The organism is Mucilaginibacter robiniae, assembly GCF_012849215.1.
GTDB classification, from domain to species: Bacteria; Bacteroidota; Bacteroidia; order Sphingobacteriales; family Sphingobacteriaceae; genus Mucilaginibacter; species Mucilaginibacter robiniae.
The window spans coordinates 115,344-173,014 of sequence record NZ_CP051682.1 but is presented as its reverse complement, the minus strand read 5'-3'; the positions used below and the strand labels follow the sequence as shown (position 1 = coordinate 173,014).

Genomic DNA, 57,671 nt, shown 5'->3' with positions numbered 1-57,671 from the left:
CGTACTTTAATGCCGCGCGAATGGTAGGCAGCACTGGTAAGCAGATTTTTAACAATACCTCTGGTAAGTGTTCCACTGCGCTGATCTTTTTTCAGGATGATATCTACCTCTAAACCGGGATAAATATCTTTACGGTTCTGACCGTTCATATGTAAAACAAGTTGTTGTAAATAAACTGCAGCAAGATATGCGATTTATCTTGTTTGTGAAATAACTATGCGAGGCATTACGGCTTATAAAGTTGCAATTAGTTTAAAATCAATTCCGATTTAATTTTGAGTTGTTAAGGTGTTTACCTCTTCAAGCAGATCCTTCCAATTTAGAGGTTTGGTTATAACTGCCTTACAGCCGAATGATAGATATTTTATGTAACAGTGTAAGTATGTCGAAAATATAATTATTGGTACATGCGCCAGGTTCTTATCAGCTTTAAGCTACTGGCAAATTTTACCGTCATTATTAGCATCCTTTAAAAGATAATCCAGAATCACAAAATCAGGTTGATAATCAATATCAGCAAAATACCAGGTATGCGTATCGATATATTAGGATGGAATTTAAGGGTGAAATACGTATTTATACGTTGTATAAAGCGTATATATACGGTATTAGGGAAAAATAACAATGCGGAATATTGCCGCGCAGCCGAGTATAGGCTTACGTTAACGATAACCTATTTTTACTGATACTATGTTTAATAATGCTGGAATAAACAAGGTTTTTTTGATTGGGACTGTAAACAAAAAACCACGCCTTCACAATCAGCCTGATGGCTATAAATTTTATTCTTTTCCGTTACTTACTGATGAAATTATTAAAAAAGACGGGCAAAATATGCAACATTTGGAGTTGCATGAAATTAAAGTAGATAGCTTAGCTGAATTCGACTTGATTTCACAACTACAAAAAGGACAGGTTATTTACCTGGAAGGAAAAATCAAAACACGCACCATAACAGATAATGAAGGGATTAAGCGATACTGTACAGAGATAATCATGCTCAGTTTCAAATCTCTTTCTGCCCCAATAATCTCGTCTACACCAAACCTGATGGGTTCTAACATCCTCTAATTATAACTGGGCTTATACATCGGCTTTCTGGTAAGTAAATTTTGTTCATCTTTGCGGTATGAGCAAATTGTGGCAAAAAACAACCCAGGTAAACGCCAGGGTAGAAGATTTTACAGTTGGACGCGACCGAGAATTTGACCGCCAAATGGCTTCTTTTGATGTGTTGGGCTCACTAGCTCATACCCGCATGCTGAATACCATAGGTCTACTGAGTGAAGACAACTTGAAAGCTGTTCAGGATGAACTGAAAACTGTTTATCAGGAAATTGACTGTAACCAATTTGAAATTGAACCTGGTGTAGAGGATGTACACTCTCAGGTAGAACTGCTGCTTACGCGCCGTATAGGAGAGGCTGGCAAAAAAATACATAGCGGCCGCTCCCGAAACGATCAGGTACTGGTAGATTTAAAGTTGTTTTTCAGGCACGAGTTGCAGGAAGTAGTTGAAGGCGTAAAAACGTTGTTCGATTCACTTTTACAACTAAGCGAAAAATATAGAAACGTGTTATTACCGGGCTATACTCATTTTCAGGTAGCAATGCCATCCTCATTCGGCTTGTGGTTTGGTGCTTATGCCGAAAGCCTGACTGATGATTTGGAAATGGTACTAGCTGCTTATAAGATTACCAATAAAAACCCGTTAGGATCGGCTGCTGGTTATGGTTCTTCATTTCCTTTAAACCGTACATTAACTACCCAGCTACTGGGTTTCGAGAGCCTGAACTATAATGTAGTTTACGCGCAAATGGGGCGGGGTAAAACCGAGCGGATTATCGCCCAAGCATTATCGGCTGTAGCGGCAACGCTAGCTAAAATGGCTATGGACCAATGTCTTTATTTGAGCCAGAACTTTTCTTTTGTGAGCTATCCTGAAAACTTGACTACTGGTAGCAGCATTATGCCCCACAAAAAAAACCCGGATGTTTGGGAACTAATTAGAGGTAAGTGTAACCGCTTGCAGGCTTTACCTAATGATGTAGCTATGGTTACCACAAACCTGGCATCCGGCTATCATCGTGAAATGCAGATTTTAAAAGAGCTACTGTTTCCGGCCTTTACCGAACTGAAAAGCTGTTTGCAAATGGCCGAGCTTATGCTACAGCATATCGAAGTAAAAACGGATATACTTACCGATCCGAAATATGCTTATTTATTTAGCGTAGAAGAAGTGAACCGTCAAGTGTTAAATGGAGTTCCATTCCGTGATGCTTACAAGCAGGTGGGGTTAGCTATTGAGCAAGGCAATTTTAACCCGAATCAAGAAGTAAACCATACGCATGAGGGGAGTATTGGCAACCTATGCAATACGGAAATAGCTGAAGCGATGGATAATATTTTGCAACAGTTTCCATTCAGTAAAGTAGAACATGCAGTTCAAGAACTAGTAAAGTAATAACAAGTTTATCCTTAATATCGAGCAAACTAAAAGTTTGCGCATGTAAAGCTAAGATTCACATTACAGATTATTAAGGTAAATGAACTAATGAAGATTGGTTTTCCTGTTCTTCAATGCTGCCAACTATATCCTGAATGGTATGGTCCAGTTCAAGTACAGCTTTTTCCATCATAGCCAGGTTTTCGTTATCAGGGCCGGTACCTTCTATTTTAATTACGTTCATCAACCCTAAAATAGAAGCTACCGGCTTACGTAATTCATGCGATTGGATGTGGGCAATTTTGCGCAATGCTTCATTTTGTTCCAATACTTTATGCTCATTACGTTTTTGTTCGGTTATGTCTGTTGCATTAAATGAGATCCCAATAATTGTACCTTGATCGTCGGAAACCGGATTGTAGGATACCCGTACCCAGCTGGGCGCATAGCCCTGGTACTCAATATAACGCTCATATTGAACAAGGGTTCCTTGTAAAGCTATCTGAAAGTTCTTTTCAAAGTCTTCACGATAATTAGGAAAGATATATTGAGTAGCATGCGTGCCCGCTTTTACCTTAATACCCATTACTGCCTTCGATATATTATAAAATGCTCTATTAAAGGCAAGTACTTCCATTTTACTGTCCATCAATAAATGGTTAGATCGCGTACTTTCAAAAAACATCCGCAATTTGTTGGCTGAGCTTTTGGCCTCTAGCAGCTGTTCTCTAAGCATGCTGATGCTGAGTTCAAATTCAGCCATGTTAACGGCTTGGCGTGCTAGTATATTCAACATGCCCTTCCGCCGATCTGATAAATTTTTAGGCTCCTGTCCAACTACAAATAACGCGCCTATGGTAAGTCCATCATGCGTAATAAGAGGTGCCCCTGCATAAAAGCGAATGTTTGCCGGTCCGGTTACCCAAGGATGATTAGCAAATAAAGGGTTATTTTTGGTATTGGGAATGACAACCACTTCCTGACCCTGAAATACTTCTTGGTAAAAGGTTTCGGCATTGGGTAAGCTATCGGCCAAACTGCCTGCTTTAAACTTTACTTTAATAGTGTCCTGTTCTACAAATACCAGAAATGCAGCTTGAGCCTGACAGGTATCAGCAGCCAGTGCTACAATATTCTGTAGTTCGTTCTCCCGACTGATATCCAGATCCAAAAATCTTTGCATAGTCAGGATGCGCTGGCTTTCACCGGTAAGCATAATAGGCTTGTATTTAGGTTATTAAGAAAGAATACCTAGTATATACGTTGATGGGGTGCAGTAAGTTTCAAAAAGGTATAATTTATTAACTATCAAGCATATGAGTCGGGTGCTAAAAGTTTGTAGCAATTGTAATTTGTAACACATTATGCTGGTAAGTGGCATCTTCTTCTTTCTGCAACCAATACAAATAACCGAGTTGCAGGTCTGCTTTCTTACTTAATCGGTATCCTAATGATAGGTAAGGGCGGTTCTGATCAAAAAAGCTGTTGTTGACACGTTCATTATGCTGAACATTCACGAATAGTTCATTCTGTAAGCCCAAAAACCAGCCACGGGTAAAAGCGCTATCTGTTAACAACGGGAGCTGCATACTAATAAATGCCCGTGCTCTTTGTGAAAAATCAACCTGCTCTTCCTTTACAAACCGCTGCTCCAGCCGAGCCCGAATTTGAAATTCTGTATGCTTAATTTTGAATTGGTACAGGTACTGTTCAAACAAGCGGTTTTCCAAAGTATAAGCAACTTCACCCATATCATCGTGTTCCCAATCTCCTTTATAAACATACCCTACAGCAGCCGAATGTTTTTTGTTGAAATTATAACTCAGCCCTCCGCGTAGCAATAATGTAGTGAGATAATCGAAGTTATTGGCAGAACGTAATTGTGCATCAAACAAGAAATCGAACTTTTCATTCAGTTTTTGCTGATGATTGAGAAAAAGCCAGCCTGTATTTTCAGTAAGCTGAGCATAACTTACATGATACAGTAGCACAATACACGTTAGCAGTAAAGCTTTTTTCAATATTTTACAGATTAGCTTGTTATTAAACTTATAAATATTCTCTTTGTTTACCTATTGATATGCAGTACTGCATACCAGGTTTAAAAACAAGAATTAAAACTATGAGCAATTTAAAATTAGGCTGGGCTGGCTTAGGCAATATGGGTAATCCGATGGTAAGTAATCTGTTGAAGGTGGGCTTTCCGGTCACGGTTTATAACCGTACACGCGAAAAGGAGAAAGAAGTAGTGGAAGCCGGAGCAACTTCAGCAGCCAGTTTACAGCAAATGGCAATTGATAATGATATGGTGCTGGTAATGGTGTCGGATGATAATGCTGCTAAAGAAATTTTTACTGGTGATAATGGCTTACTTTCAGGAGAAGTTTCCGGTAAACTATTTATCAACGTAAGTACGGTGTCTCCTGAAACTTCTAAAATATTAGAGCAAGCCTGCCAAAAGCAAGGAGCGCAATTTTTAGAGGCTCCTGTATCAGGCAGTGTAAAGCCAGCTCAAGACCGAATGTTGATTATCTTGGTAGGTGGTAAAGAAGAAAATTATCAAAAAGCCAAACCAGTGTTTGATGCCTTAGGCAAGCTAAGCATGCTGGTTGGACCGGTAGGAGCTGGCAGCGCGGCTAAATTAGCTATTAACTATTTTTTAGGTGTAACCTTACAAGGTTTAGCCGAAACCGTACTGTTTGCACAAGCTAATGGCGTGAAGGTGGAAGATATGCTAACCATTGTTAATGAAGGGGCTTGTGGTAGCGGTATTACTAAAACCAAATCGCCAGCTATACAGAAAGAGGAATTTCCGGCGGCTTTTGCCCTTAAACATTTAACTAAAGATTTGCGCTTGGCTAAAGAACAAGGCATACAAACACCATTAAGTACACCGATTTACGACAGCTTTAAACAAGCGCAGGATAAAGGCTTGGGCGATCAGGATGTAATGGCTATTTATTCATTCTTGAAGTAAAGCTACATTAACTCAAGCATTGTAGTATTATATGTATAATTGGGCATGGAAAACCTTGCCCAATTTTTTTTGCGCGTTGCATTAGTCAGTTTTTTAGCAATATCTACAATTGCAGCTCAAGCCCAAACCGATAGCTTGCGCAATCAAATTAAACAACTTGAACAACTAGCAAAGGGCAAGGTGTATATGGCTTATGCTCTTATAGAAGATCATGACACTCTATCATACAACGGTAATGCTCATGCAGTTATGCAAAGTGTTATGAAGTTACCTATAGCTATGGCCGTGTTGCATCAGGTAGATGTTGGTCAATTAAAACTCACACAAACTATTCATATTACCAAAGCAGATTTACCTGAAACCTTTAGTCCGCTTCGGGACAAATACCCCGATGGTAACGTTGACGTCTCAATAGCTGATTTGCTCAGTTATATGGTAACCTTAAGTGATAATGATGCCTGTGATATTTTACTGAAGCTTTTAGGTGGAACAAAACCGGTAGAGCAATACATACATCAATTAGGCTTCAAGCAGTTCTCGTTAAAAGCTTCAGAGCGCCAGATGGGGAGTTCATGGGCTGCACAGTACACTAATTGGTGCAGGCCAGTAGATATGGTTCAATTACTGTGCATAGTAGATAAAGGTACTGCTTTAAGTGAAGCTAGTAATGGTTATTTATGGCAACTCATGTTAGCTACTGTGCCCGGTGCTAAGCGTATAAAAGGGATGTTGCCGGCAGGTACACCCGTAGCTCACCGAACCGGAACTGGAGCCACTAATACAAAAGGCTTTATTGCTGCAATAAATGATGTGGGCATAATTATGCTACCTAACGGTAAGCATTTAGCATTAGCTGTTTTTGTTAATGATACTTATATGAACAACACACAATGTGAAAAGGTAATAGCACGCATTAGTAAAGCTGTTTATGATTACGCAATGAGTAAATAGGAGAATATCGTAATGTATTTATTACAATAAAAGCTATAGAGGTAAATTTTATTATTTTTCACATCAGTTTAGCTTAATTGATTTGCATGAAAAAACTTTACTTCTTGATGGCTGCGCCTTGGTTATACTTACAGACGCATGCTCAAACACCAGTAACTTCATCTCAGTCCATTGCCAAAGGTAACTACCAGTTAGCCGCCCGGTTTTCGCCTGGCAAAATCCGGAAAATGGTTTTTAGTACCGCGGTTGATCCGCATTGGTTGAAATTATCTGATCGTTTCTGGTATGCTTATGAAACTAGTAATGGCAAAAAATGGTACACCGTTGACCCTTCATCACGCAGCAAAAAACTTTTGTTTGACAATGCCAAACTAGCTGCTGCTATTACCCTGATTGTAAAAGATCCGTTTGATGCGCAACATTTACCTATCGAAAATCTGAAGTTTACTAAAGACGAAAAAAGTATCCAGTTTGACCTGAAAAGTACTCTCGATCAGGTAAAGAAAGATCGTAAGGATAAGAAAGCGGCCGATTCGTTAGAAAAGAAAACCTTTTATTTTCAATATAACCTGCAAACTCAACAGGTGCAGGAACTTAAAAACTATGAAAAGGTAAAGCCTAAACCTATGTGGGCAACCATTGCACCCGATAGTTCGGTTGTTATTTTTTCGCGCGAGTACAATTTGTATTGGATGGATAAAGCCAATTATAAAAAAGCTTTAAAAGATGAGGAAGATAAAACTATTGAAGAGCATCAACTAACTAAAGATGGGGTAGAGAATTACAGCTATGGTGGTAGTGGTATGAACGAAACCAATGTTGAGCGCGAAAAAAACATGAAAAAGCGCCGACCTGCCCGTGTAATGTGGTCGCCAAATTCTAAATATTTTGCGCTTACCCGTACTGACCAGCGCAAGGTGAAAGACTTTTGGGTGATTAACAGCATTGCTATGCCACGCCCTACGCTGGAAACCTACAAGTACCAAATGCCTGGCGAAAAAGAAGCCCCAATTACGGAGTTATACTTGTTTGATTTTGCGGCCAAAACTTCCAAAAAGCTGAACGTAGCTTTATTTAAGGATCAGGATCTATCTATGTGGCCAGCACCAGCTTTACAAAAAGATCGTGATGATGAGTTTCGTCCATCTCTATGGCTAGGTACTAACGACAGGTTTTACTTTTACCGTACCGGACGAGATTTGAAAAAGATTGATGTTTGCAGCTATAACATCAAAACTGACCAGGTAAAAATACAGGTTCAGGAACGGTTAAACACCTATGTTGAAATTGTTCGTCCGGGATTAGTAAACGATGGTAAAGAACTGGTAGAATGGTCTGAGCGCGATGGCTGGGCTCATTTTTACTTATATGATGATAACGGTAATTTGAAAAATCAAATTACATCAGGCTCGTTCCACTGCGATGATATTGTAAATGTAGACAGCAAAAACCGCGTATTATATTTTACAGCTTCTGGCCGTGAACCAGGACAAAACCCGTATTATCAACACCTGTACCGGGTTAATCTTGATGGTTCTCATTTGCAATTATTAACTGCTGGCAACGCGACCGACGTGCCTAGCGTAAGTGATGATAATCATTATGTAATTAATACCTCATCCAGGGTTAATACTGCTCCAAAATCGATATTGTACGACAATGCCGGGCATCAGCTAATGGATCTGGAAACTACAGATTTATCAGGTTTAATGGCGTCAGGATACAAGTTCCCTGAGCCGTTTAAAGTAAAGGCTGATGATGGCATTACTGATTTATACGGTGTAATGTACAAACCGTTTGATTTCGACCCTACTAAAAAGTACCCGATCATTGAGTATGTATATCCAGGTCCGCAAACTGAAGCTGTAAATGCTGCTTTTACAGCCAGCATGAACAATGTTGATCGTTTAGCGCAATTAGGTTTCATTGTGGTTACCGTTGGTAACCGTGGTGGTAATCCTGAACGTTCTAAATGGTATCATAACTTTGGTTATGGTAACCTGCGCGATTATGGTTTGGCTGATAAGAAAGCCGTAGTTGAGCAACTGGCTGATAAATATTCGTTTATTGATAGGACACGGGTCGGTATCACCGGTCACTCAGGCGGTGGTTTTATGTCAACCGCGGCTATCTTAAATTATCCTGATTTCTTTAAAGTGGCAGTATCTGAATCAGGTAATCATGATAACAGCATTTATAATCGCTGGTGGAGTGAAAAACACCATGGTGTAAGCGAGGTCATCACTGCTAAAGGAGATACTACTTTCAAATACAACATCGATAAAAATCAAGATCTAGCTAAAAACCTGAAAGGTCACCTGATGCTCTCTACTGGCGATATTGATAATAACGTAAATCCGGCCAACACCATTAGGGTAGTTAATGCACTCATCAAAGCTAACAAGCGTTTCGATTATGTGTTGCTACCCGGCCAGCGTCATGCTTATGGAGATATGACTGAATACTTCTTCTGGCAAAAAGCTGATTACTTTGTAAAATGGTTGCTGGGTGATTTCTCACAACCCGTGGACATATTAGAAATTGATCGTGATATTGAAATGAATGGCAAACGCCCTACGGCGGAAGGCGAAGCTGCCAATTAAACGTTCAACTACTACGTTTTTAAGAAAGCCGCAGGTGTACATACCTGCGGCTTTCATGTTTATAATCAAACGCTTATATAAGCTATTAAAAACTACTGCTGGAGCCACCTCCACCAAAACTGCCGCCACCAAAACGATCAGGATGTTCAATCGGTATATGAGGAGTATGCGGTGTGGTTTGTGCAACTAGGAGCGATTCTACTTTTAACTGATCCATTTTATTTCGGGTAGCCGTTTCTGCATAAGTAAAACCTTGTTTAGGTGTTTTTAGATATCGAACAACAGCGTACACCAGCGCAAGTAATATACCACCTCCAAGTATTAGTGCCATTTCTGTAGGTAGTATGTGATAGTAATATCGTACGGTAAATACAGTAGCAGCAACCAGTAATAAACCTAAACGTAAAAATAACACGTTTTTCTTCCTCAAACCTATAGCTATGTAAAAGAAAGGAACTAAAATGGTCCATAACCAAAACAGCCAACCTAATCTAACAGGAGCATGTTCGAAAGAAGTATTTGGGGTTAGTTGACTGCCTAGCTGATCAATAATAAAGTAGTTGCCTGATAGATATAAAGTAACTAAGCCGATCAGTTGAACAGCTATCAAGCAATTGGCATAATATAAAGCTTTGGGATGACGATTAAACCGTTTTCCAATCAAATAAATTGAAACAGATGCCAGCATCATAATAAATGGTATGGTGGCTATACCTAGTGCACCTAGTTTATTCCAGATAAAGAATACTGCTGACAGAAAAGCTACACTGGTTACTACGCTCATGAGTATATCAGCAAAGCGCAAGGTAAAGTACCCTGCTAAAAGTAACACAAACACACTAATACCAATAGCATGTGAATTTTCGTAGCCAGCGGTATCTATTGTTTCTATAAGCCAGATAAAACTACCAGTAAACAAACCACCTGCTACCCACATCAAAGCATCATCAACACCAGAACGGTAATGATTATTTTCTCTAACTATATACTCGAGAACTACATATGTACCTATGCCTAAAAACAATAACCAGCCAAAACTCTCGACTATACGAACTTCGGAAGCCATCAGGCTTAGTAGCCCGCATGCAAAAATTAGCAGTACAATCGTTAAAATAAAAAATCCTATTCTAAGGATTATTCCGTGTGAATAAAAGCCAACAGGATATTTTGACTTGATGGCTGTAACTTCATCACTTGTTAGAATATCAGCTGCCTGGTCAGCATCAATCTGTTGGTGCAAGCGTAAGTTATTTAGCCAGTTTTTATTATATATAATCATAACGCTCTGATTTTTCTGCTGATGTAAACCAATAAATAGATGATACCTGCTGCCGAGCCACTAAAAAACATAAGCAGAAGCCCTACAAAGTCATTAGGTGCTACCCACATTATCGCTCTAATTAATAAGCAATTCAAACTAAAATAGCTGTACAAAACACTAAGCAGTATAAAGTAAGCTGATTTGTTTTGTATAGCATCTTGATAGATATACATGCCTAAAGCAATTTGAACAATAAGCCAAATAACAGATGCGCTTTCATTGTAGTTAAAGAAGTAATTAGCTATTAAAGCAATAAAGCCTACGTGTATCCCGTAATGCTGGTAGCTAAAGGCGAAATGCTTTTTCAGGATGTATTTCTGTGTTAGCCAAGCTGCCAGCAACATAAGTAGGCCGAAACCCAAATAAGTGTAAATAACACTCTGGCTATTGAAGGTTTGATAGCTTAGTAACTGTTTTAGGTTAACAGATACACCTAAGCAAAGCCCTAAGTTAACAATAGCCATGTTCAAGATGCCGATGTGATCAAAAGCATAAGCTGTATAAAACAGTACTAGGGTAGGGATGAGGGTAGCCAAGCCATATTGATTACCAAAAACATGATATTGGTATTGCAGATAACCTAAAAATATCAAGAAACATAGGGTACCCAATAGCAGTATGTAGTCAAAAAATGTATTAGGTGTTTGAACCTTAGCAAAGCTAAAAGGCTTTTTATGTTTAAAGCAGTAAGCATAGCATCCGGCAGTAATTAGTGCTATCAGAGCCAAAATAATTTGATGGCCAATCGTGTCTATATTCTTATAAATCAGTATGCCTGATCCGCTGGTGAGCATAATAATACCCACGTAAAGCAAGGTTTTTACTTCCCAATGTATGGAAAACAGTGGATGTTGACGATGCTGCTTTATTCGTTCAAAAGAGACATCACTAATGAGACCTTCTGCGTGTAAATTTTCATAGATATGCTGATCCATGCCGATAAGTTTTTAGGTGTAACTTGCGTTTTGGAAAGTTCAAGTTTACCTAAAAACTTTATCTTTTTAAAAATTGAGCTGGCTGAGTACTTTATTTCTTGAGTATACGCTTAGCTAAATTCTTGCTACCATCCAGTTTTTCGGAGTATTTTAAGCCTAAAACTTGGCTAACCATAGGATAGATATCCAGGTTTTTAAAAGTCGGTATAGTTAAGTGCGTTTTAAAAGCTGGCCCCCAGGCGTAAAAGGTGGCTTGCATCTGTTTTACTTTAATAGGGTCGAAACCGTGAGCGCCGGGCTTGGTTTTTCCTTTACCAATTTTAAATACTTTTGGGTAAATGGGTTCCAATAATATATCGCCTATACGATTATACCGGTCATCCTTCAGTCCATAATGCCAATATGCAGGTGTATTGCTGCGCAGGTATACATTATAGTCGCTGGTTTTTTGCTTCTTGATAGTTTCGTAAGTGCCTTTTATGGCTGATGCATCTTTGGGATTTTTAGCATAAAGCTCTACCAGAATATCTTCTCCTGATATGGTGAACTTCGTGGTATCTACAGATGCAGGTATTTGTAGTACGTTCTGATTATCAATAGTAGCCATGCCATGATCTGATACCACTACGAAACTAATGGGTAACTTGGTAGTTTTTACGGCTTTGTTCAATTCGTTGATGGCTGAATCTATAAAGAGAACCTGCCGTTTGGTTTCGGCAGTTTCGGGCCCATACTCATGTCCGGCATGATCTACTTCCGGAAAGTAAAAAGTAATCAGATGCGGGCGGCGTTCTGCCGGCATTTTCAACCATTTAACTACAGTATTAATACGCTGGTGAATGCCAATCTTTTCATTGTAAGGGTAGCGGTAAGTAGGATACACGCCTTTAACATCGGCTTCCGAACCTACCCAGTAAAAACTTGCGGTAAGCATGTGTTGCTGTTCTGCCAATACCCATAGCGGAGTACCACCGTACCATTTGCCTTCGGCAGCAGTTTTGCCTTTGTAAGAGTAGAATTGTTTAAAATTCCGGTCGTAAAAACGATTGCTTACTAAGCCATTATGGGCTGGCAATAAACCGGTAACCATTGTATAATGGTTCGGAAAAGTAATAGATGGAAAAGCCGGTTTCATGGATTGTGCCTGCACACCGCTTTTGCGTAATGCTAATAGGTGCTTAGCCTGGTATTTGTCAGCATAATCATACCGCATACCATCTATCGAAATCATGATGACATAAGGCTTTTTTTGCTGAGCCTTACTGTTGATTCGGCCTTTAATTACCAGTTGTGCAGTATCAGTCTGGCAAAAAGCTTGGAAGGAAGTTAATAAGAACAGTAGAGCTATAAAGGATGTTGCTTTTTTCATAAATAACAGAATACAAAAATACATAAACTTACAACGCGCATGTATTTTCGTACAAAGTAATTTTTGCAATCATCTGCTCTTAAATACTACAATATAAACCGACGTACAAATCATTATTTTAAAATTATACACCGGTTTACATTGCGGTAAGTTTTAGCAATACTTTTTGTTTTTATGCTTCAAACCGGAAATTTTTTCCATGTCTTCATCCCGCAGTTCAAAATCAAATATCTGCAAGTTTTCCAATTGGTGCTTTTCGCTAGATGCTTTTGGTATAGCCGCTACTTGTGGTTGCTGAATGAGCCAGCGTAATACCACTTGACTAACGGTTTTGTTATATTCGGCAGCTATATTTTTTAACACAGGTTCATTTAGCATATCACCTTGCCCTAAAGGGCTATAGGCTGTTAAAAACAATCCATTTTCCTGTACATAGTCCAGCATTTCTTTCTGCGAATAATAGGGGTGATATTCCACCTGATTGCATACTATAGGCGCTTGCTTTTGAGCTTGTTCTAATTGTGGTATTGAAAAATTACTCACCCCAATAAGTCTGGCATATTGCTTATGCAGGCATTCAGCCAATAAATCTACAGCACTACAGTTGGTGTCTTCATTATCTGCTGGCCAATGAATCAGCAATAAATCTACATACTCTTGATTCAGCTGCCGCAAGCTTTCCTCAACTGCCGGTATGAATTTGTTTTTGTCAAGATTGGTTGGCCATACTTTAGTGGTTAAAAATATATCTTTCCGGTCTAGTTTGCTGTTGCGCATACCTTTACCTACTTCAGCTTCATTTTTGTAAAACTCGGCTGTATCTAAATGCCGATAACCGATGCGTAAAGCTGTTTCTGTAGCCTCAATACCCTTGTTGCCTGTTAAAGTATAAGTGCCAAAACCTAATACTGGTATCTGTATATTATTTTGTTGAAGGTGTAACATATTTTGTGTAAAAAACCGAAGCTTTAAACTACCATCATTAATACGCAACAAAGCTTCAGTGTATATTATTGCGTAGAAAATGTATGCAATTATTGACTATGCCTCGTATTCAATTCTAACCTGTACCGATTTATCATCATGTACTTTAGCGTACTGCTTAGGGTTACGGGTAAACTCCGGATCGGTATCCAAATAAATATCCGTAATTTTTACGGTTTCAGGTTGACTGACTGTACCTACGTTGTATGTATAAGAGGACTGTGTTTCTAAGCTTTGTTTGATTTCCTGGTATTCTTTACCAGTTAACATGACCATTTTTTCGGCTTTCATTGTTCATTAAGATTTATATTGAAACACATTAATTTATAATTTGATTGATAAAATTAAAAGCTATAAAGTGCTTATTTAAGATTACGGTTAGGAATACGTTTACTAACAATTTAAATGGAACTGCTTTACAAAAACAAAGGCTCCTGATATTTAATCAGGAGCCTTTCTGTATTTATATGATTGATTCGAAAAAAGTATTAACTTAAAATTTGAGCTAATTCTTCAAAGCCTTTTTCACGAGCCAAATCGGCAGGTGTTAAACCGTCTTCCATTTTAATGTGTAAGTCAGCACCATTTTCCAGTAACATGGCTAGCATTTCAGGATCGCCGTTTTTAGCAGCATAATGCAGTGGCGTAATACCAGAACTTTGCTGTACGTTTAATTGAACATTGTGTTCAATTAACATATGCACTATGTCTGTATGTTTAGCAGCAACAGCTAAATGTATTGGGTGAATATCTAAACCATTGTCAAGTGCTTGGTTTACATCAGCACCTTTAAAGGCCAGATAACGAGCTACTTCATAATGGCCAAAGTAACAGGCTAAAGCTAGTGGTGTAAAGCCTTCGTCATTATGTTGATTAACTAATTCAGGATTAGAATAAACCAGATAAGCTACCATATCAAATTTACCAGCAGCAGAAGCCTCAAAGATATCAATCTTATCTAAGTACTTTAACAGCAGCGAAGTTGCAGCAGGTTTTTTGTACACACATGACAACATAAGTGGTGATACTTGCGTATCATCGTCATATTTGGCCAGCATTGGGTTTTGAGCCAGCATGGCATTTAAGCTGTTTAAATCTTCTGTAGTAATGTAGTATTCTAAACGTCCCATAGTCAATCATTTAAATAATATTGGATTAAAAATCATGCCAAAGCAAACTATAGTTGCTAACTTTATATCTGAAATTAACTGTCGATAAAGATGCCGCCAAAAGGAAATCAGTTTAAATCAAATAACGTAAAAGAGGAAAATCGCCCACGACAGAGTGCTGCCTCGCGCAATGATCGTGAACGGTTAGTGAAACAAAAATTTGAAAAACTATCTGCCTTTGATTTTTATGATGGTCGGTTAATTAAAGTGGCCGGCTTAGTATGTCTGGTATTGTCTATTTTTTTCCTCATTGCTTTTACCTCATATTTATTCACTTGGGAATCTGACCAGAGCTATATTTTAAAATCAAACGGAGGATGGCATACTTTATTTAAAACTCAGCAGGAACTAGGCGATAGTGGTACTAATGTACCAGTTGTTGAAAACTGGTTGGGTAAATTGGGAGCACTCATGTCCAATCAATTCATGTATGAGTGGTTTGGCTTAGCCTCGTTTTTCTTTGTAGCAGTGTTTTTTGTAATAGGGTATCGCTTGTTATTCAAGGTAAAGCTATTTCCTACAGGTAAGCTGTTAGGCTACTCACTTTTTGGATTGATTTTCACTTCGGTAACTATTGGTTTTATACACGGCTTTACAACCGATTATGCTCATTATATTGAGGGTGGCTTTGGTTTTTGGAGTACCCGATTACTGAATGCGCAAATAGGGGAGGCGGGTACTGGCTGTTTGTTGGTGTTTGCTGCACTTACTGCTTTAATTGTAGCTTATAATATCGACTTTAAATTACCGGAGCGCCGTATTAAACCGGTGGTTAAGCCAGCTATTGTGCCTGAAGTAGTAAAAGAAGATGCTCTGTTAGAAAAAGATGAACCTTCAGAACCTGTAGAGTGGCCACGTGCTAACCACCGCATGCGTGAAAATGCTGTTGTTACTCCGCCACCAGTTGCTCCAACCGAACGCTTGAAGCAGCAGCCCTTACCTAAAGCGCCAGTACTGGAAACTATTGTGCATGAACCTGTAGTTCCACATTCGGTAACCGCAAACACGGTATTAACCAATATTTTGGTGCATGAGCCTATTGTGCTTACGCCATCTGTAACGGCTAAAGTAGAAGAACCGCTTGAGGAGGAAGAACTGGAATTGGAAAATGAAGTTCCACTTACGGTAGAAGATACCCGACCATTGCCTGAACTAGCTATTGAACAGCCAAGTGAAGTGACCGCCAATGATTTGGTTAGCCAGTTTGGAACGTTCGACCCTACATTAGATTTGTCCTCCTACAAATACCCTACACTGGATTTGCTGGAAAATTATGGTTCAAACAAAATAACGGTAAACAGTGCCGAACTGGAAGCCAACAAAAATAAGATTGTTGAAACGCTGAACCATTATAATATTGAAATTGAAAAAATTAAAGCTACCATTGGCCCAACGGTAACTTTATATGAAATAATACCTGCACCAGGCGTACGTATATCCAAAATCAAAAACCTGGAAGATGATATAGCCTTAAGTTTAGCGGCATTAGGTATTCGTATTATTGCGCCTATGCCAGGTAAAGGTACCATTGGTATTGAGGTACCGAACCAACAGCCTGAAATGGTTTCTATGCGTTCGGTATTGGCTACAGATAAATTCCAGAATACCACAATGGATTTGCCTATTGCTTTAGGTAAAACAATCTCGAATGAGGTTTTTATTGCTGACTTGGCTAAAATGCCGCACTTACTCGTAGCAGGTGCCACAGGTCAGGGTAAATCAGTTGGGATCAATGCCATTCTGGTATCGTTGCTGTATAAGCGCCATCCTGCCGAACTTAAGTTTGTGATGGTGGATCCGAAAAAGGTGGAGTTAACGCTGTTCCGTAAAATAGAAAGGCATTTCTTGGCTAAATTGCCCGATGAAGCTGATGCTATCATTACCGATACCAAGAAGGTAATCAACACGCTGAATTCATTGTGTATTGAAATGGATCAGCGTTATGACTTACTGAAAGATGCACAGGTACGTAACCTGAAAGAATACAATGCTAAGTTCATCAATCGGAAGCTGAACCCTGAAAATGGTCATCGCTTTTTACCATTTATCGTATTGGTGGTGGATGAGTTTGCCGACTTGATGATGACGGCCGGCAAGGAGGTTGAAATGCCAATTGCCCGTTTAGCACAGTTGGCACGTGCTGTGGGTATTCATCTGGTTATAGCTACACAGCGCCCATCTGTAAATATTATTACCGGTACAATCAAGGCTAACTTCCCTGCTCGGCTGGCTTTTCGGGTGTTATCTAAGATTGACTCTCGTACTATTTTGGATGCAGGTGGTGCCGATCAGTTAATTGGCCGTGGTGATATGCTGCTGTCAACGGGTAGCGATTTAATACGCTTACAGTGTGCCTTTGTGGATACTCCGGAAGTAGAGAAAATATCGGATTTCATCGGCAATCAGCGGGGATATTCAACTGCCATGCTATTGCCTGAATATGTTGGTGAAGGCGGCGAAGCCAGTGCCCCAAAAGATTTTGATCCGAATGATCGTGATCCGATGTTTGAAGATGCCGCACGCCTGATTGTGTTACATCAACAGGGGTCAACTTCATTAATTCAGCGAAAATTAAAATTGGGGTATAATCGTGCTGGGCGTATTATTGACCAACTGGAAGCAGCTGGCATTGTTGGTCCGTTTGAGGGTAGTAAAGCACGTGAAGTATTGTACCCGGATGAATATAGCTTAGAGCGGCATCTGGAAACACTTCAAAAACAATAAGCTTGTTAAACCATCAGGTGTGTTTAGTGTTCTAAAGTTCAATTGGCTTAATCGCTGATTGAACTTTCTGTTTTATATATAACCATGAAAAAGATTTTCACATACCTGCTTTTAACCGTATCTGCTTCAGCAGCTTTTGCGCAAAAAGACAAGCAAGCCAAAACCATACTAGATGAGGTAAGTCATAAATATCAGGCTTACGATGCTGTTAAAACTGATTTTTCCGTAGCAGTTCAAAATCCGCAAGCGGGTGTAAACGAAACACAAGCGGGTACTTTACTGGCCAGAACAAAGGCTAACCAATACCGGCTTACCATATTTAGTCCTGGTGGAAGTAAAGCAGCTCCGGCTCAGGAAATTATTAGCGATGGTAAAACCCAATGGACTTATACGCCTAAAGACAAAGAGGTACAGGTGAATGATGCCAGCGGCCATGCCGATGCTATGAACCCTTCACAATTGTTTAACTTGTATCAGAAAGGGTATAAGTACATTTATACTGGTGAGCAGAAAGTAGCTGGTAAGGCTTTGCAAGTAGTTGAGTTAACACCTACTGATGAAAAGCAAAGTATTTTCAAAATCAGGTTGCTAATAGATAAAGTGAAAAAACAAATTTATAGTGCGTTATTGTTTGATAAGAACGGAAACCGTTATACTTATACCATTCGCAGTTTTACGCCTAATGCCTCGGTGGCAGGCAGTACGTTTACTTACAATCCTAAAGAGCATCCCGGAGTAGAAGTTGTTGATTTACGATGAAAGCTCTAAAGCAGCAAATAAAAAAGGCCATTCAGTGAGTGGCCTTCTTTATTGTGCTGCTTTTCAAAGCGAACGGATTCTATAATTCAATTTTCAGTCCATCATACGCCAGCTTTATGCCTGGTGGCAATTCTTGTGATATTTCTGCATGTTTACCCAAGCGGTGGCTAATGTGAGTAAAGTAAGTAGTTTCAGCGCCCATTTCCTGTGCAAACGCAATAGCTTCACTTAAGGTAAAATGTGAAATGTGTGCTTGCTTTTGCAATGCATTTACAACTAATATTTTGCTCCCTTTAATTTTGGCTTTTTCTTGCTCGCTGATGGTTTTAGCATCTGTGATGTAAGTAAAGTTCCGGATACGGAAACCTAATACCGGCAGTTTATAATGTAATACTTCAATTGGGATAAAGTGCAGTTGGCCAATATCAAAAGGCTTTAAACCTATGGTATGCAGGTTTATTTCGGGAATGCCGGGATATTTGTATTCAGAAAAAATATAAGAATATTCCCGTTTTAGTGCTTCCTGTACCCGAGGCGTAGCATACACATCCATAGCCTTTTGCTGCCTGAAGTTAAAAGCACGAATATCATCTAAACCGCCAATATGGTCTTTATGCTCATGAGTAAATACTACGGCATCCAGGTGCATTACATGCTCACGCAGCATTTGATAACGGAAATCGGGCCCCGTATCAATAACTATGTTGGTGTCTTGCTCCTCAATCATGATAGAAGAGCGCAAACGCTTATCATGCCTATCGGTTGATGTGCATACTTCACAGTCGCATGCTATTACAGGTACTCCCTGTGAAGTTCCGGTTCCTAAAAAAGTAATGGTCACAGCTGCAATTCGGTTTTTCTAATTTGTTGTAAAAATGCCAGCTGTTTATCGTCCAGTTGTTCGTTATCTATTTCCAGCTGCCGTATTAATTCGGCTATGGCTTGAACCTTACTCTCCAGATTTGAAAATTTGTTCACCACAATCATCCGGCTGCTTTGCAACAAACAGGCGCCAGTTTTGAAGTTGCCCTTTTCGTAGCGCACTTTGTAACCTGCACTTTTTAACAAGTTCTCCAGTTTGTCTAAAGTATGTTGGGTAGGCGTAAGCATCAGTTCAAAAATAGTAAAACCTGAGGTTTGTTGTGTTGGTTTTTGAAAAGTTCATTATACTAATGTTCGCTTTAGCTCCCCGATGTACTAATCATATTGCTTTCAACAGGCATAAACAACACAATTATTGTAATATACTCGCACAAAAAAGTGTGCGTTATCGAACGCAAGGAAGATGATGTTAAAGGTAAGTTATTGATAAATATAGGCTTATGTATTTGGCATGATAATGCAATGTTATAAGTAGCTTAAACTTATTATTCAAGCCATTATGCTAAAAAACTACTTTAAAACTGCCCTTCGTAGCTTATTAAAAAACAAGTCGTTTACGCTGATTAACATTATCGGGTTAGCTATAGGCATTAGTGCAGCTATTGTAATTTACTTGGTAGTACAGTATGATTTCAGCTTTGAAAAGTTTCAGCCCGATGGTAACCGTATTTATCGCATAGTGTCTGATATTTCTTTTCAAGGTGAAGTAAGCCACAATTCCGGCGTTCCGGTCCCACTCAATAAAGTTATTAATGGTATAACAGGAGTACAAGCAGCAGCACCTTTTCATGTATATAGTGAAGGTGATGCTCGTGTTAGTATTCCCACCATCCACAATACACCTACAGTTTTCAAGAATGCAGACAACATTTTAGTATGTGATCAAAAGTATTTCAGCTTTATACCTTATCACTGGATGGCCGGTACGGCAGTTACAGCATTACAGCAGCCCAATAGTGTAGTGCTTACAGCTAGTCGCGCCAAAATGTATTTTCCAGGTATGCAGCCTAAGCAAACTCTGAACAAGGTGATTGTTTACGACGATACCTTGCGCTTGAGTGTAACAGGTATTGTAGCCGATCTGGATGCAAATACAGACTTTAAGTTCCACGATTTTATTAGTTATACTACGTTTAAAAACGAAGCCATAAGTTCTACTGGAGGGGATATGGATGGAACGTCGGGTGTGGGTGCTTGGGGGCATACTTCTTCATTCGACCAGCTTTTTATTAAAGTCAATCAACAAGCTGCTGTAAAAAATATCAAACAGCAATTAGATGCCCTGATTACTAAAAATACAAACCGCAGTAGCAAGGCTACCGAAGCGCATGTTTTTAAATTACAACCATTAAGTGATCTGCACTTTAATACTGATTTTGACAACTTTGATCAGCGTGTGGCGAATAAATCTGTATTGTACAGTTTGCTGGGTGTTGCCGCTTTTTTGTTATTGCTGGGGTGTATTAACTTTATTAATTTAACTACTGCGCAAGCATCGCAACGGGCGAAAGAGATAGGCATCCGCAAAACTGTAGGCGGAACCCGGTTGCAATTAGTAGCGCAACTCTTGACCGAAACATTTTTGTTAACGCTTGCTGCTACTCTAATCTCTGTTTTTCTGGCTATATACTTAATTAAGGCATTCAGCAGTTTCATACCTGCTGGAATTACGTATCATCAACTGTTTAGTTGGCCTATATTATTGTTTGCTGTTTTATTAATGGTTGTAATTACCTTACTAGCCGGGTTTTATCCAGCTCTGATATTATCGGGGTATCAGCCTGTTCAAATTATAAAAAGCCAGCACGGGATGCCCAATGTTAAAGGTAATGCTTTAATGCTGCGCAAATCGCTTACGGTGTTTCAATTTGCTATAGCCTTGTTTTTTATCATGACTACTTTGTTAGTAGGCAAGCAAATTCATTATATAGTTAACAAAGATTTAGGCTTTAAGAAGGACGCCGTTTTATACATCCGTACTCCGGTAAATAGTGCAAATACCGACTTAAAGCAGGTATATTGTAATAAACTAAAAGCCATACCTCAAATTGAGAATTTAGGTTTTGGTGGCGATGCACCTTCTTCCCCTAATTCGCATTCTACTACTTTCAGGTACACTAATGGCAAAACCGAGCATGAAAATGACGTAGAATTAAAGTTTGCGGACACGAATTACTTGAATGTATACCATATTAAACTTTTGGCTGGCCGCAACCTACAGGCGCAAGATAGTACGAGTAACTTCATTATTAATCAAACCTATGCTAAATTGTTAGGCTTTAATAAACCAGAACAAGCTGTAGGGCAGTTGGTAACGGTAGATCATAAGCGAGAACAAATAATAGGCGTAGTGGCAGACTTCTACCAAAAATCTTTACACCAAGCCATTAAGCCTATGGTTTTATGCTATGGCCGTTCAGGTAAAAACATGCGCACCATACATATTGCTTTAAAGCCGCAAATGGCAGGGGCAGAAAGTTGGAAAGCAGCTTTAGCACAAATGCAAAATGCTTGGCAGCAGGTTTTTCCAGATAACGATTTTGAGTTTAGGTTTGTGGATGAAAGTATTGCCAGGTTTTACAAGGCTGAGCAAAATACAGCACAATTACTCAACTGGGCTACCGTAATATCTATCCTGATTAGCTGTTTAGGGTTACTAGGGTTGGCTATTTTTACTACTAACCAGCGTACCAAGGAGATTGGCATTCGCAAAGTTATGGGAGCTGGCATAAGCCAGATTATAGCCTTACTTACAACAGATTTTGTTAAGTTGATTGTGATTGGGTTTGTAATAGCTTTACCCTTTGCCTGGTATGCCATGAACCAATGGTTGCAGGATTATGCCTATCATACCAGCATCAGTATATGGATATTTGCTTTAGCTATAATTATAGTTTTGTTAATTGCTTTATTGTCTATGAGTGTTCAAACGTTTAAAGCAGCTACTGCTAACCCCATTAAAAGTTTACGCAGCGAATAATAGATTTTAGCTTATTAGATAAGGTAAAGCCTCTTTAATGTGGGTTACACTTTTAAAGTGATCGTGTTCAACCTGCTTTTCTACCTGCTCGTGTACCCAAGTAATATGGTAAGGTACATGTATGGCATGGCCTCCAACGTTCAGTACCGGAATGATGTCTGATTTGAGGGAATTGCCAATCATTAACAATTCATCTGGTTGTATATCCAGGTGGCGTATAAGTTTCAGGTAACTGGTTTCATCTTTTTCCGACATAATTTCAATATGGTGAAAGTAATGCGCCAAGCCCGATTTTTTGAGTTTTCGTTCTTGGTCTAGCAAGTCGCCTTTGGTGGCAACTACCAGTCGGTAATGTGGGTGTAAAGCTTGCAAAACTTCTTCAACGCCTTCTAGCAATTCAATTGGCTCATTCAGCATTTCTTTGCCTAAGTCCAATATTTTGTTTACCGCTTCAGCATTAACGTGGTTGCCAGTAATTTGCAAAGCGGTTTCCATCATGGATAAGACAAAGCCTTTAATACCGTAACCATACAGGGGCAGGTTGCCAATTTCTATTCTCATCAGCTCCCGCTCAATTTCATGTGCAGGCAGATACTCGTTAAACAAATTATAGAACTTTTCTTCTGTATTCCTGAAATAGGGTTCATTTACCCAAAGGGTATCATCGGCATCAAAGGCAATTACTTTAATGGGCATTATCAATTGAAATTTTATAGCAATAATAAATAAATTCCGGTACTCATAGCCTGTAAGGGGCTAATTAAATAAAGGCAAGCGGGTTTACTATATATAAAGCAGATGCACTATAGACATACAAAGCCTTGGCGATCTTTAAATAACTTGCTTTAAAAATAAATTCTTAATTTGCATCATCTACACTATGGAACAGGCGAATATACTTGTTATTGGGGCTGGTGCGGCCGGACTGATGGCAGCTTATACCTTGGCTAAAGCAGGCAAGCGGGTTACTGTATTGGAAGCTTGCAACCGTACTGGTGGCCGTATTCACACTATTGATCGTGCTTCGTTTTTTAAACATGCTGAATTGGGTGCCGAGTTTGTACATGGTAACTTACCGCTAACTTTGGGGTTATTGCAGCAGGCCAACATTGCGTATCATCCTATCGGCGGTGAAATGTGGCAGTACCGTGCAGGTACCTTTACTCAGGATGCAGGCATGATTGAAGGATGGGATTTGTTGATGAAAAAAATGAATGCCCAGCAGGAAGATGCTACGCTAAATGAGTTTTTGGAGCAGCATTTTGTTGATCCTAAATTTGAAGAACTTAAAGATTCAGTGCGGCGGTATGCTGGTGGCTATGACACTGGGGACCCAGACCGGATTAGTGTGCTGGCTTTACAACGCGAATGGCAAAATGAAGACGAAGATGCACAATACAGGATTGAAGGTGGTTACTGTGCTTTAATACAATATTTGGTTGCTGAGTTTAAGGCGGCTGGTGGTGCTATATATTTGAATGCTCCGGTTAAGGAAGTACATTGGCAGCCCGGCCAGGTAAAGGTATATACCGCGGATAAAGAACAGTATGAGGCCAAGCAGATAATTTTAGCATTGCCCTTAGGTGTTTGGCAGGCTCCTGCTGATACCCATGGTGCAATTTCCTTTTCTCCTGGCATTGACGCACAAACAGAAGCTTTGCAGCAATTGGGCTTTGGTTCCGTTATTAAAATATTGTTGCGGTTTGATACTATTTTTTGGGAAGATGAGGTTACTGAAGAGTTGGTGGGGCATAGTTTAAAAAACATGGAGTTTTTATTCAGCGACGAAGTGGTGCCTACCTGGTGGACTCAATTACCGCAACATACCGCTTTACTTACCGGGTGGTTAGCCGGACCTGCATCACAGCAATGGGCAAATGCTTCACCTGAAGAGATTTTACAGCAGAGTTTACAATCATTAGCTCATGTTTTTAACCGGAGCCCGGAAGAATTAAAAGCCCATCTGATTGCCTGGCATGTAGCTAACTGGACGGCCGAACCTTATACACGAGGCTCGTACACGTATGATACAGTGCAAACCCCACAAGCTTTACAGGTATTGAGCGAACCAATAGCAGACACTATTTATCTGGCTGGTGAGTTCATGTACCAGGGTACAGCTATGGGCACAGTGGAGGCAGCGTTGGTGAGCGGCAGAAATGCAGTCCAGAAAATATTGGGTTTAATTTAAACTAATAACAACTTCCTGTCTTCGTTTTCAGGTTCATCGGCAAAGTACATTTTCAAACATTCTATAAAATATTCAACCGCCGGTGTTTGGCGGCAGGTAGCTGCATACCAGGTGCGTCGGGCTATTTTTTCAGGCAGGGGCAAGGTAACTAAATTAGTACCTTCTAAGTAGGGCTTTACAATCCAATCTGCCATAACAGTAATACCTAAACCCGCTTTTACCATTTCTAGCGTAGCATCTGTATAATGTATACGGTGCAGCGTTTTGGGCTTTACCTGTTGTACCTGTATCTGACTTTCAATAACAGGAGTGTCCTGGTATGATGGGTCATACAAAGGCAAAATCAGTTCTTGGTTTTCAAAATCAGCAATCTCAATATGGGTTCTTGCCGCTAACGGATGGTCCGCAGGTACTACAGCAATTAATTGGTCTTCAAATACAGCCTCGTATTTGATTTTAGTATTTACTATCTGAGTTCGTACTATAGCAACATCCACTTCACCACGCAATAAATACTCAAGCGGCCTACGGGTTGCTTCAGAAGCAATATGAATATTAATGGCCGGAAATTGTGTTTTATAATGTTTAACAATAAAAGGCAACCAATGGTAAGCAGTGTAGCACTGCAAGCTGATATTCAATTTGCCGGTATTGCCATTTTTCAAGTTCTGTAAATCTTCTTCCAGTTGCTTAATTTCTGCCAGAATTTTTTCGGCACTTTTTAAAAAGCGAAACCCTTCTTCAGATAAATGCAATCTTTTACCCTGCCTGTGAAATACTTCTATTTCCAGTGTGCTTTCCAATTCTTTCAATTGATGGCTAAGTGCCGACTGCGTTAAGTTTAAAGTAGAGGCAGCTTTAGTAAGCGTACCTTCTTTAAATATGGTATCTACTAATTTAAAGTGATGCAGTGCAACATTCATATTACAAATATTAATAACACATACAAAAATAATTCATTTTATTCATATACGACTTACCTTTACCTTTGTGTATTGTAATAAATCTTTCTGATGTTTAACAAAATAGCAATTCGCTTATATATCGTAATTGCTGGTATGTTTTTTAGTGCAACGGTTACAGCACAGGTAAAAGCTTTGGGAATGAAAGAAGCTATTGAACTTGGAGTTGACAACTATCCCGCCATTAAAGCAAAGCAAAGCCAGCTTAAATCATCCAGGGCTTATCTATCTGAAACGAAAACAGAATATCTGCCTGATTTCAACCTTTCTGCACAACAAGATTATGGTACCATCAACGGGCAAAACGGGCCGCTGTTTGGTTATCGTGGTTTAGCAGTAGCATCTTCGGGGCCGGCACAAACCACGCAGAACTGGAATGCCGCATTTGGTGCTTTATATTTAACTAATGTAAACTGGGACTTCTTTGCTTTCGGCAGAGCTATCGAAAAGGTTAAAGTACAAAAAATGGTAGTTAACCGTGATACTGCCGATTTAGGTCAACAAGTATTTCAACATAAAATCAGAATAGCTGCAGCTTACCTGAATGTGTTGGCCGCTCAGCGCTTGGTAGCCGTACAGCAAGATAACTTGAACCGTACTTTAGAAATACAGAAAGTAGTAGTAACTCGAGTAAAAAACGGTTTAAATCCCGGTGTTGATTCTTCGTTTGTTAATGCACAGGTTTCTAATGCACGCATTTTGTTAAATAATGCGCAGCAAAACGAGCAAGAGCAGGTAAATCAACTTTCGCAATACTTAGGTTTGGCACCTACACCCCAGGATTATATTCTGGATAGTACGTTTGCTACTAAATCGCCTGCCGTGCCCGATCCGCCTGCACGTGTTCGGTTAGAAAACCACCCTTTCCTGCAATTTTATCAAAGCCGCATTAATGTAAGTAATGAGCAGGCACGCTATCAGCGTACTTTCGCTTATCCAACTTTTACATTGTTCGGCGTGTTTCAAGGGCGTGGTTCCGGTTTTCAGGCAGTTTTGAGTACCACACAACCAGTTCCTTATACCAGCAGCTATGGCAGTGGGGTTGATCCAACACGGTTCAATTATCTGGCTGGTGTAGCAGTAGTATGGAATGTGAGTACCATATTCAGAACCCGCTACCAGGTACGCTCGCAGAAGCTGACATCAGAACAGTACCGGAATGAGTACGATTTAACCAACCAGCAATTAATAAACCAGCAGGTATTTGCTGAAACACGTATCAGTAATGCTGTAAAAAATGCAAAAGAAGCACCGGTAGAAATTAAAGCTGCTAATGATGCTTTCAACCAAAAAACGGCATTGTACCGCAATGGCCTAGCTACCATCACTGATTATGCCGAAGCCTTATTCGCGCTAAACCGTGCCGAAACCGATAGTTTTATTGCCTTCAACAATGTTTGGCAGGCATTGCTGTTTAAATCGGCTGCCACAGGCGATTTTTCCATATTCATTAACAATTTTTAAGATAACCAATACAGTAATAAATATATGGGACTCATTAAAGGCGCATTACAAAGACCGATTACGGTATTGGTTCTCGTAGCCGGACTGTTCTTCTTTGGTATCAATGCCGTTCGTAGTATTAAGATTGATATCTTCCCTGACTTGAACCTGCCGGTTATTTATGTATCACACCCTTATGGTGGTTACACACCTAACCAAATGGAATCGTATTTCGGTAAGCAATATGTGAACTTGCTGTTGTATGTATCTGGGGTAAAAAGTATTGAAACACGTAATATACAAGGCTTAACGTTAATTAAGCTTACCTTTTACGAAGGTACCAACATGGCGCAGGCTGCTGCCGAAGTGACGGCATATACGAACCGTGCCCAAGCAATTTTTCCGCCTGGTACGCAACCGCCGTTTATTTTAAGGTTTGACGCTTCAACATTGCCAGTAGGTCAGTTAGTATTAACCAGCCCAACACGGAGCAATAACGAACTGCTGGATTTGGCTAACGTATATGTGCGTTCGTCATTTACTTCAGTACCCGGTCTGGTATCACCCGCACCGTTTGGAGGTAATACCCGTACTGTAGTGATCAAGGTAGATCCGGGCTTATTACGTTCGCACAACTTAACACCCGACCAGATTGTAGCTTCATTACGTGATAATAACCAGAACTCGCCGGCTGGTAACGTACGTATTGGCGATTATAACTATGTTACGCCAACTAATACGACTATAAAAGCTATTAAAAATTTTGGTGATATACCACTGTACCGTAATGGTATACAAACAGTGTTTTTACGCGATGTAGCAACGGTTGAAGATGGCGCTGATATTACCAGTAGCTATGCCTTGGTTAACGGCAAACGTTCTGTTTATCTGCCTATCACCAAATCATCTGATGCTTCCACTTGGGAAGTGGTACAAAATCTAAAAAAAGCTATTCCGCGCTTTCAGGCTTTATTACCCGAAGATGTAAAGCTTTCATATGAGTTTGACCAATCAGTTTATGTAATTAACGCCGTAAAAAGTTTGGCCGAAGAAGGGGGTATTGGTGCAGTACTAACTGGTTTGATGGTGTTGCTTTTCTTGGGCGACCGCCGGGGAGCTTTAATTGTAATCATGACCATCCCGGCCTGTATCATTTCAGGTATCCTGTTTTTATACCTATTTAAGCAGACGATCAATATCATGACGTTGAGTGGTTTGTCGCTAGCTATTGGTATCCTCGTGGATGAATCAACAGTGACGATTGAGAATATTCACCAGCATTTTGATATGGGTAAACCTAAAGCTTTAGCTATTTGGGATGCCTGTAAGGAGATTGCTTTTCCAAAATTGTTAATCCTGTTCTGTATTCTGGCGGTGTTTGCACCGGCCTTCACTATGAAAGGTATTCCCGGAGCATTGTTCTTACCATTATCATTAGCCATTGGTTTTTCCATGATTACTTCATACCTGCTGGCGCAAACCTTTGTGCCGGTAATGGCTAATTGGCTCATGAAAAACGACCATGAAAAGAAAGATTTTGCCCGCGAGGATGAAGGTAGCATGGAAGAAGAGAAGGAGAAAACCGCTCAACAGGCAACGGAAGAACATCATGACCATGGCAAAGATGGTGAACATAAAGAAACTCGTTTCGATAAGTTCCGTTTATGGTTTTTGCGCAGAATGGATAGTATGTTGCCTAAGCGTAAATGGATAGTAGGTATTTACGTAATAGTTACTGTAGCATTAGCCGCACTCATGTTTACTATTATTGGGCGTGACGTATTGCCGAAAGTAAACTCTGGTACCTTCCAGGTACGTTTACGTGCACCGGATGGCACCCGTTTGGAGCGTACAGAAGCAATTACCATACGAGCCCTACAAATTTTAGAGCGTATGGTAGGTAAGGATAAAATTGCCGTAACCTCATCTTTCGTTGGTCAGCATCCTTCACAGTTTTCTACCAGTCCAATTTACCTGTTTATGGCCGGCCCGCAAGAGGCAGTAATGCAAGTGAACTTAACTGAAGATTTTGATGGCAACTTAGACGATTTAAAAGAGCAGTTCAGAGCTTATGTAAAAAAAGAACTGCCTACGGTTAAAGTATCATTTGAGCCAATAGAACTGACAGATAAAATATTAAGTCAAGGATCGCCTACGCCGGTAGAAGTGGCTATATCGAGCAAAAACAAAAAGCAAAACGTTGCTTATGCTAAAAAGGTGCTGGAAAAGCTAAAGCAAATCCCTTACCTCCGGGATGTGCAAATTGGGCAATCTTACCAATACCCCGCTATTGATATTAATATTGATCGTGTACGTGCCGCACAGTTGGGCGTAAGTATGAATGATATTTCACGTTCTCTGATTGCCTCTACTTCATCATCACGTTTTACAGAAAAGAACGTATGGTTGGATGAAAAAGTGGGCTTGAGTTATAATGTGCAGGTTGAAGTTCCGGAATACCAAATGGCCAGCACAAATGATATTCGTGAAATCCCGGTTATGCCTAACCAGCCAAGGCCCGTGTTAAGCGATGTGGCTGACATTAAACCCGACACAACTTTTGGCGAAAATGATGATATTGGCGCTATACCTACCTTATCGGTAACTGCTAATATCAACAAAAAAGACTTGGGTTCGGCTGCCGATGATGTACAGGAGTCACTGAAATCATTGGGTAAATTACCGCGGGGACTGACTATCGAACCACGGGGTTTAACGCAGACTTTAACCGATACATTGGGTAGCTTACAAACCGGTTTGTTGGTAGCTATTATAGTAATCTATTTAATGCTTACTGCCAACTTCCAATCATTTAAAGTATCACTGGTGGTATTATCTACCGTGCCGGCAGTTATTTTAGGCTCCCTTTTATTGCTGAAGTTAACAGGTGCTACGCTAAACCTGCAATCATACATGGGTATGATTATGTCGGTAGGGGTATCTATCTCCAATGCGGTGCTATTAGTTACCAATGCTGAAGAATTGCGCAAGTTTAATGGCGATGCCTTAAAGTCAGCACGTGAGGCTATCGCTTTACGTTTACGTCCAATTCTAATGACCAGTTTGGCCATGTTGGTGGGTATGATTCCAATGGCATCGGGTCTGGGTGAGGGTGGTGATCAAACCTCTCCGCTGGGTCGTGCTGTAATTGGTGGTCTGTTATTTTCAACCTTTGCTGCTGTAGTCATATTACCGTTGGTGTTTGCCTGGGTACAAGGTAACACTTCAACTGATTCCGTATCGCTTGACCCTGAAGATAGAGAAAGTAAGTTTTATGTACCCATGTATCATGGAGAAGATAAAGACGGTCATAAACCTGATAATCAAGATAAACACAAGCAAGACGGCCAGCATACCGGTTTAATACAAAACATGCAAACAGAGCATAAATAAAGCTATGAATACGTTGACGATGAATCATCTAAAAAATAAATCAACCTTTGCATCAACACTAGTTTTGGCCGGCTGGCTGGCTATGAGTGCCTGTGGTGGTAATAAGCAGGAAAAAGCCTCGCAAGAACGTGAAGTTCAACAACAGTCTGATATTGAAGTGCCGCCTGTTCAGGTAGATACAATTAAAAAAGGCAAGCTATCATCAACCCTACAGGTGCCGGGCGAATTAATGCCTTATAACGAAGTAAGTTTATACGCTAAAATTAACAGCTACGTAAAAAAGTATTTAGTTGATGTAGGTACAGAGGTACATAAAAACCAATTACTGGCTATACTAGAAGCACCTGAAATTAATTCGCAGCTAGCAGCAGCACAATCACGCATTAAGCAGCAGGAAGCTTTGTATTTAGCCAGCAAAGCCAACTACGACCGTTTATACAACACCAGTAAAACCCCTGGTACCGTAGCCCAAAATGATTTAGATCAGGCTGAAGCTCGTAAAAATTCTGATTATGCTAATGTACAGGCTGCAAAAGCATCTTATCGGGAAGTAGCTGCCAACTTGCAATATTTACAAATTAAAGCACCGTTTGATGGGGTAGTAAGTACCCGTAATGCTAACTTAGGCGCCTATGTTGGGCCAGGTGCGCAGGGCGGTGCAATGCCGCTGTTTGTGGTGCAGGAGCAAACCAAGCTACGTTTAGTGATATCAGTACCCGAGCTAAATACCGGCGGTTTAAACAATAAACAAGAGGTTGAATTTACAGTCCGTTCGTTACCTAATGAGAAATTCAAAGCACGTATTAAGCGTTTAGCTGGGGCATTAGATACCCGCCTGCGTTCTGAACGTTTGGAGATGGATGTTTACAACAACAACAGGCGGTTGCTGCCGGGTATGTATGCCGAAGTTAATGTACCGCTGGAGACTCATGATAGTACCTTTATTGTGCCAAAAACTGCAGTAGTACAATCAACAGAGCGGGTGTTCGTGGTACGAATTGATAAACAACGCCGTGCAGAATGGATAGATGTTCAGCGTGGCTTGCAAAGCAAAGACGTAATAGAGATCTATAGTAAAGAACTGAACCCTGGCGACCGGATTGTAAAAGCTGCAACTGACGAAATACGTGATGGGCAGCCTGTAAACGATAAGCAAAATGCCCAAAGCCAGAATGGGCAGGACCAGGCATCTGGAAGCGGCCAGTCTAATCAGCAAGGCAACCAATCAGCTAAGCAAGGCGGTGGCGATCAGCAGGGAGGTAGCCAGGGTGGTTTAGCTCCCGGCGAACAGCACCTGGGTCGCGAGCGTGTTGGCGAACATGGCGACCAAACTGGTGGTAGCAATGCAAACGATCAGCAAGGTGGTGGAAAAAAAGGCAAAGGTGGTAAGGGAGCCGGAGGTCAGCAAGGCGGCTTACGTAAAGAAACCGGCAATGGTGGTCGCGTAGGTAATTAATTATCTATCTACTTCTTTCTAAAGCACAATCAAGGTTAAAGGTTATTGAGTGTAATACAGTTTTGTGTATTGCACTCAATAACCTTATTTTTTGTACAACAGGTCCAAATTAAATCTATAATTCTTCATTGATTAAGTAGTTGCTCTTAACCTATTTGTCATAATAATTAAAAACATATCGCTAATAAGTTTAGCAAAAATAATTTCATTATTTTTGAATGAATGTACGCGATTGTTGATATTGAGACTACAGGTGGTCATGCCAGTGCAAATGGTATTACGGAAATAGCAATATGTATTCATGATGGAAATGAAGTAGTAAAGCGTTATCAAACGTTAATAAATCCGGGTAAAGAAATACCGGTATATATACAGGCGCTTACGGGTATCAGTAATGAGATGGTGGCCACAGCACCTGTATTTAAAGAAGTAGCATACGATATTTATCATCTGCTACAAGGTCATATTTTCGTGGCGCATAACGTTAATTTCGATCATTCCTTTGTTAAATACCATCTGGCAGCTGCCGGATACGATTTACAATGCAATAAGCTCTGTACCGTACGCCTGAGCCGTAAAATAATGCCGGGCATGCCATCTTATAGTTTAGGCAAGTTATGTCATCATATCGGTATCACTAATTCGGGTAGGCACCGTGCGGGTGGAGACGCCGATGCCACAGCCGAACTATTCACGCTCTTATTACAGAAGGATGCAGAGAATGCTATTCCAGAAGCGCTAAAGCAGCGTTCAAAAGAACAGGTATTGCCGCCCAACCTGCACCGCAAGTTTATGGATAAACTGCCGCCTACCCCAGGGGTGTACTATTTTCATGACCAGAAGGGGAAGGTAGTTTATGTAGGTAAAGCGGTAAACATTAAAAAGCGAGTAGCTAGTCACTTTAGCGGCAACAATTCCGGAGCACAACGACAGGAGTTCATGCGGCATATTCATCGTATCAGTTACCAGGAATGTGGTACCGAACTAATGGCTTTACTGACTGAGGCAGTAGAGATAAAAAGATTGTGGCCACCATTCAACCGATCGCAAAAAAAGCTAGAATTTAACTTTGGTATTTATACTTATGAGGATCAGCGCGGTTATTTGCGCTTGGCTGTAGATAAACGCCGCAAATACTCGGTTCCGGTACATACCTGTAGTTCCTTACTGCATGGTCGCAATATTTTATTAAAGTTGATTGACCAATTTGAGCTTTGCCCTAAGTTTTGCCATATACAAACCAATACGGAAACTTGTACCGGTGCTAGTGGCGAAGTATGCGCTTGTGAAGGGCATCAAGCCGCTACCGATTACAATCAGAAAGTAAATCAGGCTATTGAGGGATTGAAACTATCGCTACCTACCTTTGCCATTAGAGATGAGGGCCGTACCAATGATGAGCACAGCTGTATTCTGATTGAAGAAGGCCGGTTTTATGGTATGGGTTATATTTCACAATACTTTGAAGTGAATAGCTTGGCGCAGCTGAAAAATCATTTAACACCATACCCCGGTAATGATTATATGCAAAATATGGTTATGAACTATGCAGAACGCAACCCTACAAAGATGATTGAACTTGTGCCAATAGCCGAACCGATGAGTTATAGTTTGAGTTCAGAAGCCTGAATGGAGCGGGTTAACCGCATGAATGTCTGTAGTTGAAAGTTTAGGATTTATACATTAACTGTAGCGTTTAATGATTACAAGTTTCTTACTGCAATTTTGTAGCAGTATTCTTTAAATCAAAAAAACTTCCACACAAAAAACAGTTCGGGGGGTTATTGCTAATATTTACCGTTAAACATTATTATGGACAGCATTAATCAACAGCAGCCGGAAGATAATATCCAAAACCTGCATGGCGAAGACGCCAATAAAAAAATAAAAGAGTTAGCTGAGCAAGCCAAATCCTGCTTTTTTATCACCAATATAAAAACAGGTGTGCCTTTGTCAATCCGCCCTATGTCGGTTCAAAAAATTGACGATCAAGGCTTTTTTTGGTTTTTGAGCGCCGATGATAGTCATAAAAATGAGGAAGTATCACATGATCCTTTTGTACATTTATTGTTTCAAGGATCTGCTCATTCCGACTTTTTAAATATTTATGGTTTGGCTGAAATCAGCAAAGACAAAGAAAAGATCAAAGAACTTTGGGAGCCGATTTTGAAAACTTGGTTTACCGAAGGGGAAGATGATTCGCGCATCACTGTAATCAAAGTAGAACCTACTGAAGGTTATTACTGGGATAATAAACATGGCAATGCCATTGCTTTGTTAAAGCAAACTGCTGGTGCTGTAATCGGCAAAACCATTGATGATTCAGTGGAAGGCAAACTAGAGATAGAAGAATAAGACAACTTACATATTCTGAAAAGCGCTATAACAAATAAGTTATGGCGCTTTTTTGTTGGGCATAATCCGATATTTGTAACTTCCTGAACATAAATTTATATTCTGGCTTACTCAAAATTTATGCGCTACATTGTTCATAAGCATCCATTGGCTATCCGCTGGTTTCATTGGCTTAACTTTCCTTTATTAGCCATCATGATCTGGAGCGGCATACTCATTTATTGGGCTTATGACCCTTACGCTATCAAACTGTTTGGTACAACAGTAATCAAATTCTTTCCGGAATGGTTCTATCATAAGTATAAAATCAATGCCCGATTGGCCGAAGGAATGGCTTATCATTTTGTTTTCATGTGGTTGTTTGCAATAAACGGCTTTTTGTATGTGTTATACACTATAGTATCGGGTGAGTGGCGGTATTTGCTGCCGCAAAAACATTCTTGGCGGGATGCTTGGTTGGTTCTATTACACGATTTACACCTGCGCAAAACTGCACCACCACAAAACAAGTACAATGCTGCACAACGCATAGCTTATTCTGCAGTTATAATCATGGGAGTAGGATCACTGCTTACAGGTTTGGCTATTTACAAGCCTGCGCAGTTTAGTTGGCTTACCTTTGTGCTAGGAGGATATAAAACTGCACGGCTTATACATTTTACATTAACCGTAGGCTATTGCCTGTTTTTTATCATTCACATAGTACAGGTAATCATAGCTGGCTGGCAGAACTTTATTAGTATGATACGAGGCTTTGAAGTGACCGATGAACAAATTGTACCGATAGTTTCAAAGAAAGCAGATGATGAAAAATAAACCGGAAGATAAGTTCGATAAACTGCCACTCAACACTGAACCTTACGATAAGAAGAAAATAAACCGGCGTACATTTTTGTCGTCTATCACGTTTTTGGCAGGAGCAGGACTAGCATATTGGGGTTGGGAATCCGTTTATCATAGTGCGCGTGAAATAGCCACAGCTACGGCTGGTGCAAAATCTTCATTGCGTAGAGTACTGGATGCTAACGGATGCTTGTTTGAAGGTGCAGTTAAACCTAATCATCTATCACGTACTTATCCTAAAGTTATGGCGGCTAAAAAGCCTCGGCTAAATGGTAAACTAGGTATTACAGATAAAAACATTGAAAGCTGGGCATTAAACCTGGTAAAAAGTGCAAATGAAACCCAGCAAATTACGTTGAATGAACTTAAAAAATTACCCAAAACCGAATTTGCCTTTGAATTTAAGTGTGTAGAAGGATGGAGTCAGATCAGCCATTGGGGAGGCGTAAAGTTTAGTGACTTTGTTCATCATTTTGGCTTGCAGGAATTAGCCAAAATGGAGTATGTAGGTATGCACACCCCTGATAACAAATACTATGTAGGTATTGATATGCCCAGTGCCCTGCATCCGCAAACGTTGCTTTGCTATGAAGTAAGCGGCCAGCCGCTTTCACCTGAGCATGGTGCACCATTACGTTTAATCATTCCTACTAAATACGGCATTAAAAATCTGAAACGTATAGGCACACTATACTTCAGTAACCAACGGCCGCCTGACTATTGGGCCGAACGAGGTTACGATTATTTTTCAGGGCTTTAGAAGCGAGACGCAAGATAAATGAAAATGGCTCCTTATGTTATATTTAAGGAGCCATTTTATATAGATGTATGCTAACTTGATTACTGCTTTTTCAAGCCGATTTGATGGTTAGCATAATCTGTTAAATACAGATTGGTAAAAAAGAAATCAATAGCTAAAACACTACGATAATCACCCGTAACATTGGGGTTTAACACTTCGGTTAAGTTAGCTGTACTGCTAGTTGTATAAGTATAACTAAAGCCTTTTGTAGTAGTAACAGTTACACTTGTATTCGCTGGAAGCTGACCTAAAGCACTCGCGGTACGGTCTTCAATTATGGCAGTTGAAGGATTACCAGTATCAAATACTACCTCAGTAGAAATGCTTTTGCCACCATAAGTTATTGTAGCCGGTATATTAGGCAGATAACCATATCCTGAAACATAGGTAAGTGGGTGCATAGTGAAGCCACCAGCTGAACTTAAATCATTAGGAACTAAGCCAATGGTTAATAAATTGGACTGGAAATATAAACTTGGTGAAAAGTTACTGTTGCTAATGGCAGACAGCTTAAAACCACTAGTTACATTAGTTGGCAGTTTGAAACCATCCAGCGGACTTACTACTTCGGTAAAAGCATTACTGCCAGTTGACACCCCAAAAACATCTCCCGAATGTGCGGGCTCAGTTGTTCCATCACTATCAACAATTTTGTAATACAAGAAAAAAGCAATCCGTTTAGTAGTTACGGTATTATTGTTATCATCACTCAAGGTAACTGTTGCATAAGCTAGGTTACCATATTGTGAAACAATGTTAGGGCTTACGCCATACTTAACCACAGCCGTTCTGGAGGTCACCGTAATACCATTAACGCTTACTGAATCGCCGGTAATTTGTATGCCCGAGCTGGTAATCATAGATGCGGGTAGCACACCAGTGGCATCAAATACTAAACCTGGTGAACCAGTATCAAAAGTAGCGGCATAGTTTAAAGTTACTGTACCAATTTTGTTGATATCAACAAATATTCTTTTTGCTGTGCTGCTTGATGATTGATATTTATATAAGCCTATAGTTGCTAAAGGTGTAGGAGCTACTGTTGCAGTTACCTCTTTGTCTTTCTTACAAGCTGAAAGCAAAAGGGAGAGTGCAGTAACACTGATAAGGAGTTTAGATTTGTGCTGATAAATTCTTTTTAAAGAATTTATAGTTCCTTGCACTTTGAGTGATAAGAGCATAATTTAAAATTGGTTTTTACGGCTTTGTTGTCCTTAAAGTTATGTAATTCAGCTTATATAATTATTAGGCAATTATTAAATAGCATATTTTTTGTGAATTAAAAAAGCACACCTAGATAGGTGTGATCAACAACAATCATTGATAGTACAACTAAGTGTCTTAATTGAGTATTTAATTGTTTTTTAATCCTATACGATTACTGCTATAATCCAGCAAATATTCATTGTTTAGGAAAAAATCACTGCTGATTACTGTAGTGCTCGTTTGCGGGTCAACGTATGTTAAATTATTATTAGCCGTTATGGTATAAGCGTAGTTAAAGCTTGAACTAGTAGCTAAACTTACCGAAGAGTTCAATGGCAAAAGGGTTGTTGCAGTGGCTGATTTGTCAGCAATGTAGCTATAACCAGTAGTGCCGGTATCAAAAAGGACGTTTGTTGAAAGGCTTTTGCTTTTATAATTAATGGTTGATGTAATATAAGGGATGTAGCCATAATTACGATAGCTGGTGAGCTGGTGCATGGTGAAGGAGGATGAAGAAAGATCAGAAGAGGTTAGTCCTAAACTAACTATGCCAGCTACATAAGTACCATCATACGAAAAATTGCTCGTTCCTATTGCTGCCAGTTTAAAACCTTTAGTTAAACCAGTTCCGGGGTCAAAGTAGCTGAACGGACTAGTGAGATAAACGTTGTTTGAAAAAGTAAGATCATGTTCGGGCGATACACCAAAAACGTTAAAATACCCTTGTGGGTAGCTATGCCCATCATCATCCACAGCTTTGTAATAGAGAAAAAATGGTAAACGTTTAATCACAACATTACCTTGGCTATTACCTATAGTAACAGAAGCATAAGCCAGGTTTCCGTAAACTTTATCGGTAAAAGTATCATCATCACCGTAAGAAACTGTTGATTTTTGATTAGTAATCGTAATGCCATCAACAACAGTTGAATCTCCGGTAAAGTTAAAACCAGAACTGGTTACCATAGAAGTTGGTAAAATATCTTTAGCATCAATAACCATTCCGCCCGAACCAGTATCAAATACCAAATAATCTGTAATAGCTTGCGTGCCTACTTTCGAAATATCTATGTACAATGCTTTGTACTGGGCCGAATCAGCCTCGTAAAGCCCAAGCTTGGTAGGGGTAGCCATAATTGCTGCTGATGACCCCGAAGTAACTTTATCTTTTTTGCAGGATGCTAAACTGAATAGTAAAAGCAAAACAAAGAAGTATGTAGTACTCCGAATTAAGTATAGTTTGCTCATGTGTTTTAATTTGTTGATTTATAGACTGCTATAACAATACTAAAAGTGATTTATTGTGTTGTTTATGACAAAAGTATTTCTTATATCCATGTTTTCTGGTCTAAATATTAGTGAATACAACTTGCTTAATGAGCAAAATTATATATCAAATAAGTTAATAGTAAATAGTATAGATGAATTGTGTGTTTGTATCGATTAACGTGAGATTAGTAGTTACTGATTAGGGCTATCCTGATAAGTAAGCGGCGGATATAAATAATCTATCACCCTAAAACCTGTTATACGTTTATACTGTTAAGCGAGTACAATTCAACTATGCCAGCATCTAAAACACCTATCTACACTGCATTTGCTGCTAATACAGCTATAGCTATTACCAAACTGGCAGCTGCATTTTTTACCGGCAGCTCAGCTATGGCTTCAGAAGGCATACACTCGCTGGTAGATACCAGTAACGAAATTTTGTTGTTGTTGGGCATTACCCGCAGTCAAAAGCCAGCCGATGCAAAACGGCCTTTTGGTTATGGTAAAGAATTATACTTTTGGGCTTTCATTGTGTCATTGTTGTTTTTTGCTATAGGTGGTGGTTTATCTATTTACGAAGGCATTGAACATATACAGCATCCAGAAACTGTTAAAAACCCCATTTGGAACTATATAGTGTTAGGTATAGCTTTTTTGTTTGATGGTTATTCGTTCATTACTGCTATAAAAGAATTTAACCGGCAGCGTGGCAGCACACCATTCTGGCAGGCTGTGCACCAAAGTAAAGATCCATCCACCTTTGTAGTATTGTTCGAAGATGCTGCAGATGTGATTGGTATTTTAATAGCCTTTACGGGTATAGTTTTAGGCCAATGGCTACATAACCCGTATATTGATGGGATAGCATCGGTACTGATTGGAGTATTACTGACTACAGTGGCTATTTTATTGGTACGCGAAAGCCGAAGTCTGCTAATGGGGGAGGCTGTACCAGATAATGAGTTGCAAGAAGTAAAGGAACTAACAGAAAGAAATACAGCTGTAAATAGCGTAGTTAATAACTTATCAATGTACTTGGCACCTGAGGATGTAATTATGGTACTTAAAGTAAATTTTAACTCTAACCTTACCAGTAACCAGGTAGCTGAGGCAATCAACCAACTTCGTCAGGTTATTCAAAACAAATATCCACATTACAAACAGGTATTTATAGAACCTGTAAGCTAGAATTATATGTCGTTAATACATGCTCGCTTATGAGTTACTTAAAAGAATAGAATTGTAGCTTTTTTAACGTTCAGCTTCTATCCAACCTGCATTATTCTGTTCATCTGTAACTAGGTAGTAGTTTTTGTAAATGCCTTTTACATTAACACGTGAACCTTCCAGAATAATAGTTTTACGAGCTGCACTCTGCACGTTTGGTGCATCTAATAAAGGCTGAGCTTGTTTGGCAACATACTTCTTGATGGTATTAGCTGTAGATACATTATGTCTGCTGATAAATCCTTGCAAGCCATTTGGTAAAACAGCTTTGTACCAGCTATCTGTTGCAGCCTCAATATTAATAATGGTATTAACAGGCAGTATTTCTTTTACAAGCGATGTTTCATTAGGCTCTGTGTATAGTTTATTGTTTTTAGTAGTGGTATGTGCGGTTGCATTTAGCAATTCTAAAGGGGCATTAATTGGCTTGGGAGTTTTAATTTCTCGGTTTACAAAAGGCAGTGGGTCAACAGCGCCTTGTCCAAATGTATAAATACCAAAATGCAGATGTGAAGGCGTGTTTTTTGCATTTCCGGTATTGTCAATCAGCCCTACAGTGTCACCAGCATGAATAGTTTCGCCATCTTGTACCAGCTGTTTTCCTAAATGTGCATAGTATAAAGTGTAATTTTCATTGTCTGGGTGCATGAATACTACTTTGCCACCCAGCTTATTTTCGGTAACGCGAGTTACCGTACCATCAGCAGCAGCTAGAGCAGGTGTACCTTTTGGTGCAAAAATATCTACGCCCTCATGCCTGCGGCCTCCTGCATCACGGCTATCACCCCAAAAGCTGCCAATGTGCGGTTTACCCGATGATGAAACCGGAAAGTTAAGTGATGGGCCGGCAGTAATGGTAAGGGTGTATTCACCACCGCGTAAAAGTTCAGGCTGTAATCGCAAAATATAATATCCGGCTTGGCTAATTTCATAGGAAAAGTTTACGCCTGCAGTATCTGCCGATGCTACGATTTTAGATTCATTACCTGCATTTTCCTGAAGCAAATCCATGTATATAGCAAAACCAAATTCAGGCTTTTTATTGAGTGCTATGTGTAATTTTTGTCCTCGTTTCGCTTCAAACCTTAAGGCAGCCGTTTGTATCTTATCGGCTGCAAAATAACCTGTTTCTTTGTAGGGTATGGTTACTGTTAAAGCTTTGGTTAAGCTGTTATTGGCATTTTGCAACCAAGCACCGCCTATTGCGGTATGGTCAAGTCCGGCATCTTTCAACCGCTGTGCATAAGCTTCATGAGGTGACAGCTTTTTAAATAAAGCCATTGGTCCGCTCCGGCTACATGAGCAGCAAAGCAGGCTAAAGAATAACAATGTAAAGTATGTTGATTTTGATTGGTGTAAACTATTCATCTTTTCGGTTCCATTCAGTGGTAAAACTGAACCGAAGTATGAATAGTTTTAGCAAGGTGCTATTTCAATAGGTTGTATCAACTAGCTTGAACAAGATTACCGTTGTAATTTCTGCAAGTCTTCAGGGGTATCTACCGCTTGTGTTTCCAAATCTGTTTCGGCTACTTTAATGCGGTACCCGTTTTCAATCCAGCGTAATTGTTCCAGGCTTTCCGCTTTTTCCAAAGAGGAGATAGGAAGCCGGGTAACCTGTTGCAATACATCTGCCTTGAAGCCATAAATACCAATATGTTTGAAATAAGTATAGTGTTGCAACCAGTTTTGCGGTTCCTGTCCGCGCAGGTGAGGTATAGCAGAGCGGGAAAAATAAATAGCTTCACCTAATTTATTGATGATAACTTTTGGGGAGTTGACGTTGTGCAACTCCTCTGTTGAGGTTACCTTTTTAATTAAGGTAGCAATTTGTGTATCAGCAGTGGTAAAGCAAGCGGCTACTTTAGCAATTTGTACCGGATCAATAAAAGGTTCATCGCCCTGAATATTGATTATGACTTCATAATCTGGATAGTTAGCAGCTACTTCAGCGCAACGATCTGTGCCGCTTTGATGGTCGGGAGAGGTCACGACAGCTTTACCGCCAAAATCATGAATGTGGTTTAAGATACGTTCGTCATCGGTAGCTACAATCACTTCGTTCAGGCTCTGGCATTTTACGCATTGCTCATATACACGTTGTATCATTACCTTACCAGTAATATCTACCAACGGCTTACCCGGAAAACGGGTAGAGGCATAACGAGCCGGTATAATGCCGAGTATCTTCATGTGAGTTGTGAGTTGTGAGTTGTGAAATTTGGCTTATAAAGTTATATAACTAAAACTAAATGGGCTCAATGTAGCTCCATTCATTAACCATTAACCATTAACCATTAACCATTAACCATTAACCATTAACCATTAACCATTAACCATTTAAAATAATCCGTGTATTTCACGTTCAATCAATTGGATGATGGTGCCCATGTCTTCCGTGTTGTTGGCAAAATCCAGATTATCCATATCTACAATCAACAGCTTGCCCAAGTTGTAACCAGCAATCCATTTTTCATACTTGTCGTTCAGCTTAGATAAATAATCTAAACGAATACCAATTTCGTACTCACGGCCACGACGATGAATATTATTAACCAACTTCGGAATAGAAGCTTTAAGATAAACCAATAAATCAGGCGGGTTGATGAAAGAGGTGATGTTATCGAAAATAGCTTGGTAATTTTCGTAGTCGCGGGTATCCATCAAATCCATATCATGCAGGTTGGCCGCAAAAATGTAGGCATCTTCATAAATGGTACGATCCTGAATGATGTTACGGTTACTTTGCTGAATTTCGGTAATTTGACGGAAACGGGTATTCAGAAAGTAGATTTGCAGGTTGAAGCTCCAACGCTTCATGTCGCTATAAAAATCTTCCAGGTAGGGGTTGTTATCTACCGCTTCGTACTGTGGCTCCCAACCGTAATTTTTAGCCAGTAAGCCTGTTAATGTGGTTTTGCCGGCACCTATATTTCCAACTATTGCAATGTGCATAGGTTTGATTCTGTGGTATTAAGTTGTTAATTTGAGTTGTTAGATTATTGAGTTAAAAGAATAATAATATTGAAAAAAGTTTAAAGATTCAGTAAATCAATAACCTAATAACAAACCTTAAAAGTTCCTAAACCCAATAATTTCCCGAACGTCTTTAATTGTTTTAGACGCACTTTCGCGAGCCTTAGCGGCACCATAACGGGCCACCTGCCGTAAGTAAGTCTGGTCGTTAGCTATGTCATTAATGCGTTCACGTATCGGAGCTGTAGCTATAATCATATCTTCGGCTAGTTGCTTTTTAAGATCGCCATAACGTATCTGGCAGCTATTATACAAAGCATCGAAGTGCTGGTAAGTGTCTGGTGTTGATACAACTTTCATCAAATCGAACAAATTTTGTATCTCGTCAGGCTTTTGCTGGTTTTCGGCCGTAGGGCCGGCATCGGTAACAGCTTTCATCACTTTTTTACGGATAACCTCAGGCGAATCAGACAAGTAAACGGCATTGGCTTCACCTTCCGATTTTCCCATTTTCCCTTTACCATCTAAGCCAGGTATTTTTACCAGGTTGTTGCTGAAATTGAAAGCATATGGCTCCGGAAAATATTCGGTATTGTATAACCGGTTAAAACGATTACCAAATGTACGAGACATTTCCAGGTGCTGCTCTTGGTCTTTACCCACTGGAACCTTGGTTGCTTTATGAATAATAATATCAGCAGCCATTAGTACCGGGTAGGTTAGCAAGCCCGCATTTACATTATCCGGGTTGGCTCGTACTTTATCTTTGAAAGAAGTTGCCCGTTCCAGTTCACCCAAGTAGGCATTCATATTCAGGTATAAATATAATTCAGCTACTTCAGGTACATCTGATTGTATATAAATGGTAGCTTTTTCCGGATCAATACCGGCAGCTAAATATTCTATCAGCACCTGTTTAACATTACCATGCAAGTCGGCAGGAGTAGGGTGGGTGGTTAAGGAATGTAAGTCGGCAATAAAAAAATAACAATTGTATTCGTGTTGCATTTTTACGAAGTTCTGGATGGCTCCATAGTAATTTCCTAAATGCAATTTACCGGTTGAACGAATACCACTAACAACAGTTTCCATAGTGCGCGAAAGTAAGTATTTTTTATATTTTTGAAGCCCATGAAAATACGATTGAAGAAAGTACATGCTTATATATACCGCTATAGTGTAGCTGTTTTCTTCTATGTATTTTGGCCCTTTTTATATTACGCCTCGCGCAAGCCAGAGCGTTATCCGATGATGAATAAATTTCGCAAAATATGGGGGTATTGTAGTTCCAGTATTGCAGGCATATTTTACACTTATACATTTGAAGAAACTATTGATTGGTCGCGTACTTATATTATCTGTTCTAACCATACTTCTAACCTAGATATCACTTCCATAAGCTTGATGACTAAAAGCAACTTCTGTTTTATTGGAAAAGAGGAGTTGTTGAGTAACCCGGTAACTAAGCTTTTTTTTCAAACCATAGATATTCCGGTAAACCGTGAAAGCAAGATATCATCTTTCAAGGCGTTTAAAAAAGCAGCCGAGCGTTTGCAACAAGGCATGACGTTGGTAATATTTCCGGAAGGGAAAATTCCGGATGATTATCCACCGCAACTGCACGAATTTAAAAACGGACCATTCAGGTTGGCGATTGAAAATAAAGTTCCTATTATTCCAGTATCATCATTAGATACCTGGAAAACTTTATGGGATACTGGCTTGGAACGTGGTAGCCAGCCTGGTATTTGCCATATATTTGTACATAAACCTATTGAAACAGCGCATTTAACCGTAGCTGATGCAGATGCACTGCGTGATAGCGTGTATAACATTATCCAAACGAAACTAAATAGCCATGCAAATTGATAAAGATACCGTAGCAAGAATTGCCCATTTGGCTCGCTTAGAAGTAAACGAACAAGAGAGCGAAGAGCTAGTACAAGATATGACCAAGATACTCGACTTTATGGCCAAGCTGAATGAGATTGACACCACACAGGTAGAACCACTCATTTACATGACCAATGAGGTGAATACCTTGCGTGAGGATGTAATTAAGCAAGAAATAACCCACGAAGAGGCATTACAAAATGCACCTGAGCATGACGGAAAGCACTTTTTAGTAGCTAAAGTAATAGAGAAGAAGTAATCAAATGTTGTTGCTTTATCTTTGATAAAGTACTACAATCAACTATTTCCTCATTCATTTACTCCATACAAGTAAGGTTGCATTTTACCACAGCTACAAGCACAGTTAGTATCCTGAATACCTAGTTTGCTTAAAAAGTATTGGTAAAAACCTATACGGTCTTTCATGTTGTATAGGTCTTCTCCTTTGTTGCATTCTATTTCACCATTAATAATGTTGATTGTCATACCAAATCCAGGCTTACGGCCTTTAGCTAAATCGCTTGCTTTAGGTTGCCAAACACCTACCATTACACCATGAGCTGATGGTTTGTGGGTCTGTGGTGTCATCCAAAAATAAATGGCTGTTTCGAAGGATATTACGGGATCTGTTTCTACCAATTCGGGATTATTCAACAAAATTTTATCATCGCCTAAAATACAATCTGAAGCATAGCCGTAGTTTCCATTATAACTAAGTTGCATGGGGCCACGTCCGTAGTATTTTTTACCAGTGGCAGGTGGGTATTCATCATTTTCGGCAATGTAGGCTGATGTAGTATTCGCTTCATGAATTTCCATTAAGCCATCATTATACTTGCCATTTTCACCATTACGGGTTTCGTGCGCAATATTGGCAAAAAAAGCAGCCAGTTCTTTTTTGTTAATGCTGACATCTTTCTGCGTGCAAAATAAGCCAAAGTCCACTTCATAAACGCTATCGGGTTTCTGTTTAGCCCAAGCCTCGTTCCAATCATGGTCTTGCCTAACAATGGTTGATTTGCCTGTGGCTTTATCAGTTCGTATAATCTGGTAAATCGAAACGGCACGACGGGTTACTTTAATTTTAATGTGGCTTAATTGGTTTACAGCTTTAACAAATGCCTGATAACTATAAAAAATATTATGCTGAGGAAACAGAGCATTATACTGCTTTTCTGTTATTAAAGCTGCGGCTGTTGTACTTACCTTGTTATTCTGATTTGCTGCTGTTTTATGCTGGCTGCAACTAAAACTTAGCAACGTAATTAAAAATGCACCCGCTATAAACCAGCAAGCCGATGATTGTATAGTACCAGATTTGATTAACATATAAATAGGATAGATAAAGCTTAATAAAGTTTAAGTGGTAAATTTAACAATAGCAATACACAGCAAACAAGCTAAAATTTATTTACTTGCAACTGCATATGAAAATATATACCAAAACAGGCGACCAAGGTTTTACATCTTTACTAGGCGGCAGCCGTGTACCTAAATATCATTTACGTATAGAAAGCTACGGAACTGTTGACGAATTAAATGCTTATATAGGATTAATAGCTGATCAGCCTACTGGTATAACACATCAAGCAGCTTTACAGCAAATACAAGATCGGTTATTTGTAATAGGCGCTATGCTAGCTGCCGACCCGGAAAAGCCAGCACCTAAAATACCTGATTTGCAGGAAGTGGATGTGCATTGGCTGGAGCAGCAGATAGATGAAATGAATGAGCAGCTACCGCCTTTGCAGCATTTTATTTTGCCTGGTGGTAATACTATTATTTCATTTTGCCATGTGGCCCGATGTGTATGTCGGCGTGCAGAACGTGGTATTGTTCAACTGGCAGAAGATAGTTTTGTGGATAATAAAGTTATAATGTACCTAAACAGATTGAGTGATTACCTGTTTGTTTTAGCACGCAAAATAGGACACGAGCAACAAATACCCGAAAAGAAATGGGTACCAGGTACTTAGATGTTGTTGAAAAAATAATTTGATAAACCAATTGAAATTGTTATATTTTTGCGAAAATTGAATCGTTTAAATAAATTAAAAAAATAAATCATATGTATTGGACTCTTGAATTGGCATCTCACCTGGAGGATGCACCATGGCCTGCCACCAAAGATGAACTAATTGACTATGCTATACGTTCGGGCGCACCGGTTGAAGTAATTGAAAATTTGCAAGCGTTGGAGGATGATGGTGAACCGTACGAAAATATAGAAGAGATTTGGCCGGATTATCCTACAAAAGACGATTTCTTTTTTAACGAAGACGAATATTAGTTTCTTAGAAATAAAAAGCCTTGTGAAAACAAGGTTTTTTTATTTTAAAACAACCTTTTGGAATGGTTTTGGTTATGAATATATAACATTTATCAACACTCAAAACATTCAACCATGAGAGGCTTATTGTACATTATTGCTGTTATCCTGATTATAGGATGGGCGCTAGGCGCATTTGTTTACGACGTAGGTGGATTAATTCACATTTTGCTAGTTATTGCCATTATTGCATTAATACTAGGCATTATACGACGAGCATAAGTAAGATTAATTTCTAAGTGATTAAGATAGCCACTACTTTTTATAAGTTAGTGGCTTTTTTGCATAACAGAAATTCGGCAATGGCAATGTCATCAGGAAAGGTTATTTTGAAATTATTGTAACTGCCAGGTATAATATGTATGGCGTGTCCGGCCTTCTCTACAACGCTGGCATCATCTGTAAAACTTTCTTGGTATGAGTAGCTATATGCTTGTTTAAGTATTTGAGCTTGGAAGGTTTGCGGCGTTTGTACCAGGTAAATTTCATCTCTTAATAGACTTTCTGATTTGTTCTCTTTTACTTGTCGTACAGAGTCGCGGCTTTGTACACACACTATTGCACTGCCTTTTACCATGGCCTGTTCATAAGCATCATCAATAATTGTTGTACTAATTAAAGGACGCACTGCATCATGTATAGCAACCAAGCTGTTTGTATCTACTTCATCTAATCCATTTTTTACGGAATGAAATCGGGTAGCACCGCCACTTACAACTTGATGAGTAATCGTAAAATGGTGTTCGTTGCATAGCTCTCTCCAATAACTGTGGTAAGTTTCAGGCAAAACCACAATAAGTTCAGGCTTATAGGTACTTTGACTAAAAGCATGAAGCGTATGCATTAAAACAGGTTTTCCATTCAATAGTAGAAATTGTTTGGGTACTGCGCTTTGCATGCGGGTGCCCGAACCGCCAGCTACAATAATAGCATATGCTTTTTGGGCGTTAGATGAATTGGAAGATATTACTTGATCCATGTTTTGCATAAATGTGTTCTATCTATAAATATACAATAATGAAAAACGCCACTGTGATTCTTAACAGCGGCGTTCATATTCTAAGTTCTTGATTTGATTAGATAATCAGCATGGCATCACCATAGCTATAAAAACGATATTTTTCTTTTACAGCTATTTCGTAAGCATTCATTACGTTTTCATAACCGCCAAAGGCACAAATCATCATTAGTAGTGTTGACTCCGGCGTATGGAAATTAGTCACCATAGAATTAGCAATACTAAAATCATACGGAGGGAAAATGAATTTGCTGGTCCAATCGTTAGCCGCTTTTAAGGTTTTGTTGGCTGATACAGCTGATTCGATCGTCCGCATGGAAGTAGTACCTACTGCGCAAATACGACGTTTGTTTTCGATACCGCGGTTTACAATATCAGCTTGCTTTTGCTCAATAATGAACTGCTCAGAATCCATTTTATGTTTGGTCAAGTCTTCTACCTCAACCGGGCGGAAGGTACCCAAACCTACGTGTAAAGTTACTTCGGCAAACTCAACGCCTTTCAGTTCCAAGCGTTTCATCAGTTCACGGCTAAAATGTAAGCCGGCAGTTGGAGCTGCTACAGCACCTTCATTTTTAGCGAATATAGTTTGATAGCGTTCTTTATCTTCGGCAGTAGCCTTGCGCTTAATATATTTAGGTAGTGGAGTTTCACCTAAAATTTCAACGTTACGACGAAATTCTTCATCAGTACCATCAAATAAAAAGCGAATAGTGCGGCCACGAGATGTAGTATTATCTACTACTTCAGCCACTAACAAATCGTCATCACCAAAGTACAGCTTATTACCTACGCGTATTTTACGAGCCGGGTCAACCAATACATCCCAAAGGCGTAGTTCTTTATTTAGCTCACGTAACAAGAAAACTTCAATAGTAGCACCAGTTTTTTCTTTGTTACCGTACATACGGGCTGGAAAAACTTTAGTGTTGTTCAGGATCATCACATCCTTATCCTCAAAGTAATTCAAAACATCTTTAAATATTTTGTGCTCAATTTTACCCGAATCCCGGTGTAATACCATTAAGCGCGATTCATCACGCTCAGAAGATGGCTGGTGCGCAATTAGAGAATCTGGTAAATTGAATTTAAATTGAGATAATTTCATGTTTTATATAAATAAAATTTCAGGGCGCAAACGTACGAAAAATAATCGTTATGATAACGCACATATGCTGGCTTTGTGTGAGATAGCTTTGAAGAATGTTTATTGACCTTAGTAGCCGAAACTAATTGTTTAGTCAGCAGCATTTAAGTGTTTACAATGCAACTTACTACGATAGTTGAATAAATACTGAAAAGTGTTTTATAAAATTATAGCAATTGCTGTCTTATTGTGCAACACAATAAGATATGTTAAATTTAACATCTGTTTTCTGCAAACAATTTACAGTAGCTACTATTTATTAATCGTAAATTCATATCATAAATGCAACATCGGGCAATGATAAATAACAGATTTATTTACATTTGCTGCAGACACTAACTCAATTTTCCTATGTCGGAGATAGCACAATTAAAAATTGGCGATAAAACCTATGATCTGCCAGTTATAGAAGGTACTGAACACGAAAAAGCAATTGACATATCTAAACTGCGCGACCAAAGCGGGTACATTACATTAGATATTGGTTATAAAAATACCGGCGCTACCAAAAGTGCTATTACGTTTTTAGATGGCGAACAAGGCATCCTGAAATATCGCGGTTATCCTATTGAGCAATTGGCTGAAAAGTCAAGTTTTATAGAGGTAGCTTATTTGCTGATTTACGGTGAACTACCTACCGAGCAACAGTTAAAAGATTTTCAATATCAGATAAGCCGCCATACACTGGTACATGAAGATATGAAGAAGTTTTTTGATGGTTTTCCATCAAAATCACACCCGATGGGTCAGCTTTCTTCATTAATTGGTGCATTGGCAGCATTCAACCCTGAATCATTAGAGCCAGGTTTAAGTCCGGAAATTATCAATCTGGAAATTATAAAGCTGATTGCCAAAATGAGCACTATTGTATCTTGGATATACAAAAAATCGTTAGGGCAAAAAGTGAACTACCCACAAAATAAGTACGATTACGTAACCAACTTCCTGTACATGACCTTTAGCCAGGTTACTGAAGAGTACGAAATTGATCCGGTAGTGGTAAGCGCCATGAATAAGCTTCTTATTCTGCATGCCGACCATGAGCAAAACTGTTCGGCTTCAACTGTACGTATTGTGGGTTCATCAGATGCTAACATTTATGCTTCTATTTCAGCCGGTATATCAGCGCTTTGGGGACCGTTACATGGCGGTGCTAACCAAGCTGTAATAGAGATGCTGGAAAAAATCAAAGCTGATGGTGGCGATACTGATAAGTGGATTGCTAAAGCTAAGGATAAGAATGATTCTTTCCGTTTAATGGGTTTTGGTCACCGCGTTTACAAAAACTTTGATCCAAGGGCTAAGATTATTAAAAAGGCCTGTGATGATATTTTGGAAAAGCTGGGTGTTAATGATGAAGTGTTGTCAATTGCCAAAAGATTGGAAGAAGTAGCTTTGCAAGATGAATACTTTGTACAACGTAAGCTATACCCGAACGTTGACTTTTACTCAGGTATCATTTACCGTGCTTTAGGTTTCCCTACTGATATGTTTACCGTTCTTTTTGCATTAGGCCGTTTACCAGGATGGATTGCCCAATGGAAAGAAATGAAAGAAAATAAAGAGCCGATTGGACGTCCGCGTCAGGTTTATGTTGGTGCTACCAACCGCGACTATACGGATATCAACAATCGTTAAGCTATTTGATATTTATATAAGGCTGGTAGTTAATCTATCAGCCTTTTTTGTGCACTTATTGACTCCTGCCCATACTATTACGATGCGATACTTACTACTTTGTACTGTTTTTACTTTCATAATGGGGCGTGTAGTCGCTCAGCACAATCCGATAATTGACGGCTGGTATGCCGATCCCGAAGGCATCAAATACGGCAAAACTTACTGGATATTCCCAACCTATTCTGATAAATATGAAAAGCAGGTTTTCATGGATGCTTTTTCATCAGCCGATTTAAAGACCTGGAAAAAACATGCGCGTGTTATTGATACCAGCAGTGTAAAGTGGGCCCAAAAAGCGATGTGGGCTCCGGCCGTTTTGCAAAAAGGTAAACAGTACTATCTGTTTTTTGGTGCTAATGATATTCATCCGGGTGAGGTAGGCGGTATCGGCGTGGCTGTTGCCAAGAAACCCGAAGGCCCTTATAAGGATTTATTAGGCCGTCCGTTAATTGATACCATCGTAAATGGTGCTCAACCTATTGATCAGTTTGTGTTCAGAGATAAAGACGGTTCTTACTACATGTACTATGGGGGATGGGGACACTGTAATATAGTTAAATTAAAATCTGATTTTACAGGCATAGAACCGATGCCTGATGGTACCTTATACAAAGAAATTACGCCAGAAAATTATGTAGAAGGCCCATACATGTTTATGCGCAATGGCAAATACTATTTTATGTGGTCGGAAGGTGGATGGACAGGGCCAGATTACAAGGTAGCCTATGCTATAGCCGATTCTCCTATAGGACCTTTTAAACGTTTAGCTACCGTGTTACAACAAGATCCTGCTGTAGCAACTGGAGCTGGTCATCATTCAGTGATCCACTCTGTTCAGGATGACAAGTATTACATCGTATACCATCGCCGACCTTTAAATGAGAAAGGAGCGAACCATCGTGTGGTTTGTATTGATGAAATGAACTTTGATAAAGAAGGACATATTCTGCCGGTGAAGATGACTTTCAATTGGGCTGCTAAGTAAGCTTTAATTTAGTTTATAATACATGATAAGCTGTTACAGGTGTTACATGTTTCAGTGTGTAACACCCTGTAACACTGACAAACCATTGGCAGTGGTGGCGCTGTTTCGTCAGGAAAATTTCAGAAGTAAAGCGGTTTCATTTTGTAAAATATGAAGGAGTGAAGTATTATGGCAAGATAAATGCTTAAACAGAGCGGTTTAACTTTATAAGCATGAATGCCGAACAAGAACTTACTACTTCTATAGAACAAGAACAACATACTGCTACACCCCAGGTGCAAATACTGGATGATCATTTTTACAGTCCCGAATTACAAGCACAGCGTAGAGTTTGGTTATACTTACCAGCCGATTATGAAACTTCCGGAAAATCGTACCCGGTAATTTACATGCAGGATGGACAAAACCTGTTCGATCAATACACCGCCAGTTACCAGGAGTGGGGGGTAGATGAAATTATGGACGAACTTTTTGCGGGTCAGGCCTGCATTATTGTAGCGGTTGACCATGGTGAGGAAAACCGTATAACAGAGTACAACCCATACGATTCTGAACATGGGCAAGGTAAAGGGGATGATTACGTATCATTTCTAACTGGCACTTTAAAACCATACATTGATCAGCAATACAGAACTTTAACTGATACAAAACATACAGCTATTGCAGGTAGTTCAATGGGAGGCTTGATTGCTATGTATGCCGCACTAAAATGCCCGGAAGTATTCGGTAATGCCGGTGTTTTCTCGCCAGCTTTCTGGATAGCTAAAGAGGTATATGCATATGCTTTGCAACAAGAGAATTTAAATAACTCCCGTTTCTATTTTGTATGCGGCGATGCTGAAAGTGACGATATGGTAGGTGATATGATAGGCATGGCTGACATTGTAAGCGAAAAAGTGACCGACAAGCAACAAGTGATGGTACAGGTTGTACCAGGCGCTGGGCATAATGAGCAACAATGGCATGATGATTTTCCAGCTTTCTATGAATGGCTGATGGCTGGCTTTTAAGCCTATAATAAACTGTAACTAAACGGTTCGGCAATAAAGCTTGGCCGGACCGCTGTTAAGCTAAACTTAAATGTTAGTGTAAGCAATACAACGGATAAAACATTTAAGAAATTTCCATGTCGTTAGGGTATAAACAACATAATCTTTGCTATGCTATCAGATGAAAAGCCTTCCGATTCGGTAAAAAAAGAACTTACTTATATCGAAAAGGTATGGCAAACCGTAGCCATTGTGGCCTTGTTGGTGGTAGTCATCCTGATTGCACGCGTAGCTTTCAACGTGGTGCTGATGATATTGGCAGGATCACTGATTGCTGTTTACTTTCATGGCTTGGGTGATATTATTCAGCGCAAAACCTCGCTAAACCGTAAGGCTGCCATGATGATTTCGATTGCTGGTTCTTTTACATTGCTGGCGTTACTACTCTGGTTTATGGGGACTAAAATTCAGAATCAGATTATCGAACTAAGCAGCACATTGCCACATACCATTAGTACCACACGTGCTAAATTAGCCCAAACTCATTTGGGCCAACAAATACTGGATAACTTTTCAGGCGATAATTCAGAAAAGATGTTTGCTACTGCTCAGCATTTTTTCAGTACCAGTTTCGGGGTAATGGGTGATATTTATGTTATCCTATTTCTGGGCATCTTTTTTACAGCGCACCCTTCTTTATATAAAAATGGCATATTGCTGTTGTTTCCGCCTCACAAAAAAGCTATGGCTAAACATGTTATGGATAGAATAAGCTTTTCACTTAAAGGCTGGCTTAAAAGTACCATGTTATCTATCGTGCTCATTACCATTTTAATTACTGTGGGATTAACTATTACGGGTATTCCTGTAGCGCTGGTACTGGGCTTAACAGCAGGTATGTTTAAAATTGTACCCAATTTTGGTTCGTTGGTAGCCATGATACCGGGTATTTTATTAGCTTTTACCATCAGTACCAATAAAGCTATTATAGTTGCTCTCATTTATATGGTATCGCAAACTATTGTAAGCAGTATTGTTACACCGCTTATTCAAAAAAAGATCATTAACCTGCCACCGGCTCTAACCATTATTAGTCAAGTTATTATGGGTACCTTATCGGGTGCTTTAGGTATTATTTTGGCCGTACCGCTACTGGCTATCATAATCATTTTGGTTGATGAACTGTATGTGAAAAAAATTAATACTATCAATCCGGGTACACAGCTTGATTAGGTGGCATTTTTATAGCTTTAATATACTCATACGCAGGCTTTATGATGCGGCAATTTCCGGCAAAACGTTATTTTTGTAGGCTATGAGTATTTCTAAAACCTACCAGTTTAACGAAGTTGAAGATAAATGGTACAGCTATTGGCTGGCACATAAATTTTTTAAATCAGTGCCCGATGAGCGTGAACCTTATACTATTGTAATTCCGCCACCTAACGTAACAGGCGTGCTGCACATGGGGCACATGCTAAATAACACTATACAAGATGTACTGATACGCCGTGCCCGCATGAGCGGTAAAAATGCTTGCTGGGTACCCGGTACCGATCATGCCAGCATTGCTACCGAGGCAAAGGTGGTAGCCATGCTGAAAGAACGCGGTATCAGCAAGCAAGATTTATCTCGTCAGGAGTTTTTGGGCTATGCCTGGGAGTGGAAAGAAAAGTACGGAGGTATCATTCTTGACCAGCTAAAAAAGCTAGGTGCAAGTTGCGATTGGGATCGTACACGCTTTACCATGGATGAAGAGTTATCAGAAGCAGTAATTGATACGTTTATTCACCTGTACAAAAAAGGTTGGATTTATCGTGGCGTGCGCATGGTAAACTGGGATCCCAGAGGTAAAACCGCAGTTTCTGACGAAGAAGTAATTCGTAAAGAAGTTAACCAAAAGCTATATTACATTAAGTACCAGTTTGCAGAGGGGAATGGTTCATTAACAATTGCTACTACTCGCCCGGAAACCATTATGGCTGATAGTGCTGTATGTATTAATCCTAATGATGAGCGTTATACCCATTTACATGGTAAAAAGATATTGGTGCCTCTTATTAATCGGGAGATACCAGTAATACTGGACGAATATGTAACCATGGATTTTGGTACAGGTTGTTTGAAGGTAACACCTGCGCATGATTTGAATGACTATGAACTAGGCCAGAAACATCATTTGCCAGTAATTGATATTTTAAATGATGATGGTACCTTAAATGCAAGTGCTGAGATATTAGTAGGCGAAGATCGTTTTGCAGCCCGCAAGAAAATTGCCGTTATGCTGGAAGAAGCCGGCGCGCTGGAAAAGGTAGAAGAATACAAATCGCAGGTAGGTTTTTCAGAACGAACAGATGCAGTAATTGAGCCTAAACTATCCATGCAATGGTTCTGCAAAATGGAAGAAATGGCGAAACCCGCTTTGGACTATGTATTGAATGGCGAAATCAAGCTGATTCCTGATAAGTTTATTAATACCTACCGCCATTGGATGGAAAATGTAAAAGATTGGTGCATTAGTCGCCAATTGTGGTGGGGGCAGCAAATACCAGCCTGGTACAATAACCAGGGGCAATGGGTGGTTGCCAAAACCCAAGCCGAAGCTGAAGCTGAGTTTAAAGCACAAGGACATAGTGCCGAAAATATTAAGCAGGATGAAGATGTAGTAGATACCTGGTTTTCGTCATGGCTGTGGCCTATTTCCGTATTTGACGGTTTTAAAGACCCTGATAATACAGACATCAATTATTACTACCCAACTAACGATCTGGTAACTGCACCGGAAATTCTATTCTTCTGGGTAGCCCGCATGATTATGGCTGGACATGAATTTAAAGGGGAAGTACCGTTCCGGAATGTTTACCTGACAGGTATTGTGCGCGATAAGCTGGGGCGTAAAATGTCAAAATCATTAGGCAACTCGCCTGATCCGTTAAATTTAATTGAAAAATACGGCGCTGATGGGGTTCGTGTAGGTATGCTGCTATGTTCGCCTGCCGGTAACGACCTGATGTTTGATGAAAGCTACTGCGAGCAGGGGCGTAATTTTGCTAATAAAATCTGGAATGCTTTCCGTTTGGTAAAAGGCTGGACAGTAGATGAACAACTGCCTTTTGCTAACCAAACTGCTGTAGAATGGTTCAACAACCGGTTTAACCAAGCGCTGGCAGAAATTGAAGATGCCTTTAAGCAGTACCGTTTATCAGAAGCTTTAATGGCTATCTACAAACTGGTATGGGATGATTTCTGTTCCTGGTACTTGGAAATGGTAAAACCAGCATACCAGCAACCAATAGATAAACAAACCTTTCAGGCAGTAATCGGGCAGTTTGAAAGCCTGCTGAAGCTTTTACATCCGTTTATGCCATTTATTACAGAAGAGTTATGGCACGATGATTTGTTTGGTACCCGTACGGATAACGATTGCTGTATTGTAGCCCAGCTACCGCGAAGTAATGCCTTTGATTTAAAGTTGTTAACAGCATTTGAAAATATCAAACAAATAATCACCGAGATACGTAATACCCGAAATAGCAAGCAGTTATCACCTAAAGAAGCCTTATCATTATCGGTAAAGCCTAATTCAGGTACAGATTACACTACATATGAACAGATAATTACTAAGCTGGGTAACATCAGTGAGGTGAGCATGGTTACTGAAAAAGTAAGTGGTGCGGTTGGTTTCATGGTATCTACAGATGAGTTTTTTATACCACTGGCTGATACTATTGATCCGGCAGCCGAGCGTGAAAGATTGGAAAAAGAGAAAGAATACCTGTTGGGCTTCTTGAAATCAGTTAATGCCAAGCTTTCTAACCAGAAGTTTATTAGTAATGCTAAACCTGAAATAGTAGATAACGAATTAAAGAAAAAGGCAGATGCTGAAACAAAGCTGCAAGCCTTAGAGGATAATTTGAAGTTTTTAACAGATTGATTGCGTGTAGGCCTTTGCTATAAATGTTTTACTGAAAGTATAATGCCTTGTGTTACTTAAAACAGCACAAGAGTTATAAAATATAAAGATGAGTAATAAAGCAAGGTTTTTAAACCTTTCTATAAACAATGTGCTTACGAATAAACAGTCAATGCTTGATCAGGCTCGCATTCGTTTATTGTACTATGGTCTGTTACTTGTTTTTGTAGCACTTGGCATTATACTTACTAATGTATTGGTTGAAGATCAGGTTGTGCTGGCAACTGTTGCTGGCTTCATGCTGTTGAGCATGTTAATCCTGTTTAAATACCTAACATGGTGCGCCGATTGGAAGTCGGTAACTCATGCACTCATAGCTATCGGTACGCTGGTTAATATCATTGATGTTTTTGTGGTTATTCAGAAGGTGGATATTATTGCTATCCAGCTGGTGCTGATTATAACTATATTTAGTTTTTACACGGTTGGGCAAAAATGGGGGTTGATCTATTCAATACTCAACTTACTGCCCGTAATTGTATTTATGCTGTATGGGTACAAAAACATGTACATCATTGATTTTGTGCCTGAAAAGGTAGATCAATCTACTATTATCATATGCGTAATAGCTAATTTTGTTTTACTGCTTTTTATTCACAACCATTTTTATAAAACTTACCTCAGCAATATAAAGCAGTTAAAGCAAACCAGTGAAGAGCAATCTAATCTAAACTATACACTGGAAACTGCTATTGACAAGGCTGAAAAATCATCACAGGCTAAATCGGAGTTTTTATCTACGATGTCTCATGAAATCCGTACACCGTTAAACGCGGTTATCGGCATGACCAACCTGCTGATAATGAGTAATCCAAGGCCAGACCAAACAGAGAATCTGGAAATACTGAAGTTTTCAGCCAGCAACTTGTTGGCCATTGTTAATGATGTATTGGATTTCAACAAAATCGAATCTGGTAAAATTGTATTTGAAAATATCCGTTTCAATCTGGTTGAGCTGATGAACAGTATTTGTGGGGGACAAAGCATCAAAGCGCATGAAAAAGGATTAGATTTTAAGTTGCTTGTTGATGATGTACTACAAAACAAAGTTATCATTGGTGATCCTACCCGTATTACGCAAGTAATATTTAATCTGGTAAGCAATGCTATCAAGTTTACCAAGCAAGGTTGTATAACAGTACGTGTTGCTTTATTTGAAGACCGCCATGATCGGGTCACCATACACTTCTCTGTAAAAGATACAGGAATCGGTATTGAACCTGATAGCTTGGATGCTATTTTTGAACCTTTTACCCAAGAATCGGTAACTACTACACGCCAATACGGCGGAACGGGCTTAGGCTTGGCTATTGTAAAAAGGCTGTTGGAGCTTAAAGGGGTTAAAATGCAGGTAAATAGCCAACCAGGTCAAGGTTCTGAGTTTTCGTTTAACATGGAGTTTTTGGTTTCTACAGAAGTACCTGTTGAAAG

At 39.6% G+C, this 57,671-nt stretch carries 50 protein-coding genes (2 of these 50 cut by a window edge); 28 read left to right on the top strand and 22 right to left on the bottom strand.

Annotated elements, in window-relative coordinates:
* Positions 1 to 149, bottom strand: the 5' portion of a protein-coding gene (locus HH214_RS00765) for a YwbE family protein (RefSeq protein ID WP_169605521.1). It extends 55 nt beyond the left edge of the window; the window shows 149 of its 204 coding nt (coding positions 1-149); it begins with the start codon at positions 147 to 149; the stop codon falls past the left edge of the window.
* Positions 150 to 690: 541 nt separating this feature from the next.
* Here HH214_RS00765 and HH214_RS00760 point away from each other — a divergent pair.
* Positions 691 to 1,071: a single-stranded DNA-binding protein gene (locus tag HH214_RS00760; RefSeq protein WP_169605520.1), complete on the top strand. Its 381-nt coding sequence runs from the start codon at positions 691 to 693 to the stop codon at positions 1,069 to 1,071.
* A gap of 58 nt (positions 1,072 to 1,129) precedes the next feature.
* A complete protein-coding gene (argH, locus tag HH214_RS00755; RefSeq protein ID WP_169605519.1) occupies positions 1,130 to 2,464 on the top strand; it encodes an argininosuccinate lyase in 1,335 nt (444 codons plus the stop codon).
* Between the two features lie 73 nt (positions 2,465 to 2,537).
* Here argH and HH214_RS00750 read toward each other — a convergent pair whose 3' ends face one another.
* Positions 2,538 to 3,662: a GAF domain-containing protein gene (locus HH214_RS00750; RefSeq protein ID WP_169605518.1), complete on the bottom strand. Its 1,125-nt coding sequence runs from the start codon at positions 3,660 to 3,662 to the stop codon at positions 2,538 to 2,540.
* 112 nt (positions 3,663 to 3,774) lie between these two features.
* The gene (locus tag HH214_RS00745) at positions 3,775 to 4,467 is read right to left on the bottom strand and encodes a DUF2490 domain-containing protein (RefSeq protein ID WP_169605517.1); all 693 of its coding nucleotides are present in this window, start codon (positions 4,465 to 4,467) and stop codon (positions 3,775 to 3,777) included.
* 59 nt (positions 4,468 to 4,526) lie between these two features.
* On the opposite strand from HH214_RS00745, the gene HH214_RS00740 reads away from it, so the two are divergent.
* The 3 genes from HH214_RS00740 to HH214_RS00730 all read left to right on the top strand — a co-directional run bounded on the left by HH214_RS00740 (position 4,527) and on the right by HH214_RS00730 (position 8,977).
* Positions 4,527 to 5,423 carry an NAD(P)-dependent oxidoreductase gene (locus HH214_RS00740; RefSeq protein WP_256367679.1) on the top strand — a complete coding sequence of 299 codons (897 nt, stop codon included), beginning with the start codon at positions 4,527 to 4,529 and terminating at the stop codon, positions 5,421 to 5,423.
* 45 nt (positions 5,424 to 5,468) lie between these two features.
* Positions 5,469 to 6,374: a class A beta-lactamase gene (gene bla, locus HH214_RS00735; RefSeq protein WP_169605515.1), complete on the top strand. Its 906-nt coding sequence runs from the start codon at positions 5,469 to 5,471 to the stop codon at positions 6,372 to 6,374.
* A gap of 86 nt (positions 6,375 to 6,460) precedes the next feature.
* Entirely contained in the window at positions 6,461 to 8,977 is a 2,517-nt protein-coding gene (locus HH214_RS00730; RefSeq protein ID WP_169605514.1) for a S9 family peptidase, read from the top strand.
* An 85-nt stretch (positions 8,978 to 9,062) separates the two neighbouring features.
* On the opposite strand, the gene HH214_RS00725 is transcribed toward HH214_RS00730, so the two are convergent.
* From HH214_RS00725 to HH214_RS00700, 6 genes are all read right to left on the bottom strand, one after another.
* A complete protein-coding gene (locus HH214_RS00725) occupies positions 9,063 to 10,256 on the bottom strand; it encodes a hypothetical protein (RefSeq protein WP_169605513.1) in 1,194 nt (397 codons plus the stop codon).
* The gene (locus HH214_RS00720; protein ID WP_169605512.1) at positions 10,253 to 11,233 is read right to left on the bottom strand and encodes a DUF2157 domain-containing protein; all 981 of its coding nucleotides are present in this window, start codon (positions 11,231 to 11,233) and stop codon (positions 10,253 to 10,255) included. The genes HH214_RS00725 and HH214_RS00720 overlap by 4 nt, the downstream gene beginning before the upstream one ends.
* Before the next feature lie 91 nt (positions 11,234 to 11,324).
* Positions 11,325 to 12,602, bottom strand: coding sequence for an alkaline phosphatase family protein (locus tag HH214_RS00715; protein ID WP_169605511.1), 1,278 nt, complete (start codon positions 12,600 to 12,602; stop codon positions 11,325 to 11,327).
* A 153-nt stretch (positions 12,603 to 12,755) separates the two neighbouring features.
* Positions 12,756 to 13,547: an aldo/keto reductase gene (locus HH214_RS00710; RefSeq protein ID WP_169605510.1), complete on the bottom strand. Its 792-nt coding sequence runs from the start codon at positions 13,545 to 13,547 to the stop codon at positions 12,756 to 12,758.
* A gap of 96 nt (positions 13,548 to 13,643) precedes the next feature.
* Entirely contained in the window at positions 13,644 to 13,877 is a 234-nt protein-coding gene (locus tag HH214_RS00705; RefSeq protein ID WP_169605509.1) for a hypothetical protein, read from the bottom strand.
* 197 nt (positions 13,878 to 14,074) lie between these two features.
* Entirely contained in the window at positions 14,075 to 14,716 is a 642-nt protein-coding gene (locus tag HH214_RS00700; RefSeq protein WP_169605508.1) for an ankyrin repeat domain-containing protein, read from the bottom strand.
* 90 nt (positions 14,717 to 14,806) lie between these two features.
* Here HH214_RS00700 and HH214_RS00695 point away from each other — a divergent pair, with 90 nt between their 5' ends.
* Positions 14,807 to 17,479: an FtsK/SpoIIIE family DNA translocase gene (locus HH214_RS00695; protein WP_169605507.1), complete on the top strand. Its 2,673-nt coding sequence runs from the start codon at positions 14,807 to 14,809 to the stop codon at positions 17,477 to 17,479.
* 84 nt (positions 17,480 to 17,563) lie between these two features.
* On the top strand, positions 17,564 to 18,238 hold the full coding sequence (locus HH214_RS00690) for a LolA family protein (RefSeq protein WP_169605506.1): 675 nt from the start codon (positions 17,564 to 17,566) through the stop codon (positions 18,236 to 18,238).
* A gap of 79 nt (positions 18,239 to 18,317) precedes the next feature.
* Here the strand turns inward: HH214_RS00690 and HH214_RS00685 are convergent, their stop codons facing one another.
* A complete protein-coding gene (locus HH214_RS00685) occupies positions 18,318 to 19,079 on the bottom strand; it encodes an MBL fold metallo-hydrolase (RefSeq protein WP_169605505.1) in 762 nt (253 codons plus the stop codon).
* Complete coding sequence (locus HH214_RS00680) at positions 19,076 to 19,348, bottom strand: hypothetical protein (protein WP_169605504.1); 273 nt, start codon at positions 19,346 to 19,348, stop codon at positions 19,076 to 19,078. The genes HH214_RS00685 and HH214_RS00680 overlap by 4 nt, the downstream gene beginning before the upstream one ends.
* Positions 19,349 to 19,619: 271 nt before the next feature.
* Between HH214_RS00680 and HH214_RS00675 the strand changes: the two genes are divergently transcribed.
* Positions 19,620 to 22,100: an ABC transporter permease gene (locus tag HH214_RS00675; protein ID WP_169605503.1), complete on the top strand. Its 2,481-nt coding sequence runs from the start codon at positions 19,620 to 19,622 to the stop codon at positions 22,098 to 22,100.
* Positions 22,101 to 22,106: 6 nt separating this feature from the next.
* Here the strand turns inward: HH214_RS00675 and HH214_RS00670 are convergent, their stop codons facing one another.
* A complete protein-coding gene (locus tag HH214_RS00670) occupies positions 22,107 to 22,796 on the bottom strand; it encodes an HAD family hydrolase (RefSeq protein ID WP_169605502.1) in 690 nt (229 codons plus the stop codon).
* Between the two features lie 184 nt (positions 22,797 to 22,980).
* Between HH214_RS00670 and HH214_RS00665 the strand changes: the two genes are divergently transcribed.
* Positions 22,981 to 24,291, top strand: coding sequence for a flavin monoamine oxidase family protein (locus HH214_RS00665; RefSeq protein ID WP_169605501.1), 1,311 nt, complete (start codon positions 22,981 to 22,983; stop codon positions 24,289 to 24,291).
* On the opposite strand, the gene HH214_RS00660 is transcribed toward HH214_RS00665, so the two are convergent.
* Positions 24,288 to 25,214, bottom strand: coding sequence for a LysR family transcriptional regulator (locus HH214_RS00660; RefSeq protein ID WP_169605500.1), 927 nt, complete (start codon positions 25,212 to 25,214; stop codon positions 24,288 to 24,290). The genes HH214_RS00665 and HH214_RS00660 overlap by 4 nt on opposite strands.
* A gap of 90 nt (positions 25,215 to 25,304) precedes the next feature.
* Here HH214_RS00660 and HH214_RS00655 point away from each other — a divergent pair, with 90 nt between their 5' ends.
* The 7 genes from HH214_RS00655 (at position 25,305) to HH214_RS00625 (ending at position 35,503) form a co-directional block, all read left to right on the top strand.
* Positions 25,305 to 26,717, top strand: a complete 1,413-nt coding sequence (locus HH214_RS00655; RefSeq protein WP_248282177.1) for a TolC family protein — start codon at positions 25,305 to 25,307, stop codon at positions 26,715 to 26,717.
* A gap of 24 nt (positions 26,718 to 26,741) precedes the next feature.
* A complete protein-coding gene (locus HH214_RS00650) occupies positions 26,742 to 30,089 on the top strand; it encodes an efflux RND transporter permease subunit (RefSeq protein WP_169605499.1) in 3,348 nt (1,115 codons plus the stop codon).
* 19 nt (positions 30,090 to 30,108) lie between these two features.
* Complete coding sequence (locus HH214_RS00645) at positions 30,109 to 31,545, top strand: efflux RND transporter periplasmic adaptor subunit (RefSeq protein ID WP_248282176.1); 1,437 nt, start codon at positions 30,109 to 30,111, stop codon at positions 31,543 to 31,545.
* Between the two features lie 222 nt (positions 31,546 to 31,767).
* A complete protein-coding gene (locus HH214_RS00640; RefSeq protein ID WP_169605497.1) occupies positions 31,768 to 33,174 on the top strand; it encodes an exonuclease domain-containing protein in 1,407 nt (468 codons plus the stop codon).
* Between the two features lie 183 nt (positions 33,175 to 33,357).
* Positions 33,358 to 33,900 (top strand): pyridoxamine 5'-phosphate oxidase family protein, encoded by a 543-nt coding sequence (locus tag HH214_RS00635; RefSeq protein WP_169605496.1) that lies wholly within the window; start codon positions 33,358 to 33,360, stop codon positions 33,898 to 33,900.
* A 120-nt stretch (positions 33,901 to 34,020) separates the two neighbouring features.
* Positions 34,021 to 34,716: a cytochrome b/b6 domain-containing protein gene (locus HH214_RS00630; protein ID WP_169605495.1), complete on the top strand. Its 696-nt coding sequence runs from the start codon at positions 34,021 to 34,023 to the stop codon at positions 34,714 to 34,716.
* A complete protein-coding gene (locus tag HH214_RS00625) occupies positions 34,703 to 35,503 on the top strand; it encodes a molybdopterin-dependent oxidoreductase (RefSeq protein ID WP_248282175.1) in 801 nt (266 codons plus the stop codon). Before HH214_RS00630 ends, HH214_RS00625 begins: the two co-directional genes overlap by 14 nt.
* Positions 35,504 to 35,583: 80 nt before the next feature.
* Here HH214_RS00625 and HH214_RS00620 read toward each other — a convergent pair whose 3' ends face one another.
* Positions 35,584 to 36,726 carry a hypothetical protein gene (locus tag HH214_RS00620; protein WP_169605494.1) on the bottom strand — a complete coding sequence of 381 codons (1,143 nt, stop codon included), beginning with the start codon at positions 36,724 to 36,726 and terminating at the stop codon, positions 35,584 to 35,586.
* A gap of 172 nt (positions 36,727 to 36,898) precedes the next feature.
* Positions 36,899 to 37,999 (bottom strand): hypothetical protein, encoded by a 1,101-nt coding sequence (locus HH214_RS00615; protein ID WP_169605493.1) that lies wholly within the window; start codon positions 37,997 to 37,999, stop codon positions 36,899 to 36,901.
* Positions 38,000 to 38,314: 315 nt separating this feature from the next.
* On the opposite strand from HH214_RS00615, the gene HH214_RS00610 reads away from it, so the two are divergent.
* The gene (locus HH214_RS00610) at positions 38,315 to 39,211 is read left to right on the top strand and encodes a cation diffusion facilitator family transporter (protein ID WP_169605492.1); all 897 of its coding nucleotides are present in this window, start codon (positions 38,315 to 38,317) and stop codon (positions 39,209 to 39,211) included.
* Between the two features lie 63 nt (positions 39,212 to 39,274).
* Here HH214_RS00610 and HH214_RS00605 read toward each other — a convergent pair whose 3' ends face one another.
* The 4 genes from HH214_RS00605 to trpS all read right to left on the bottom strand — a co-directional run bounded on the left by HH214_RS00605 (position 39,275) and on the right by trpS (position 43,318).
* The gene (locus HH214_RS00605) at positions 39,275 to 40,531 is read right to left on the bottom strand and encodes a M23 family metallopeptidase (RefSeq protein ID WP_169605491.1); all 1,257 of its coding nucleotides are present in this window, start codon (positions 40,529 to 40,531) and stop codon (positions 39,275 to 39,277) included.
* A 183-nt stretch (positions 40,532 to 40,714) separates the two neighbouring features.
* Positions 40,715 to 41,443, bottom strand: a complete 729-nt coding sequence (gene kdsB / locus HH214_RS00600) for a 3-deoxy-manno-octulosonate cytidylyltransferase (protein WP_169605490.1) — start codon at positions 41,441 to 41,443, stop codon at positions 40,715 to 40,717.
* Positions 41,444 to 41,590: 147 nt separating this feature from the next.
* The gene (locus HH214_RS00595) at positions 41,591 to 42,205 is read right to left on the bottom strand and encodes a deoxynucleoside kinase (RefSeq protein WP_169605489.1); all 615 of its coding nucleotides are present in this window, start codon (positions 42,203 to 42,205) and stop codon (positions 41,591 to 41,593) included.
* Between the two features lie 117 nt (positions 42,206 to 42,322).
* Entirely contained in the window at positions 42,323 to 43,318 is a 996-nt protein-coding gene (gene trpS, locus HH214_RS00590) for a tryptophan--tRNA ligase (protein ID WP_169605488.1), read from the bottom strand.
* A 39-nt stretch (positions 43,319 to 43,357) separates the two neighbouring features.
* Here trpS and HH214_RS00585 point away from each other — a divergent pair, with 39 nt between their 5' ends.
* Complete coding sequence (locus HH214_RS00585; protein ID WP_169605487.1) at positions 43,358 to 44,095, top strand: lysophospholipid acyltransferase family protein; 738 nt, start codon at positions 43,358 to 43,360, stop codon at positions 44,093 to 44,095.
* On the top strand, positions 44,085 to 44,378 hold the full coding sequence (gene gatC / locus HH214_RS00580) for an Asp-tRNA(Asn)/Glu-tRNA(Gln) amidotransferase subunit GatC (RefSeq protein ID WP_169605486.1): 294 nt from the start codon (positions 44,085 to 44,087) through the stop codon (positions 44,376 to 44,378). The genes HH214_RS00585 and gatC overlap by 11 nt, the downstream gene beginning before the upstream one ends.
* Positions 44,379 to 44,428: 50 nt before the next feature.
* Here the strand turns inward: gatC and HH214_RS00575 are convergent, their stop codons facing one another.
* Positions 44,429 to 45,448, bottom strand: a complete 1,020-nt coding sequence (locus tag HH214_RS00575) for a chitinase (protein ID WP_169605485.1) — start codon at positions 45,446 to 45,448, stop codon at positions 44,429 to 44,431.
* A gap of 98 nt (positions 45,449 to 45,546) precedes the next feature.
* On the opposite strand from HH214_RS00575, the gene HH214_RS00570 reads away from it, so the two are divergent.
* From HH214_RS00570 to HH214_RS00560, 3 genes are all read left to right on the top strand, one after another.
* Positions 45,547 to 46,095: a cob(I)yrinic acid a,c-diamide adenosyltransferase gene (locus HH214_RS00570; RefSeq protein WP_169605484.1), complete on the top strand. Its 549-nt coding sequence runs from the start codon at positions 45,547 to 45,549 to the stop codon at positions 46,093 to 46,095.
* Between the two features lie 92 nt (positions 46,096 to 46,187).
* A complete protein-coding gene (locus HH214_RS00565; RefSeq protein ID WP_002996718.1) occupies positions 46,188 to 46,409 on the top strand; it encodes a DUF2795 domain-containing protein in 222 nt (73 codons plus the stop codon).
* 114 nt (positions 46,410 to 46,523) lie between these two features.
* The gene (locus tag HH214_RS00560) at positions 46,524 to 46,670 is read left to right on the top strand and encodes a lmo0937 family membrane protein (RefSeq protein ID WP_169605483.1); all 147 of its coding nucleotides are present in this window, start codon (positions 46,524 to 46,526) and stop codon (positions 46,668 to 46,670) included.
* A gap of 40 nt (positions 46,671 to 46,710) precedes the next feature.
* Here the strand turns inward: HH214_RS00560 and HH214_RS00555 are convergent, their stop codons facing one another.
* The gene (locus HH214_RS00555; protein WP_169605482.1) at positions 46,711 to 47,427 is read right to left on the bottom strand and encodes a 2-C-methyl-D-erythritol 4-phosphate cytidylyltransferase; all 717 of its coding nucleotides are present in this window, start codon (positions 47,425 to 47,427) and stop codon (positions 46,711 to 46,713) included.
* A gap of 97 nt (positions 47,428 to 47,524) precedes the next feature.
* Positions 47,525 to 48,574 (bottom strand): tRNA preQ1(34) S-adenosylmethionine ribosyltransferase-isomerase QueA, encoded by a 1,050-nt coding sequence (queA, locus tag HH214_RS00550; protein WP_169605481.1) that lies wholly within the window; start codon positions 48,572 to 48,574, stop codon positions 47,525 to 47,527.
* 390 nt (positions 48,575 to 48,964) lie between these two features.
* On the opposite strand from queA, the gene HH214_RS00545 reads away from it, so the two are divergent.
* The 6 genes from HH214_RS00545 to HH214_RS00520 form a co-directional block, all read left to right on the top strand.
* On the top strand, positions 48,965 to 50,251 hold the full coding sequence (locus tag HH214_RS00545; RefSeq protein ID WP_169605480.1) for a citrate synthase: 1,287 nt from the start codon (positions 48,965 to 48,967) through the stop codon (positions 50,249 to 50,251).
* Between the two features lie 121 nt (positions 50,252 to 50,372).
* On the top strand, positions 50,373 to 51,278 hold the full coding sequence (locus tag HH214_RS00540) for a glycoside hydrolase family 43 protein (RefSeq protein WP_248282174.1): 906 nt from the start codon (positions 50,373 to 50,375) through the stop codon (positions 51,276 to 51,278).
* A 212-nt stretch (positions 51,279 to 51,490) separates the two neighbouring features.
* Entirely contained in the window at positions 51,491 to 52,288 is a 798-nt protein-coding gene (locus tag HH214_RS00535) for an alpha/beta hydrolase (RefSeq protein WP_169605478.1), read from the top strand.
* 150 nt (positions 52,289 to 52,438) lie between these two features.
* Positions 52,439 to 53,500 (top strand): AI-2E family transporter, encoded by a 1,062-nt coding sequence (locus tag HH214_RS00530; RefSeq protein WP_169605477.1) that lies wholly within the window; start codon positions 52,439 to 52,441, stop codon positions 53,498 to 53,500.
* Between the two features lie 82 nt (positions 53,501 to 53,582).
* Positions 53,583 to 56,201 carry a valine--tRNA ligase gene (locus HH214_RS00525; RefSeq protein WP_169605476.1) on the top strand — a complete coding sequence of 873 codons (2,619 nt, stop codon included), beginning with the start codon at positions 53,583 to 53,585 and terminating at the stop codon, positions 56,199 to 56,201.
* A 130-nt stretch (positions 56,202 to 56,331) separates the two neighbouring features.
* Positions 56,332 to 57,671, top strand: partial view of an ATP-binding protein gene (locus HH214_RS00520; protein WP_211166282.1) — the 5' portion only. The gene runs 427 nt beyond the window's last position; 1,340 of the gene's 1,767 nt are visible here — the first part of the coding sequence; its start codon is at positions 56,332 to 56,334; its stop codon lies off the right edge, out of view.

Excerpts from the sequence above, each read along its gene's own strand:
- HH214_RS00660 (WP_169605500.1), bottom strand. The coding sequence starts at position 25,214 with ATGAATGTTGCACTGCATCACTTTAAATTAGTAGATACCATATTTAAA.
- HH214_RS00625 (WP_248282175.1), top strand. The coding sequence starts at position 34,703 with ATGATGAAAAATAAACCGGAAGATAAGTTCGATAAACTGCCACTCAAC.
- HH214_RS00575 (WP_169605485.1), bottom strand. The coding sequence starts at position 45,448 with ATGTTAATCAAATCTGGTACTATACAATCATCGGCTTGCTGGTTTATA.
- HH214_RS00605 (WP_169605491.1), bottom strand. The coding sequence starts at position 40,531 with ATGGCTTTATTTAAAAAGCTGTCACCTCATGAAGCTTATGCACAGCGG.
- HH214_RS00655 (WP_248282177.1), top strand. The coding sequence starts at position 25,305 with ATGTTTAACAAAATAGCAATTCGCTTATATATCGTAATTGCTGGTATG.
- HH214_RS00585 (WP_169605487.1), top strand. The coding sequence starts at position 43,358 with ATGAAAATACGATTGAAGAAAGTACATGCTTATATATACCGCTATAGT.
- HH214_RS00615 (WP_169605493.1), bottom strand. The coding sequence starts at position 37,999 with ATGAGCAAACTATACTTAATTCGGAGTACTACATACTTCTTTGTTTTG.
- HH214_RS00720 (WP_169605512.1), bottom strand. The coding sequence starts at position 11,233 with ATGGATCAGCATATCTATGAAAATTTACACGCAGAAGGTCTCATTAGT.
- trpS (WP_169605488.1), bottom strand. The coding sequence starts at position 43,318 with ATGGAAACTGTTGTTAGTGGTATTCGTTCAACCGGTAAATTGCATTTA.
- gatC (WP_169605486.1), top strand. The coding sequence starts at position 44,085 with ATGCAAATTGATAAAGATACCGTAGCAAGAATTGCCCATTTGGCTCGC.
- HH214_RS00730 (WP_169605514.1), top strand. The coding sequence starts at position 6,461 with ATGAAAAAACTTTACTTCTTGATGGCTGCGCCTTGGTTATACTTACAG.
- HH214_RS00725 (WP_169605513.1), bottom strand. The coding sequence starts at position 10,256 with ATGATTATATATAATAAAAACTGGCTAAATAACTTACGCTTGCACCAA.
- HH214_RS00695 (WP_169605507.1), top strand. The coding sequence starts at position 14,807 with ATGCCGCCAAAAGGAAATCAGTTTAAATCAAATAACGTAAAAGAGGAA.
- HH214_RS00665 (WP_169605501.1), top strand. The coding sequence starts at position 22,981 with ATGGAACAGGCGAATATACTTGTTATTGGGGCTGGTGCGGCCGGACTG.
- HH214_RS00525 (WP_169605476.1), top strand. The coding sequence starts at position 53,583 with ATGAGTATTTCTAAAACCTACCAGTTTAACGAAGTTGAAGATAAATGG.
- HH214_RS00760 (WP_169605520.1), top strand. The coding sequence starts at position 691 with ATGTTTAATAATGCTGGAATAAACAAGGTTTTTTTGATTGGGACTGTA.
- HH214_RS00635 (WP_169605496.1), top strand. The coding sequence starts at position 33,358 with ATGGACAGCATTAATCAACAGCAGCCGGAAGATAATATCCAAAACCTG.
- HH214_RS00675 (WP_169605503.1), top strand. The coding sequence starts at position 19,620 with ATGCTAAAAAACTACTTTAAAACTGCCCTTCGTAGCTTATTAAAAAAC.
- HH214_RS00740 (WP_256367679.1), top strand. The coding sequence starts at position 4,527 with ATGCAGTACTGCATACCAGGTTTAAAAACAAGAATTAAAACTATGAGC.
- HH214_RS00640 (WP_169605497.1), top strand. The coding sequence starts at position 31,768 with ATGTACGCGATTGTTGATATTGAGACTACAGGTGGTCATGCCAGTGCA.
- HH214_RS00700 (WP_169605508.1), bottom strand. The coding sequence starts at position 14,716 with ATGGGACGTTTAGAATACTACATTACTACAGAAGATTTAAACAGCTTA.
- HH214_RS00630 (WP_169605495.1), top strand. The coding sequence starts at position 34,021 with ATGCGCTACATTGTTCATAAGCATCCATTGGCTATCCGCTGGTTTCAT.
- HH214_RS00620 (WP_169605494.1), bottom strand. The coding sequence starts at position 36,726 with ATGCTCTTATCACTCAAAGTGCAAGGAACTATAAATTCTTTAAAAAGA.
- HH214_RS00750 (WP_169605518.1), bottom strand. The coding sequence starts at position 3,662 with ATGCTTACCGGTGAAAGCCAGCGCATCCTGACTATGCAAAGATTTTTG.
- HH214_RS00645 (WP_248282176.1), top strand. The coding sequence starts at position 30,109 with ATGAATCATCTAAAAAATAAATCAACCTTTGCATCAACACTAGTTTTG.
- kdsB (WP_169605490.1), bottom strand. The coding sequence starts at position 41,443 with ATGAAGATACTCGGCATTATACCGGCTCGTTATGCCTCTACCCGTTTT.
- HH214_RS00560 (WP_169605483.1), top strand. The coding sequence starts at position 46,524 with ATGAGAGGCTTATTGTACATTATTGCTGTTATCCTGATTATAGGATGG.
- HH214_RS00650 (WP_169605499.1), top strand. The coding sequence starts at position 26,742 with ATGGGACTCATTAAAGGCGCATTACAAAGACCGATTACGGTATTGGTT.
- HH214_RS00715 (WP_169605511.1), bottom strand. The coding sequence starts at position 12,602 with ATGAAAAAAGCAACATCCTTTATAGCTCTACTGTTCTTATTAACTTCC.
- HH214_RS00705 (WP_169605509.1), bottom strand. The coding sequence starts at position 13,877 with ATGAAAGCCGAAAAAATGGTCATGTTAACTGGTAAAGAATACCAGGAA.
- bla (WP_169605515.1), top strand. The coding sequence starts at position 5,469 with ATGGAAAACCTTGCCCAATTTTTTTTGCGCGTTGCATTAGTCAGTTTT.
- HH214_RS00540 (WP_248282174.1), top strand. The coding sequence starts at position 50,373 with ATGGGGCGTGTAGTCGCTCAGCACAATCCGATAATTGACGGCTGGTAT.
- argH (WP_169605519.1), top strand. The coding sequence starts at position 1,130 with ATGAGCAAATTGTGGCAAAAAACAACCCAGGTAAACGCCAGGGTAGAA.
- HH214_RS00680 (WP_169605504.1), bottom strand. The coding sequence starts at position 19,348 with ATGCTTACGCCTACCCAACATACTTTAGACAAACTGGAGAACTTGTTA.
- HH214_RS00670 (WP_169605502.1), bottom strand. The coding sequence starts at position 22,796 with ATGCCCATTAAAGTAATTGCCTTTGATGCCGATGATACCCTTTGGGTA.
- HH214_RS00690 (WP_169605506.1), top strand. The coding sequence starts at position 17,564 with ATGAAAAAGATTTTCACATACCTGCTTTTAACCGTATCTGCTTCAGCA.
- HH214_RS00610 (WP_169605492.1), top strand. The coding sequence starts at position 38,315 with ATGCCAGCATCTAAAACACCTATCTACACTGCATTTGCTGCTAATACA.
- HH214_RS00570 (WP_169605484.1), top strand. The coding sequence starts at position 45,547 with ATGAAAATATATACCAAAACAGGCGACCAAGGTTTTACATCTTTACTA.
- HH214_RS00535 (WP_169605478.1), top strand. The coding sequence starts at position 51,491 with ATGAATGCCGAACAAGAACTTACTACTTCTATAGAACAAGAACAACAT.
- HH214_RS00530 (WP_169605477.1), top strand. The coding sequence starts at position 52,439 with ATGCTATCAGATGAAAAGCCTTCCGATTCGGTAAAAAAAGAACTTACT.
- HH214_RS00555 (WP_169605482.1), bottom strand. The coding sequence starts at position 47,427 with ATGGATCAAGTAATATCTTCCAATTCATCTAACGCCCAAAAAGCATAT.
- HH214_RS00545 (WP_169605480.1), top strand. The coding sequence starts at position 48,965 with ATGTCGGAGATAGCACAATTAAAAATTGGCGATAAAACCTATGATCTG.
- HH214_RS00595 (WP_169605489.1), bottom strand. The coding sequence starts at position 42,205 with ATGCACATTGCAATAGTTGGAAATATAGGTGCCGGCAAAACCACATTA.
- queA (WP_169605481.1), bottom strand. The coding sequence starts at position 48,574 with ATGAAATTATCTCAATTTAAATTCAATTTACCAGATTCTCTAATTGCG.
- HH214_RS00565 (WP_002996718.1), top strand. The coding sequence starts at position 46,188 with ATGTATTGGACTCTTGAATTGGCATCTCACCTGGAGGATGCACCATGG.
- HH214_RS00710 (WP_169605510.1), bottom strand. The coding sequence starts at position 13,547 with ATGTTACACCTTCAACAAAATAATATACAGATACCAGTATTAGGTTTT.